This window comes from Acinetobacter sp. A22 (assembly GCF_030913345.1).
In the GTDB taxonomy this organism is placed as follows: Bacteria; Pseudomonadota; Gammaproteobacteria; order Pseudomonadales; family Moraxellaceae; genus Acinetobacter; species Acinetobacter junii.
In genome coordinates this window covers 230,685-288,001 of sequence record NZ_CP133162.1, presented here as the reverse complement: position 1 = coordinate 288,001, position 57,317 = coordinate 230,685, and the positions used below count along the sequence as shown (strand labels likewise).

59 protein-coding genes, 4 tRNA genes, 2 pseudogenes and 1 riboswitch (1 of these 66 only partly in view) are annotated in these 57,317 nt (G+C 39.2%); of the genes and pseudogenes, 32 read left to right on the top strand and 33 right to left on the bottom strand.

The window, feature by feature from the left end; all coding sequences use genetic code 11:
- A protein-coding gene (locus Q9Q86_RS01415) for a hypothetical protein (protein ID WP_004880446.1) crosses the window boundary here: on the top strand, window positions 1-163 show its 3' portion. The gene continues 110 nt to the left of window position 1, outside the view; the window shows 163 of its 273 coding nt (coding positions 111-273); the start codon falls outside the window, past its left edge; it ends in the stop codon at window positions 161-163.
- 103 nt (window positions 164-266) lie between these two features.
- On the opposite strand, the gene Q9Q86_RS01410 is transcribed toward Q9Q86_RS01415, so the two are convergent.
- The 6 genes and pseudogenes from Q9Q86_RS01410 to Q9Q86_RS01385 form a co-directional block, all read right to left on the bottom strand.
- A complete protein-coding gene (locus tag Q9Q86_RS01410; protein WP_112986853.1) occupies window positions 267-1,163 on the bottom strand; it encodes a hydrolase or metal-binding protein in 897 nt (298 codons plus the stop codon).
- Between the two features lie 221 nt (window positions 1,164-1,384).
- Window positions 1,385-2,536: a YqaJ viral recombinase family protein gene (locus Q9Q86_RS01405; RefSeq protein WP_112986854.1), complete on the bottom strand. Its 1,152-nt coding sequence runs from the start codon at window positions 2,534-2,536 to the stop codon at window positions 1,385-1,387.
- A 129-nt stretch (window positions 2,537-2,665) separates the two neighbouring features.
- On the bottom strand, window positions 2,666-3,739 hold the full coding sequence (locus tag Q9Q86_RS01400) for a DUF932 domain-containing protein (protein WP_112986855.1): 1,074 nt from the start codon (window positions 3,737-3,739) through the stop codon (window positions 2,666-2,668).
- A 138-nt stretch (window positions 3,740-3,877) separates the two neighbouring features.
- A complete protein-coding gene (locus Q9Q86_RS01395) occupies window positions 3,878-4,177 on the bottom strand; it encodes a hypothetical protein (protein WP_112986856.1) in 300 nt (99 codons plus the stop codon).
- A 133-nt stretch (window positions 4,178-4,310) separates the two neighbouring features.
- Entirely contained in the window at window positions 4,311-4,685 is a 375-nt protein-coding gene (locus Q9Q86_RS01390; protein ID WP_112986864.1) for a hypothetical protein, read from the bottom strand.
- A gap of 132 nt (window positions 4,686-4,817) precedes the next feature.
- Window positions 4,818-5,036: pseudogene (locus Q9Q86_RS01385) on the bottom strand (DnaJ family molecular chaperone); the annotation flags it as partial.
- Here Q9Q86_RS01385 and Q9Q86_RS01380 point away from each other — a divergent pair.
- From Q9Q86_RS01380 to smpB, 6 genes are all read left to right on the top strand, one after another.
- Window positions 4,993-5,418 (top strand): hypothetical protein, encoded by a 426-nt coding sequence (locus tag Q9Q86_RS01380; RefSeq protein ID WP_112986857.1) that lies wholly within the window; start codon window positions 4,993-4,995, stop codon window positions 5,416-5,418. The pseudogene Q9Q86_RS01385 and the gene Q9Q86_RS01380 sit on opposite strands and share 44 nt — an antisense overlap.
- 418 nt (window positions 5,419-5,836) lie before the next feature.
- Window positions 5,837-6,166, top strand: coding sequence for a hypothetical protein (locus tag Q9Q86_RS01375; protein WP_227540265.1), 330 nt, complete (start codon window positions 5,837-5,839; stop codon window positions 6,164-6,166).
- Between the two features lie 259 nt (window positions 6,167-6,425).
- Window positions 6,426-7,133, top strand: coding sequence for an inovirus-type Gp2 protein (locus Q9Q86_RS01370; RefSeq protein WP_227540266.1), 708 nt, complete (start codon window positions 6,426-6,428; stop codon window positions 7,131-7,133).
- Between the two features lies 1 nt (window position 7,134).
- Entirely contained in the window at window positions 7,135-8,109 is a 975-nt protein-coding gene (locus Q9Q86_RS01365; protein ID WP_075696198.1) for a hypothetical protein, read from the top strand.
- 1 nt (window position 8,110) lies between these two features.
- A complete protein-coding gene (locus Q9Q86_RS01360; protein ID WP_075696197.1) occupies window positions 8,111-8,329 on the top strand; it encodes an AlpA family transcriptional regulator in 219 nt (72 codons plus the stop codon).
- A 99-nt stretch (window positions 8,330-8,428) separates the two neighbouring features.
- Complete coding sequence (gene smpB / locus Q9Q86_RS01355) at window positions 8,429-8,902, top strand: SsrA-binding protein SmpB (RefSeq protein WP_005217924.1); 474 nt, start codon at window positions 8,429-8,431, stop codon at window positions 8,900-8,902.
- Between the two features lie 40 nt (window positions 8,903-8,942).
- On the opposite strand, the gene Q9Q86_RS01350 is transcribed toward smpB, so the two are convergent.
- The 3 genes from Q9Q86_RS01350 to rluD all read right to left on the bottom strand — a co-directional run bounded on the left by Q9Q86_RS01350 (window position 8,943) and on the right by rluD (window position 11,408).
- A complete protein-coding gene (locus Q9Q86_RS01350) occupies window positions 8,943-9,515 on the bottom strand; it encodes a flavodoxin family protein (protein WP_004913972.1) in 573 nt (190 codons plus the stop codon).
- A gap of 83 nt (window positions 9,516-9,598) precedes the next feature.
- A complete protein-coding gene (gene pgeF / locus Q9Q86_RS01345) occupies window positions 9,599-10,339 on the bottom strand; it encodes a peptidoglycan editing factor PgeF (RefSeq protein ID WP_087540694.1) in 741 nt (246 codons plus the stop codon).
- 19 nt (window positions 10,340-10,358) lie between these two features.
- Window positions 10,359-11,408, bottom strand: coding sequence for a 23S rRNA pseudouridine(1911/1915/1917) synthase RluD (gene rluD, locus Q9Q86_RS01340; RefSeq protein WP_026057388.1), 1,050 nt, complete (start codon window positions 11,406-11,408; stop codon window positions 10,359-10,361).
- A gap of 71 nt (window positions 11,409-11,479) precedes the next feature.
- Between rluD and Q9Q86_RS01335 the strand changes: the two genes are divergently transcribed.
- Together Q9Q86_RS01335 and Q9Q86_RS01330 are read left to right on the top strand one after the other, a co-directional pair.
- Window positions 11,480-12,577 carry an outer membrane protein assembly factor BamD gene (locus Q9Q86_RS01335; RefSeq protein ID WP_112986859.1) on the top strand — a complete coding sequence of 366 codons (1,098 nt, stop codon included), beginning with the start codon at window positions 11,480-11,482 and terminating at the stop codon, window positions 12,575-12,577.
- 126 nt (window positions 12,578-12,703) lie between these two features.
- Window positions 12,704-14,587, top strand: a complete 1,884-nt coding sequence (locus Q9Q86_RS01330) for a DNA primase (protein ID WP_112986860.1) — start codon at window positions 12,704-12,706, stop codon at window positions 14,585-14,587.
- Between the two features lie 4 nt (window positions 14,588-14,591).
- On the opposite strand, the gene hemA is transcribed toward Q9Q86_RS01330, so the two are convergent.
- Window positions 14,592-15,875 (bottom strand): glutamyl-tRNA reductase, encoded by a 1,284-nt coding sequence (hemA, locus tag Q9Q86_RS01325; RefSeq protein ID WP_004952643.1) that lies wholly within the window; start codon window positions 15,873-15,875, stop codon window positions 14,592-14,594.
- 79 nt (window positions 15,876-15,954) lie between these two features.
- Here hemA and Q9Q86_RS01320 point away from each other — a divergent pair, with 79 nt between their 5' ends.
- The 12 genes from Q9Q86_RS01320 (at window position 15,955) to Q9Q86_RS01265 (ending at window position 24,027) form a co-directional block, all read left to right on the top strand.
- Complete coding sequence (locus Q9Q86_RS01320; protein WP_112986861.1) at window positions 15,955-17,673, top strand: tetratricopeptide repeat protein; 1,719 nt, start codon at window positions 15,955-15,957, stop codon at window positions 17,671-17,673.
- Between the two features lie 4 nt (window positions 17,674-17,677).
- Window positions 17,678-18,259: a lipoprotein insertase outer membrane protein LolB gene (lolB, locus tag Q9Q86_RS01315; protein WP_112986862.1), complete on the top strand. Its 582-nt coding sequence runs from the start codon at window positions 17,678-17,680 to the stop codon at window positions 18,257-18,259.
- Between the two features lie 16 nt (window positions 18,260-18,275).
- On the top strand, window positions 18,276-19,109 hold the full coding sequence (gene ispE, locus Q9Q86_RS01310) for a 4-(cytidine 5'-diphospho)-2-C-methyl-D-erythritol kinase (RefSeq protein WP_112986863.1): 834 nt from the start codon (window positions 18,276-18,278) through the stop codon (window positions 19,107-19,109).
- Window positions 19,108-19,182 (top strand) — tRNA-Gln (locus Q9Q86_RS01305). The genes ispE and Q9Q86_RS01305 overlap by 2 nt, the downstream gene beginning before the upstream one ends.
- Window positions 19,183-19,207: 25 nt before the next feature.
- Window positions 19,208-19,282: transfer RNA gene (locus tag Q9Q86_RS01300), tRNA-Gln, on the top strand.
- A gap of 18 nt (window positions 19,283-19,300) precedes the next feature.
- A tRNA-Gln gene (locus Q9Q86_RS01295) sits at window positions 19,301-19,375 on the top strand.
- Window positions 19,376-19,460: 85 nt separating this feature from the next.
- A tRNA-Gln gene (locus Q9Q86_RS01290) sits at window positions 19,461-19,535 on the top strand.
- Window positions 19,536-19,572: 37 nt separating this feature from the next.
- Window positions 19,573-20,526: a ribose-phosphate pyrophosphokinase gene (locus Q9Q86_RS01285; RefSeq protein WP_004913997.1), complete on the top strand. Its 954-nt coding sequence runs from the start codon at window positions 19,573-19,575 to the stop codon at window positions 20,524-20,526.
- A gap of 97 nt (window positions 20,527-20,623) precedes the next feature.
- On the top strand, window positions 20,624-20,920 hold the full coding sequence (gene rplY, locus Q9Q86_RS01280; RefSeq protein ID WP_004913998.1) for a 50S ribosomal protein L25: 297 nt from the start codon (window positions 20,624-20,626) through the stop codon (window positions 20,918-20,920).
- 19 nt (window positions 20,921-20,939) lie between these two features.
- Window positions 20,940-21,521, top strand: a complete 582-nt coding sequence (gene pth, locus Q9Q86_RS01275; protein ID WP_112986576.1) for an aminoacyl-tRNA hydrolase — start codon at window positions 20,940-20,942, stop codon at window positions 21,519-21,521.
- Between the two features lie 144 nt (window positions 21,522-21,665).
- On the top strand, window positions 21,666-22,046 hold the full coding sequence (gene panD, locus Q9Q86_RS01270; protein WP_004914001.1) for an aspartate 1-decarboxylase: 381 nt from the start codon (window positions 21,666-21,668) through the stop codon (window positions 22,044-22,046).
- Between the two features lie 190 nt (window positions 22,047-22,236).
- A complete protein-coding gene (locus Q9Q86_RS01265) occupies window positions 22,237-24,027 on the top strand; it encodes a patatin-like phospholipase family protein (RefSeq protein ID WP_112986575.1) in 1,791 nt (596 codons plus the stop codon).
- Between the two features lie 3 nt (window positions 24,028-24,030).
- Here the strand turns inward: Q9Q86_RS01265 and Q9Q86_RS01260 are convergent, their stop codons facing one another.
- Together Q9Q86_RS01260 and Q9Q86_RS01255 are read right to left on the bottom strand one after the other, a co-directional pair.
- The gene (locus Q9Q86_RS01260; protein WP_112986574.1) at window positions 24,031-25,218 is read right to left on the bottom strand and encodes a hypothetical protein; all 1,188 of its coding nucleotides are present in this window, start codon (window positions 25,216-25,218) and stop codon (window positions 24,031-24,033) included.
- A gap of 9 nt (window positions 25,219-25,227) precedes the next feature.
- Entirely contained in the window at window positions 25,228-25,446 is a 219-nt protein-coding gene (locus Q9Q86_RS01255; protein WP_112986573.1) for a hypothetical protein, read from the bottom strand.
- 182 nt (window positions 25,447-25,628) lie between these two features.
- Window positions 25,629-25,784, top strand: a riboswitch (FMN riboswitch).
- Window positions 25,785-25,877: 93 nt separating this feature from the next.
- On the opposite strand from Q9Q86_RS01255, the gene ribB reads away from it, so the two are divergent.
- Window positions 25,878-26,537 (top strand): 3,4-dihydroxy-2-butanone-4-phosphate synthase, encoded by a 660-nt coding sequence (ribB, locus tag Q9Q86_RS01250; protein ID WP_112986577.1) that lies wholly within the window; start codon window positions 25,878-25,880, stop codon window positions 26,535-26,537.
- 34 nt (window positions 26,538-26,571) lie between these two features.
- On the opposite strand, the gene Q9Q86_RS01245 is transcribed toward ribB, so the two are convergent.
- The gene (locus Q9Q86_RS01245; protein ID WP_112986572.1) at window positions 26,572-27,246 is read right to left on the bottom strand and encodes an HAD family hydrolase; all 675 of its coding nucleotides are present in this window, start codon (window positions 27,244-27,246) and stop codon (window positions 26,572-26,574) included.
- A gap of 93 nt (window positions 27,247-27,339) precedes the next feature.
- Here Q9Q86_RS01245 and Q9Q86_RS01240 point away from each other — a divergent pair, with 93 nt between their 5' ends.
- Window positions 27,340-28,107, top strand: coding sequence for a hydroxymethylpyrimidine/phosphomethylpyrimidine kinase (locus Q9Q86_RS01240; RefSeq protein ID WP_112986571.1), 768 nt, complete (start codon window positions 27,340-27,342; stop codon window positions 28,105-28,107).
- Window positions 28,108-28,183: 76 nt separating this feature from the next.
- On the opposite strand, the gene lysM is transcribed toward Q9Q86_RS01240, so the two are convergent.
- From lysM to Q9Q86_RS01205, 7 genes are all read right to left on the bottom strand, one after another.
- Window positions 28,184-28,657, bottom strand: a complete 474-nt coding sequence (lysM, locus tag Q9Q86_RS01235; RefSeq protein WP_112986570.1) for a peptidoglycan-binding protein LysM — start codon at window positions 28,655-28,657, stop codon at window positions 28,184-28,186.
- A 215-nt stretch (window positions 28,658-28,872) separates the two neighbouring features.
- Window positions 28,873-29,115 (bottom strand): acyl carrier protein, encoded by a 243-nt coding sequence (gene acpP, locus Q9Q86_RS01230; RefSeq protein ID WP_004682864.1) that lies wholly within the window; start codon window positions 29,113-29,115, stop codon window positions 28,873-28,875.
- Between the two features lie 184 nt (window positions 29,116-29,299).
- Window positions 29,300-29,536 carry an acyl carrier protein gene (acpP, locus tag Q9Q86_RS01225; protein ID WP_004655272.1) on the bottom strand — a complete coding sequence of 79 codons (237 nt, stop codon included), beginning with the start codon at window positions 29,534-29,536 and terminating at the stop codon, window positions 29,300-29,302.
- Between the two features lie 86 nt (window positions 29,537-29,622).
- Entirely contained in the window at window positions 29,623-30,357 is a 735-nt protein-coding gene (fabG, locus tag Q9Q86_RS01220; protein WP_004682865.1) for a 3-oxoacyl-ACP reductase FabG, read from the bottom strand.
- Window positions 30,354-31,340 carry an ACP S-malonyltransferase gene (fabD, locus tag Q9Q86_RS01215; protein WP_112986569.1) on the bottom strand — a complete coding sequence of 329 codons (987 nt, stop codon included), beginning with the start codon at window positions 31,338-31,340 and terminating at the stop codon, window positions 30,354-30,356. The genes fabG and fabD overlap by 4 nt, the downstream gene beginning before the upstream one ends.
- A gap of 197 nt (window positions 31,341-31,537) precedes the next feature.
- Window positions 31,538-31,723 (bottom strand): 50S ribosomal protein L32, encoded by a 186-nt coding sequence (gene rpmF / locus Q9Q86_RS01210; RefSeq protein ID WP_004638135.1) that lies wholly within the window; start codon window positions 31,721-31,723, stop codon window positions 31,538-31,540.
- A 74-nt stretch (window positions 31,724-31,797) separates the two neighbouring features.
- Complete coding sequence (locus tag Q9Q86_RS01205) at window positions 31,798-32,358, bottom strand: DUF177 domain-containing protein (protein ID WP_004952618.1); 561 nt, start codon at window positions 32,356-32,358, stop codon at window positions 31,798-31,800.
- A 96-nt stretch (window positions 32,359-32,454) separates the two neighbouring features.
- Here Q9Q86_RS01205 and Q9Q86_RS01200 point away from each other — a divergent pair, with 96 nt between their 5' ends.
- Window positions 32,455-33,117, top strand: coding sequence for an elongation factor P hydroxylase (locus tag Q9Q86_RS01200; RefSeq protein ID WP_112986568.1), 663 nt, complete (start codon window positions 32,455-32,457; stop codon window positions 33,115-33,117).
- An 88-nt stretch (window positions 33,118-33,205) separates the two neighbouring features.
- Window positions 33,206-33,823, top strand: coding sequence for an L-threonylcarbamoyladenylate synthase (locus Q9Q86_RS01195; protein ID WP_112986567.1), 618 nt, complete (start codon window positions 33,206-33,208; stop codon window positions 33,821-33,823).
- Window positions 33,824-34,123: 300 nt separating this feature from the next.
- Here Q9Q86_RS01195 and Q9Q86_RS01190 read toward each other — a convergent pair whose 3' ends face one another.
- A complete protein-coding gene (locus Q9Q86_RS01190) occupies window positions 34,124-34,837 on the bottom strand; it encodes a GNAT family N-acetyltransferase (RefSeq protein WP_112986566.1) in 714 nt (237 codons plus the stop codon).
- Between the two features lie 238 nt (window positions 34,838-35,075).
- Here Q9Q86_RS01190 and Q9Q86_RS01185 point away from each other — a divergent pair, with 238 nt between their 5' ends.
- Genes Q9Q86_RS01185 through rluB form a run of 3 tightly spaced genes read left to right on the top strand, consistent with a single transcriptional unit; the run spans window position 35,076 to window position 37,452 of the window.
- Window positions 35,076-35,870: a ScpA family protein gene (locus tag Q9Q86_RS01185; protein ID WP_005403105.1), complete on the top strand. Its 795-nt coding sequence runs from the start codon at window positions 35,076-35,078 to the stop codon at window positions 35,868-35,870.
- Complete coding sequence (gene scpB, locus Q9Q86_RS01180; protein ID WP_112986565.1) at window positions 35,867-36,466, top strand: SMC-Scp complex subunit ScpB; 600 nt, start codon at window positions 35,867-35,869, stop codon at window positions 36,464-36,466. Before Q9Q86_RS01185 ends, scpB begins: the two co-directional genes overlap by 4 nt.
- Before the next feature lie 41 nt (window positions 36,467-36,507).
- Window positions 36,508-37,452, top strand: coding sequence for a 23S rRNA pseudouridine(2605) synthase RluB (rluB, locus tag Q9Q86_RS01175; protein WP_039047454.1), 945 nt, complete (start codon window positions 36,508-36,510; stop codon window positions 37,450-37,452).
- 78 nt (window positions 37,453-37,530) lie between these two features.
- On the opposite strand, the gene Q9Q86_RS01170 is transcribed toward rluB, so the two are convergent.
- The 7 genes from Q9Q86_RS01170 to Q9Q86_RS01140 form a co-directional block, all read right to left on the bottom strand.
- Window positions 37,531-39,252, bottom strand: coding sequence for an ABC transporter ATP-binding protein (locus Q9Q86_RS01170; protein ID WP_112986564.1), 1,722 nt, complete (start codon window positions 39,250-39,252; stop codon window positions 37,531-37,533).
- A gap of 14 nt (window positions 39,253-39,266) precedes the next feature.
- A complete protein-coding gene (locus Q9Q86_RS01165; RefSeq protein WP_112986563.1) occupies window positions 39,267-40,409 on the bottom strand; it encodes an ABC transporter permease in 1,143 nt (380 codons plus the stop codon).
- Between the two features lie 7 nt (window positions 40,410-40,416).
- Window positions 40,417-41,355: an ABC transporter permease gene (locus Q9Q86_RS01160; protein WP_042891421.1), complete on the bottom strand. Its 939-nt coding sequence runs from the start codon at window positions 41,353-41,355 to the stop codon at window positions 40,417-40,419.
- 12 nt (window positions 41,356-41,367) lie between these two features.
- Complete coding sequence (locus Q9Q86_RS01155) at window positions 41,368-43,383, bottom strand: M3 family metallopeptidase (protein ID WP_042891418.1); 2,016 nt, start codon at window positions 43,381-43,383, stop codon at window positions 41,368-41,370.
- Between the two features lie 22 nt (window positions 43,384-43,405).
- The gene (locus Q9Q86_RS01150) at window positions 43,406-45,217 is read right to left on the bottom strand and encodes an ABC transporter substrate-binding protein (RefSeq protein ID WP_112986562.1); all 1,812 of its coding nucleotides are present in this window, start codon (window positions 45,215-45,217) and stop codon (window positions 43,406-43,408) included.
- Between the two features lie 14 nt (window positions 45,218-45,231).
- Window positions 45,232-47,016, bottom strand: coding sequence for an ABC transporter substrate-binding protein (locus tag Q9Q86_RS01145; RefSeq protein WP_112986561.1), 1,785 nt, complete (start codon window positions 47,014-47,016; stop codon window positions 45,232-45,234).
- Window positions 47,017-47,694: 678 nt separating this feature from the next.
- Window positions 47,695-48,723 carry an IS701-like element ISAba11 family transposase gene (locus Q9Q86_RS01140; RefSeq protein ID WP_142028625.1) on the bottom strand — a complete coding sequence of 343 codons (1,029 nt, stop codon included), beginning with the start codon at window positions 48,721-48,723 and terminating at the stop codon, window positions 47,695-47,697.
- Between the two features lie 55 nt (window positions 48,724-48,778).
- Between Q9Q86_RS01140 and Q9Q86_RS17445 the strand changes: the two are divergent.
- From Q9Q86_RS17445 to Q9Q86_RS01120, 4 genes and pseudogenes are all read left to right on the top strand, one after another.
- Window positions 48,779-50,482, top strand: a pseudogene (locus Q9Q86_RS17445) (TonB-dependent receptor domain-containing protein); the annotation flags it as partial.
- Window positions 50,483-50,518: 36 nt separating this feature from the next.
- Window positions 50,519-51,280: a MotA/TolQ/ExbB proton channel family protein gene (locus Q9Q86_RS17440; RefSeq protein ID WP_374050030.1), complete on the top strand. Its 762-nt coding sequence runs from the start codon at window positions 50,519-50,521 to the stop codon at window positions 51,278-51,280.
- 11 nt (window positions 51,281-51,291) lie between these two features.
- Window positions 51,292-51,717: a biopolymer transporter ExbD gene (locus tag Q9Q86_RS01125; RefSeq protein WP_004914066.1), complete on the top strand. Its 426-nt coding sequence runs from the start codon at window positions 51,292-51,294 to the stop codon at window positions 51,715-51,717.
- A gap of 21 nt (window positions 51,718-51,738) precedes the next feature.
- Window positions 51,739-52,158 (top strand): biopolymer transporter ExbD, encoded by a 420-nt coding sequence (locus tag Q9Q86_RS01120; protein WP_005403115.1) that lies wholly within the window; start codon window positions 51,739-51,741, stop codon window positions 52,156-52,158.
- Window positions 52,159-52,233: 75 nt separating this feature from the next.
- Here Q9Q86_RS01120 and Q9Q86_RS01115 read toward each other — a convergent pair whose 3' ends face one another.
- From Q9Q86_RS01115 to bioA, 5 genes are all read right to left on the bottom strand, one after another.
- Window positions 52,234-52,905: a hypothetical protein gene (locus Q9Q86_RS01115; RefSeq protein WP_112987366.1), complete on the bottom strand. Its 672-nt coding sequence runs from the start codon at window positions 52,903-52,905 to the stop codon at window positions 52,234-52,236.
- 269 nt (window positions 52,906-53,174) lie between these two features.
- The gene (bioD, locus tag Q9Q86_RS01110; protein WP_004960171.1) at window positions 53,175-53,819 is read right to left on the bottom strand and encodes a dethiobiotin synthase; all 645 of its coding nucleotides are present in this window, start codon (window positions 53,817-53,819) and stop codon (window positions 53,175-53,177) included.
- Window positions 53,816-54,574 carry a malonyl-ACP O-methyltransferase BioC gene (bioC, locus tag Q9Q86_RS01105; protein WP_112987365.1) on the bottom strand — a complete coding sequence of 253 codons (759 nt, stop codon included), beginning with the start codon at window positions 54,572-54,574 and terminating at the stop codon, window positions 53,816-53,818. Before bioC ends, bioD begins: the two co-directional genes overlap by 4 nt.
- A complete protein-coding gene (locus tag Q9Q86_RS01100) occupies window positions 54,565-55,719 on the bottom strand; it encodes an 8-amino-7-oxononanoate synthase (RefSeq protein ID WP_112987364.1) in 1,155 nt (384 codons plus the stop codon). Before Q9Q86_RS01100 ends, bioC begins: the two co-directional genes overlap by 10 nt.
- Window positions 55,706-57,001: an adenosylmethionine--8-amino-7-oxononanoate transaminase gene (bioA, locus tag Q9Q86_RS01095; RefSeq protein ID WP_112987363.1), complete on the bottom strand. Its 1,296-nt coding sequence runs from the start codon at window positions 56,999-57,001 to the stop codon at window positions 55,706-55,708. Before bioA ends, Q9Q86_RS01100 begins: the two co-directional genes overlap by 14 nt.
- Window positions 57,002-57,317 lie beyond the last annotated feature (316 nt).

Sequence of the window (57,317 nt, the reverse complement as noted above, 5' to 3'; positions counted from 1 at the left end):
ACGTAATATTACTGATCATAACCATGGCGATACCAAAGTTGATGAGAATAAAGATGACCATCATTCCAAAGATAAACAACTACGTAATGAGGATAGTAGACAACAAAAAGTTATAAATGGATTAATGTTACAAAAGCCTAACGTACTACCGCCCTCCAAATAAACGATACTTAAGTAATGTTTATTGATTCAATAAGTAGTTCAAATTTTTTAATAAAAAATAGTAGCAATATTACTGTTGGGGGCTTCTTAGCCCCCAACAGTATTTAATTCACTGCTTGCACACTCTGCTTTAAACCTTGCTGAATCTCCTGCACATAGCCCAATTGCGCTGAATGCTCTGTATCTACAGCACTGTCATTGTTTGGATAAAACTCCTCTAGCAATTCCATCCCCTCCTCTGCATGCACCTCAAACTTGGCATTGGCAAAACCCTGCCGTGCAGTCTGATCTAATGCCACCTGATCAAACCCTGCCTGCTTACTCTGTTGATCAATCTCCTTGGCTGTCTGAATCGCGGATTGCAAATCCACACCTTCCCGTAACGTTAAATCCACGTAATAAATCGGAGTACGATAGCTTTGTGTCGTGCTCTTACCTCTTAAAGTCAGTTGCAATGGTAGACATGAAAGTAAATCACTCGATGCAGCATGGTAGTAACGCAGCCGAGCAGCTAAGGTTCGGATACTATTAAAACCTGTGGTTCTAAAGATGAATGTCCCTAACTCATCCGACTCATCTAAATTCACATAGAGTCTGCCATAGGGTTTGCACAGTCCACCTTGTGCCAACGGACATAAATCAGGGGATGGGCACGGATGTTGTTCAATGCCATTTTGTCCAAGTCGCTGACAAGTTTCACCATTGCCTGAACAGATTAAGCGTCCAGTTTGTCGGTCAAACAGACTGTACTCTGCCCTTAAATTTAGTTCAGGATCGTTAAAGATCATACGCACTGGAATGCTTCTGAGTTTTTGGTTCGGTGCTTTGGCTCGTAGTTGTTCATCTAATGGGTGCTTGAACCATCCATCTTTCCCTTGAATTTGACTGGTAATGGTAAATTGATCATCTTTTTCAGGGACACGCTTACCATTCTTTTCCACGACCTTGCCAATACTGATACGACCTAGTACGGGTGGTGTAATTGCGAGACCTTTGATCATAATGTATCCTCTATGGAGTTTAAAAGTTAAGCCATAAAAAAACCCTACGTTCCTAGAGGACGTAGGGTTTCTTAATCTGAGCTAGTTGTTTGTGTGGTCTATTGAGACGAGATGTTGAAATATAAAAGCACGGTTAAAACCATGCTTTCAAATGAATGACTTTAATACTACTGGTCATGCTTTCATTATTTTTGACTTTGATATTGTGGATAAAGAATGAGTTATCCACCATTCGGATAAATCTGAAAACGCCGTGTACCCACTTTAGTTTGTGGGAATTGCTGTAGATATTCAGGATGTTGTTTCAATAAAGCTTTACTGTCCAAGCTGATTGAGTCCTGTGATTTCTTCCATGTCACTGAACCACCTGTAAACACAGCTCGTTCTGCATCTTTCATCAGCATTTGTAATTGATGTTTTAACTCATCGAAATACTGTTGGTGCTGCTCAACTTTGTGCCGCTCCTCAAGTAATTGATTAAATAAGTAGTTCGCTTGTTCATTTTGGCTGAGGTCTTCTACAGTTAATGGAATCTGTTCAGGATAGAGTTGCTGTAATGCTTTGGCTGCCGAGTCAGACGCATCGACACTCGGTGGAATACCTGATTCAACACATTGCCAGAAGTGACGTTCCGCATTGATGATGTGCTGAATCACCGTTTCATTTCTTGTCACTTTATAGATTTTGGTTTCATGTCCGCAGATCAGCGCACAGATATGTGCCGCTTGTTTGCCTGTCACCGCCAGTTGGTGCTGCACTTGGCAAAGGACATACAGTGGTACGCCATCCCGCCAAAGCTTTGCACCATATTCCCCTACGGTTTTACATTCTAGAATCTGCACTTCATCGCTACCGACTACGGCATAATCCAAATTCGCCAACATAAAGTGTTTGTCTTCATCAGGATGTTGTAGCACGGCATTAACTCGACGGACTTTATGGTTGGTATGCATGCTGTAGTATTCAGCCACCAAAGGTTCGAGCTGTTTACCCCAATAAAGTGGTGCATAGCCTGCACTTTCATCTTCAATGTTTTGTTGCATACGTCCTGTCTTGATCATCCAAAGTTCGAGCATCGACATATAAGGATTGAGTCCGCAGGCTGTTGCAGCATCACTGCTGCCAATCCCTTGTTTTCTAACTTCTAGCCATTGTTGGTAATTGAGTTGCTTGGTGTTAGCTAAGCGTTTAGCTACTGTTGTTCTGTTTTTGCGTGGTTGTTTAGTTTGAGCTGGATTGGATGAATGACGTTTGCTTCGGGTGCCTACCTCGACCTGTTGAGTTGGTGGGTTTTGGTTTGGATTAAGCTGAGGTACATAAGGCAATAAAGGTGGATGGTTTAAACTGTTCTGAATATGGGTATGACTCTGCATGGTGTATTGATCCTATCGTTATGAAATATGTAAAAGCTGAATTTCAGGCATAAAAAAAGCCACATCTGAGGAATGTGGCGAAGGGTGTTATTGCTTAGGCTAATATAGCTTGCTTAACTGAAACTGAATTTATGCCATCATTCTGAGCGCTTGTTCTAAGCCACGTTGTTTAATCGCAGCACCTGCTCCGAACCATGCTGAATCGAGTCGATGATCTGTACTCATGGCACGTCTTTCGTGATCGACGAATTCCGTGATTGAGCATAACAAACCATAGGCCGTGTCTTTGGCTGAACTCAGTTCTGCGCCACGACCATGCCCGTTAAACATGGTCATCACTTTTGACATCGCACGTCCATTGGGTTCGGTTTTATTGTCGGATTTACTAATGCTCGATGTTACAGGAATAGTTGCTTTGGGTAGTGCTGCATTGCGGTAGTATTGAATGATACTGTCTTCTTGATCCGCCACACTGAGATTGCTGTTATTAAACACTGCATCAAAGTAAGCGGCTGCTTCTTGTTGCGTGACTTTACGTTGACTGAGTTGCTTCATTTCATACATGTGTTCATCCCATGCTCGGACTGAAATGCCCAATTGCTGTTTGACTTTTTCAGCATCGAAACGAGTACTGTGCGGGACTTTGACCACACCTGTGTTGTTCGATCCAGCGTTTTGTGCTTTGAGTGCAATGGCTAAGGTGTTGTTACAGACCACACGAATAGAGGTGAATTGTGCGGTAGTCGCCAAGGTACCATCACACGCCGTCGCTAAAAGAATGTAGCCATTGCTGACATCTTTACCTTTCAGTGCTGAGGTCTGTCCAGTTTTGGCTAATGCCCAGAACTTCTTCCCACCTTTGAGTACGCCTGCAGTTTCCAGCTCAAAGCCTGATTGTTCAGTCAGATCACGATAGAACTCTAAAATGTCTTGGGGTTGTACTTCTTGAAAACGTTGACTCACCACAGATAAAGGTGCATGGGTATCAGAACGATACAGTACCCGTTGTTCTTCAAAGGGTAAGATGATGTTTTGTCCGCGTTGGTTTTTCGCCATGTAACTGACATCAGAGGATTCGATACGCCAATCCATACCTGCTTGTTGTGCCCAAACTTCGATGGGTTGATTGGGCGTGAGTTGATTTCCCAATCCATGCCAAGGGGTTTGACCCGTGAATGCCATTGTTTCAACTAAATGTGCCATGAGCAGAATTCCTCTATAAATATAAAGATGTGATGTTTAAAACTTAAAATGCAGTGTGCTTAGGGGTGTTAGAGCTAGGATTGTTGCAGCTCGGGTTGTTGTAGCTAGCGTTGAGACAGCAATCAATGCGGTAATTCTTTAATCAGCCACTGCAAAGCTTTGTCCGCAATGCAAACATTGATAATGTTGAGCCGCGTGGTAATGGCGATAAAAGTAATGTTGACTGACCAAGATCAATACTCCCCCTGCAACTACACCAATCAATCCACCGACATAGGGGGGAATGCCCGCACTTCTTGCCAGCTTTATTCCGAGTACAGCCATCGTGAAGGGTGAGAAGTTTTCTAGGATTTTTTCAAAATATTGAGGGCCATGCGCTTGTGTGGCTTTCAAGATCACTTGATCTGAATGGCAATAAGGACAATGTAAGGGATTCATCATGAATGTCCTCGTCGTGAGTAAAGTGATGACAAGCATTCTCTGTAGGCATAAAAAAACCATGCCCAATATGGGCATGGTTGTTTGCTTGCTTTTGCGCTATACAGTGATACTCGTCCTGAGTTTTGCCGTGTTATTTAAAGCGATAACTTGCTGCACCTTGATCTGTTTCAATATCAACTTTCACAATCGATTCGTAAGAGCAGTTTAAATATAACTCTAAGGCTTGGCCCATTTGGAAATGTGCTGGTAATTGAATGGGATTACGGTAGCGTGCGGTATATCCACAACGTCCATTATTCACATCCACTTTATTCAGTGTGATTGGATTTGCATCGAGTGAACGGATGGTGAGGATCACATAAGTCCGATCGTATAATCCGCCTGGGCTATATTCCGTATTGAGCGTAACTTCCATTCGTTCAGGATTAAATTCAGTACCACATCCCGATAAGCTCAAAGGAAGTATGAGTAGTATAGGCAATAGGAAAGTCTTCAATCTATTCATCATTATTTTATCCTCTATTTGATAAGGCTTGATTTGTGTTTGGACAGTCGTCAGCGACTCATTGCGTTCGCTTGGTGCTGGTTGTTCAAATAGGTAATATGTATCTGAAATTTCTTTATTTTTGATTTTCCGTCAAAGCGACGCTAGCAGTGCTTCTAAACAACTGCGTGCTTGATTGATCTGCTGCGCCTGTTGTTCAATCAATTGCCTCACTGCTGGAGGTAATTGTTGGTATTGGTCAGGATGGAAGTCAGCCATCTTACGACGGTAGGCAAGCGTGAGGCTTGGTCGATCTAATTGTTCAGGTGTGATATCAAGTAACTCACAGGCAGCGAGTTGTGCAGGTGTCAAGAAAAATAACAACATTCCTATAGCTACCAATCATCTTTTATTAAATGAGAAAAAATTACTTAGTAGGTTAAATGGTGAAGAGCGTAATCGACGAGCCAATCAAGGTAGAACACAAATAACTCAACGTATTAAACAAAAAATCAAAGAGTTTCTTGGCTCTCTTTCAAGTCAGAAATACAAAAGTATAAATGAAGCAGCAGAAAACTTGAGTCAATTACGAACTAACGAAATAAATAAAATTATCCAAGAGGATCAAGCTTATTACCAACACAACTTTCAATATGATAAGGATAGATATTTTGAACTTATTAGAGACATCTTAAGAGCTGATGAAGCTTTAGAATCAAAATATATACATAAACAAATGAAAAATAATAAATAATTCAGAAAAATTTTTTCTAGGAGAGCTCTCATCTAATTTTTTTTAAAACAGTACATTAATTACAAGCCCAATATTGATGCATGTGACAGATGCATCAATATTTTGAGTGATACTTAATTTCTTCAATTTATATTGATTAAAAGTTGGTAATTATGTACATGAAAATCAATACGATTTCACGGCAAAAATGGCGCTATCAAAAGCCATTTTTAACTCAATCAACGCATGCAAAATTAAGGAATATACTATTAATTACAATAGTTTACTCACAGCATGGCAAGGTATTTATATTCCATAAAACCTGCATTCTCGCTTTGATTCTGAACTTGATACATTTATTTCTTTCGAACATAAATGTTTGTTCTTATATTCAAAAATATCACATGTCTGCTTTATTAGAACAGAAAAAGGTGTACTCATGAATAAGAAGCTAAGAAAAGTAGATGCTCGACTTGCAAAAATTTCCCAAAAAGCACCCAAACCTAAACTAGTAGAGGTTGTTTTAAGTAATTACGCCAGTAATAATTTAAATCGATCTGAAGCAAAAAAAATAAGCTATGAAAGCTTAGATGAAAGAGAAATCTTGTCATTAATTTCTCTCCCAGCGTATGAGCTAAGACCTTCATCTTCACTCGAAAAAAGTTTGATATACAGAGAACATCGCATTAAGAGGATGCTGAATATAACTTACTTCGTAAGAGAATGTCTCAAAGTAAAACAGGTTAGCAGCCACTATCAAGTCAGTTGATAAGTTTAATGGTTTCTTTACATACCCTGATTGGTTTCGTCCTTTTATTCATATTTTTGATGAACTAATAGATACAAATAGAAGGCTACTTGAAGACTTTCAGGTTTGTGAAGAAATCTCATGCTTCTTTGAAGCATTAGACTTGTTGGATAGCGATATTAATTTGTTCGGCCTCTTTGAACAGAAGAAGCAAAATCTGCACTATCTTCAAGTGAGAACCAACTTATTAAATCGTTTTTTTCAACTGATACGTGAGTGTATGAATAGTAACGAGGTCAAAATCGCTATTCAAAAGCGTACCCAAAAGTGTGCTGCTCAATTAAAAGGTTGTCGTAAACTGATAGATGCTTGCTTTGAGCGACATTCAAAGCTCTTAGTGTTACGAATTGACTTTGGATTCAAAGTTCCAGATGAGATTTGGCAAAGTAACTATCACTTTAAAGACCTTAAGCATGAGTTTCACTCTAGAGATAATCTGAAATTGTTAAAGAACTTGCTGAAACAATTCATGAATAACCGTAGGCATAATTCAATTTTGAATAAGATCTTCGCTTACATAATTAAATTTGAACACGGTATCAAGAAAGGGTTTCATGCACACGCGATACTCTTTCTGAATGGTAATGAATGTATGAAAGATGGTTACTACGCAAATCAGATTACAGAATATTGGAATAAGCTCACGCACGGTAATGGCTGCACCTATAACTGCAATAAAGCAAAACACAAATACAAAAGATTAGGTATCGGTATGATTAATCACCTTGATCGTGAAAAGCGTATAGTTTTAGACAAATGTCTTCAATATCTGTGTAAAGCAGATCAATCATTCATATTCAGAGCACTAGATTCCTCTGAATATAGAGCCATCCAGAAAAGCCAAAAACCCAAAAAAATTAGCAATGCTGGTCGCCCCCGCAGAGCATCAATTTCATCGTCTGTAATTAAAAAAAGCGAAGGTAAATAATATGTTTAAGAAAAATGATACTCTTCTGCTACAGCGTACATATATCAGTAATTTAGCAAGAATCGCCCAACCTCACATCAGCCCAGTAACACTCGGGCAAGTGAGTGTTGAATTATCAAGTGTCCATTTGCCTAGTCTAGCTAGTTCTGAAAATGGCTATCAGAATATTAAAGCTTTGTCTCAAAATATTGACAAGCTTATAAAATCCTTGCACATGGCACATCATTTACCTTGGGTGAATGGGAGCATGAACTTAATGCTACACCCAAAACTATTCCTATGTATTGAATTAGCAAAGCGATATGGATTAGTTGAACAAAATCTTTTTTACGGAACTGATCCAATAAAGGCTTCTTGGTTCATTCGTGAATATCAGGATTCTCAGCATACTCATTATTTCAATGAGTTGAAAAAGACTTGGGAACATACTCTAAAGTTGAGTGAACAAGAACTTAGTCACTCTCTAAAATTAGTTAATAAAGTAGCAAATGGGTTTGCACTTCATGAGTTCATATCCATAATCGATTCATCCCCAATTAACTCACTTCATTTAAATGAGTTTATTGAGGATGTAAAGAATGGATTCATAGTTAATATGAAGGAAGACGAATTACTGGCGATTTTCCTGAAAAAAGAGCCTCTTCCCAATAGACAGATGAGATTACGTTTTATCATTTTGTTAAAACGTGATTTCTTGGACAGCCCTGCACATCTGACCGACTTAAGTTCTTTTGAAAAGATTAAATTATCTGTTGAACAAACACACAGTTACCAAATCCTCTATGATCCATCTCTGTTGAATGGCTATATGCAGAGTAATCTTTTTCATAAAAAAACTCAGTCATTTAAAGAACAGATAAAGCAGCTCAGAGTCTACCTTACGGGGACTGATGCTCTATACAGGATTGGATGCGTAGAACCAACATTTAGTGTTTTGTATACGAAAGTCAAAGTTCAAAGTTTGGAGGGTGTGTAAGATGAGTATTGCACATAACTTTAATATTGATCGTAGAATTCGAGCAAAAGAGTTTATGGCACTTCTTTCTATTGGTAGAACCAAGTTTTATCGCATGATTAAAACTGGAGAAATTCCTCAGCCAATCCGGGTGAGTGAGAAAGAAGTTTTTTGGCATGAATCAAGTGTTAAGAAAGTTGTCGAAAAACATAAAGAAATTTCTGATATGATAGCCTGCTAATCGCAGGCTTTCTTTTGTCGAGTACCTTTCAAAACGGGTAACTAAACGGGTAACAAGATAACCTCTTAAAAATTAGTTAATCAATTTCAACAGGTTAAGATGAACAAGATTGTTGTAAAAAAACATAATGGTGGCACGATTGCTCAAAATAAAAGAGCGCGTCACGATTACTTTATCGAAGAAAAATTTGAAGCAGGCATGTCACTTCAGGGTTGGGAAGTAAAATCCTTACGTGCTGGACGTATGACCTTGTCTGAAAGTTATGTCATTTTTAAAAATGGTGAAGCCTTTTTATTTGGTTCACAGATTCAGCCTTTATTGTCTGCATCAACCCATGTCGTACCTGAATCGACACGTACACGAAAGTTATTATTATCTCGTCGTGAACTAGAAAAGTTACTAGGCGCAGTGAACCAAAAAGGTTATTCATGTGTTCCTTTAGCCTGCTATTGGAAAGGTCACTTGGTTAAGCTCGAAATTGCGTTGGTCAAAGGTAAGCAATTACATGACAAACGTGCTACGGAAAAAGACCGTGATTGGCAGCGTGATAAAGCACGTATGTTGCATAAATAATAAAAAAACCTCCAAGGATATTGGAGGTTTTTTATAGGTATCAGATGTTGATCTGTTTTAATCGTAATTCTGCTAAATATTTGCCAAATTTACGTGCGGTTTCTAAATCACCTTCTGGTGGCGTTACTTCGACGCTTGCATTATCTGACTGAGTCATTAAACCTAAAAAACTGGACATACGGTTAATATCTGATGGACTTCGTCCTGTTGGCATAAACGGTAATCCCGCCCATAACATGCCATGCTGCATTGCAAACAGATTGATCTGTTGCAACACCGCCAATTTATCACCGCTTAATCCACCACCATTGGTAAAGCCCGCAGCTATTTTGCCTTGCCAAGTTCGCGCAAGCCATCGCTTAGACGAATCTTCCATGAATTGCTTGAGCGCAGAAGTCAGACTACCCATATAAGTTGGGCAACCCATTACGATCACATCAGCTTGATCGATTAAATCCCACTGTGGAGCAGCAACAGAAATGAGATGCACTTCTGCCCCTCCCTGTTCCGCACCTTGAGCAATATGTTGAGCAACTTTTGCAGTATGTCCATAAGGACTATGAAAAATTACACAAACTTGAACTTTAGGAGTTTCTTGATCAATGAAAGACATGGAAAATTTAAAAACCAATGAATTGAATCAAGTTTAACATTTTTCATCACAACTAAGCGAATCAACTGCTTATTGAATTAAAATTATTGCATAAACACAAATGTTGCCATACGTCCTGTTTTAGAATCTCGACGATAAGAAAAATAATCTGTCGTTTGTTGAAATGAACATTGATTGCCACCCAAAACATTCTGCACACCTAAGCGATTTAAAATAAACCGAGCGATTGCATATAAATCAGCTAAATATTTACCCTCAGTCTGTCCTGAGATAAATGCAAATTCCAGTTCAGTATATTTTTCACAGAATGCAGCTTTCACCTCTGCCCCGACCTCAAAGCAAGGTTGACTAATCGCAGCTCCTAACCACGCCCATTCTGGCTGTGATTGCATCTGAGCGACGGTATTTTCAATGATACCATTCGCCAAACCTCTCCAGCCTGCATGTAGATTAGCAACCTCTGTACCCTCAGCATTTCCTAAAACAACTGGTAAACAATCCGCTGTCATCATCATGAGTGCATGTCCTGCACGCTGCGTGACTAAGCCATCACCTTCAGGGGCATTAAATGGAATTTGTTCATTGATAGTTAGACAAATCGTGCTGTGCGTTTGTGTCATCCATGTAATCTTATCAACACCATAGTTTGATAGTTGATTAAGCAAAATCATGCGATGTTGCTGAACTCGCTGTGCCTCATCATTAACATGCAATGCTAAATTAAATCCTTTTAGATTTTGATTTGGCGTTGCAATCGCTTGAGGATGCTCAATACACGTTTGACCGACGTAAACACCTTTAGGCAAACCTTGTACAAATTCCATATTTTATTCCAAAGATCGTTTAATAAGCCTTATTTTCAGTGCGCAATACTTCAACCAATTGCTTAAAGTCCTCAGGCCACGGCGCTTCAAACATCATTTCTTCACCAGTGCGAGGATGAACGAGACCAAGTTTTGCTGCATGCAAGGCTTGACGTTTAAAGCTACGCAACATATCAATCAATGTTTCAGAAGCGCCAGCAGGTAAACGCACACGATTTACATAAACTGGATCACCGACCAAACCATATCCTAGATAGCTAAAATGCACGCGGATCTGATGAGTACGTCCTGTTTCTAGTTGCGCTTGAACGCGAGTAAAATCTCTAAATCGTTCTTTCACGTTGTAGTGAGTTACCGCTTCTCGACCACCTGGTAGGATCGCCATTTTCACGCGATCGACTGGATGTCTTTTAATCGGCTCATCAATCGTTCCACCAGCGATAATGTTTCCATAAACCACTAGATCATATACACGATAGACTGTTTTTTTAGCGAGTTGTTTACTTAGCGAAAATTGAGCTTCTAGATTTTTGGCAACAACCAATAAACCACTGGTATCTTTATCAATACGATGAACTAAACCAGCTCGAGAAAGTTCTGCAAGTTTTGGCGCATGATAAAGTAATGCATTGACCAATGTTCCCGATGGATTACCAGCACCTGGATGAACAACCATCCCTACTTCTTTATTGATCACGATAATATCATCATCTTCATAGACGACATTGAGTGGTATATTTTCAGGCTGGCTTGTCGTTTGTGCTTCTAACTCAACTTCTAAGGTTAAAAGTTCATTGCCTTCACAACGATACTTCGGTTTTACGATGTTACCATTTACCAACAGATGACCGTCTTTCATCCACTGTTTAAGTTTTTCTCGCGAAAATTCGCTCCATACCATAGCCGCGACTTGGTCGATACGCTGACCGAGATACTCTTCATCGAGTTGTATTTGCAACGATAAACGTGTTGCAGTTGAGTCAGAATTATGATTATCTGCATCCACAGAATCTTCGAGTAAGAAATCTGTTTCAGAGAAGTTTGAATTGGAAGATTGTGCTGAAGTCATTTGATGATCGGTACAAAAATGGTTTAATAGAACCATTGTAGCTCATTGCCCAGAATAACAGAGGAGTTTTTATGTCGCTACCACGTTATAAAATTACGATGCTTGCACTTTCTTTAGGTGTAGCGTCTGCATTTGTGGGCTGTAGCAGCAATCCAAGTAAAAAAGAAGTGGTTGATAAAGGACCACAATCAAGTGAGCAAGTTTATTTCGAAAAAGCACAAAAGTCTCTTGATCGCAATCAATACACTGATGCGGTTAAATCTCTTGAAGCGTTAGATACCTACTATCCAACAGGACGCTACACGCAACAAGCTCAACTTGAACTTCTCTATGCAAAATTCAAACAGAAAGATTATGAAGGCACGATTGCGCTTGCAGAGCGTTTTATCCGTCTAAATCCACAGCATCCAAATGTTGATTATGCTTATTATGTTCGTGGCGTAGCGAACATGGAAATGAACTACGACAGCTTAATTCGTTACACCTCTTTACAGCAGTCACATCGTGATGTGAGCTATGTAAAAGTTGCATATCAGAATTTTGTGGATTTAATTCGCCGTTTCCCAAGCAGTAAATATTCTGTTGATGCGGCTCAACGCATGAAATTTATTGGTCAAGAATTAGCTGAAAGTGAAATGAATGCGGCACGTTTTAATATCCAACGTAAAGCATGGTTGGCTGCAGCTGAGCGCGCACAATGGGTGATTGAGCATTATCCTCAAACGCCTCAAACACCTGAAGCTTTAGCGACACTTGCTTACAGCTATCAAAAGCTTGGCGACAATTCGACTGCACAACAGTATATCGAAATTCTAAAACTCAATTATCCAAGCCTTGTGAAATCAAACGGTGAAGTCAATCTACGCGCTGCTCGCAAAGAAGGTAGTTGGGTAAATCGTGCTACTTTGGGCTTGTTAGGTCGTGAATCTAAAACAGTTGAAGTGAAAGAAGAAGTTAAATCTGAAGCTCAACAGCGCAGCCTAACCAACCGTCTAAGTTTTGGTTTACTTGATAAATCTGAAACAGAGTCAACCTCTCAACCTGAAGCCGTTGTCACACCAGTAGCACCAGCTGAAAATAATAAGCCGAGTTGGACAAATCGTCTTAGCTTTGGGCTTTTAGATAAACCAGAACCAACAAACTCATCAGAGGACGATGCTGCAAACTAATTTGCAATCATCTGATACATCAAACAGGCAAGACTCTCCTTGCCTGTTTTTTATTTTATGCAACAATAATTTCTGACATTTTGCTCGGCAAAATATTTCACTTTCTACCTGAATGGTTAAATGCACATGGCGATTCCACAACATACGATTGATCAGATTTTAGATCGAACCGACATTGTCGATTTGATTGGTCAACGTGTGAAGTTAAAAAAGACTGGGCGTACCTATTCTGGCTGTTGTCCCTTCCATCAAGAAAAGTCCCCCTCATTCCACGTTTACCGTGATAAACAGTACTATCACTGCTTCGGTTGTCAGGCAAATGGCAATGCTATTCGTTTTTTAATGGATATTGATGGTCGTAACTTTGTTGATGTAATGAAGGAACTATCTGATAAAACAGGTATCGATTTACCCAAGGATAACCAAGATAATAAAAAACTATCCTACAAACGTAGTTCTCAGACTATTACAAAAACAGCACCAACTGTAGCACAAGAGCCCCATACAACTCCGCCTACTGCTGTTGATGACTATACCGATGGGCACTTTGTAGATATGGATCGTTTCATAGATGATCCCTTTGCGCAGTTTGATCCGTCTTTCTCATTTGAAGAAAATGTACAAGAAGGCAATTTATATGACCTTCTTGAAAATGTTGCTCAATTTTATGAGCGTCAGCTACCTAATAGTCAAAAAGCTCAGAATTATTTTAAGCAGCGCGGCTTGTCACCACAAACCATTCAATTTTGGCGTTTAGGTTACGCGCCCGAAGACTGGCAGCATTTAGAAAAAGCTTTCCCTCAAGATATTGAAGGCTTAAAGCAACTTGGCTTAATTCGATCTAGTGATAGTGGACGTGATTTTGATTTGTTACGCGAACGTGTGATCTTCCCGATCCGTGATCACAAAGGACGTGTGGTCGGTTTTGGTGGTCGTGCATTAAATGATGAAATTAAACCCAAATACATCAACTCACCTGATTCAGAAGTTTTTCACAAGAACCAATTACTTTATGGTTTATATGAGGGCCGTAAACTTAAAGCCAATGATTGGTTGATGGTTGAAGGTTATATGGATGTCATCGCCTTGCAGCAATATGGCATTAATGGTGCTGTCGCCACTCTTGGAACAGCAAGTAATGCAGATCACTTAACCACATTATTTAAGCAAAATTCGCGAATCACAATCGCTTTCGATGGTGATACTGCAGGTCAAAAAGCAGCACGTCGTACATTAGAAATCGCATTACCACTTCTTAATGATGGGCGTGAATTAAAGTTTTTTGTATTACCCAATGAGCATGATCCTGACTCTTTGATTCGTCGAGAAGGTTTAGAAAACTTCCAAAGGCTACTTCAACAATCACCACTGTTGTCTGACTTCGTATTTGCCCATTTAACAGGGCAACATGATGTCAGCACACCTGAAGGTAAAAGTTTAGTCATGGGAGAACTACGAGAATTAACGGAGTTATTACCCAAACATGGTTCTTTCCGTTATTTGCTCACCCAATCTTTCCGTGAAAAACTTGGCTTGGGTAAACGCTTTACCCCACAAATTAGTCATGATGCTTCGCTTTCTTTTAATATCCAAACCAAAGATGAAGATTTTGCGATCGCTATTTTAATGCATCACCCCTATCTTTATATCCATTTTGAAGAATTACGTGCGGTGATTGATCAAACAGAATTGTTAGCCAAGATTTTAGCCGTACTAAATATCGTGTTTGATGATCTACCTGATGATCAAGAGTTAGCTACTTATTATGTACTCGGTGCATGTAGCAATTTTAGCTATGAGATTGCTGATATTATGCAACGCACCAATATTCAATCATTAACTCAGGCACCTGAAATTGCAGATAAATTAGCAAAGGAATATGCTCTAGGTTTACAGGAAAAATATTTAAGATTAAAACTTAAATCACCAATTACACTGATTGAATCACGCAACTTACGTCAGCAATTGAATGAATTAACTAAGCAAATTAGCTTACGCTTACTATCCTAATTTTTTATTGTTTTGGCTTGCGCTCATGCTCAAATACTTCATGAAGATGCTGCTGTAGCCATTCAAAATAATCAGGACTCTCAGCTTTAGCCGCCTCACGCAATAAAATGGAGGTCGGATGCATCAATTTTTGCGTCAAACGATGAGCAAACTCTTGCAGAACTTGCTCAGGCGGATGTCCATGTTGTAATGCATCCATGGCATGTTCTAATTCAATTTGACTCATTTCTTCGCTATGTTGGCGGTAGGCTTGTATCGTTCCGCCCGCCTCTTTAACTTTTTGCTGAGTAATCAATTGTGTCGCTAATTGATTTACCATTACTTCAGCTTCAACAGCAGCTTGACGACGCTGTGCTAGATTTTCATCTATCACACTTTGTAAATCATCTACGCCATATAAATAAACGTTATCTAGTGACTCAACTTTTGGATCAATATCACGTGGAACTGCTAAATCCACCATCAACATTTGTTGATAACGCCGTTTCTTCAATGCTGATTTAACATCTGCATATCCGATCACTTGATGCAAACTTCCTGTACAACTTGAAACAACATCTGCTCGATATAAATTTTGTGCTAACTCATTGAAAGGAATAATTTCAACATCTACTTGATGGGCAATTTCTTGAGCAAGAAGATCTGCTCGTTCACGACTGCGATTACAAATTAACATTTTAGCCACGCCCATTTCAGCGAGGTGCTTGGCAACTAAAGTATTCATTTCACCCGCAGCAACAATCATTACCGTTATTTTCTCTGGGTGGCTAAATACTTGTGATGCTAGTTGCGCAACGGCATAACCCATTGATACGGCATGGCTACCGACTGATGTTTCTGAGCGTACACGCTTTGCTGCGTAGAAAGCATATTCAAAAACACTATTCAATTCTGGGGATACTGTTTCAGCATCTTTTGATAAGGCCAGAGCACTTTTTACCTGTCCCAAAATTTGTGGTTCGCCTAACATCAGCGAATCCAAACCACTGGCAACACGCATTAAATGTGTAACAGCTTGAGCGTTTTCGTAACGATAAACATGATGAGTTAATTGTTTTACATCAATATTATTCACTTGGGCAAGCCAGTTTAAGACGCTATCCGCGTCTTCTGTCATGGCATAAACTTCTGTGCGGTTGCATGTAGACACAACCACCATATCTTTCAATGAAGGATGTTGACGTTGCTCCTGCAATAGCGCAGCTAACCGCTCTGCATTGAAAGCGATTTGCTCACGTAGTTCAACAGAAGCTGTTTGATGGTTGACACCCAATGCAAAGAAAGACATATCAGATCATCATTTCGCTAAATTTATGTTATTGTGCAACATCGGTGTCATAAAAAGCATTACTTTGGATCAATAAAAATTGCGTCAGCTATATCGCCGTAATAACTTTAGCGGCAAGACGATTCGACGGTATTCTACCACAATCTTGTTGTTAGGTAGCATGAGCTCTTATGTCTCTGCACAAGCAATACACGATATGTATGCTGACAAAAGTTTTGAGAATGCACTACAACAGAGCATGATTGCTGAATTTTCCCTTGCTTATGATGATATTGCAACCGCATTACACAATTACACCGTTCTTGCCATTCGTAGTAACTCTACAACCATTAAGCAACGCGCATTAGATGTTGCTCTTGAATACAATGATCTGCAAGCTGCATTAAATATTGCAACGCACTGGGTTGAACAAGAGCCTAAAGATGTTCCAGCATTATTTTACTTATCACATATTGCATTGAAAACGCATGAATATGAGCTTGCGGCAAAAACCTTAGATAAAATCCTTAATATTGATCCTACTTCTGATCTAGAACAAATTTTGGCTGGAATTGCACCTGAGAATGCTCAAGATCGCGAAATCTTATTAAATGCTTTACGTGCCAGCACAGAAAAAGACAATCCTTCAATATTGGCTTTGATTGCAGGTCTAGAAGCGCAAGATGGTTTGTATGAGCAAGCGCTTAAGAATATTAACCGTGCATTGCGTAAACGGTCTAAGTCGACTAGTTTTATTTTAATGAAAGCCAACCTGCTAATGGCTTTACAAGATGATGAAGCAACCCAAAAATGGTTTGCTAAAGCAAGCCGCAAGAATAAAGAAAATCTCGATATTCGTTTAGCGGAAGCACGTTATTACATTCAGATTAATGATCAACAAACAGCATTAGAAAAACTTGAAGATGTCATAAGAGATCATCCAAATGCCGAAGAAGCACTGTTTATTGCAGGCTTAACCAGTATTGATTTGAAACAATATGAAAAAGCAGAACAGTACTTAGTCGATTTGCGTAATTCAAGCAAATATCAAAATGAAGCATATTACTACTTAGCCATCAATGCTCAACGCAAACAGCATTATGAAACAGCAAAGGCATATTATCGATTAGTAGATGGCAGTTTATATATCGTGTCTAGACGCAATATGATTGCTATTTTTGAAAAACAAGAACAATTGAATGATGCACTACGCTTCTTAACCCAAGAGCGTGTGAATTATCCTCAACATGCAAGTTTCTTATATCAAGCACAAGCTGATATTTTAAAGAAAATGAATAATAAAAAAGCGGCTTTAGCATTACTGGATGAAGCAATAAAGAATTTGCCAGATGATCCTGAACTCATTTATTCAGAAGTACTTCTGCTTGATCCTTTCACTGATCGAGATAAATTAGATAAGACTCTGAAACAATTATTGGCAATTGAGCCAAACAGTCCAACCTATCTTAATGCATACGCCTATACCCTTGCTTTACAAAATCGTCGCTTAAAAGAGGCACGAAAATATGCGGAACTCGCACTAGAATTTGCACCAGAACAAGCTTCAATTTTAGATACACTAGGTTATATCGCATTTTTACAAAATGATTTTGATACCGCAGTCAAAGTCCTTGGGCAAGCGTATGAAATTAGCCAGAATGTAAATATTGGAATTCGATATGCCAAAGCCTTGTATATGCAAGGTGCTCTCACTCAATTTAGTGATGTGTTACATCAATTAAAACAAAAACATGTAAATGCCCCACAATTACAACAACTTGATGGCTTAATCTTACCTGTCACAGTAAAAAAGAGTTAAATTCATGCGCTCATTGTCAAAACTATGCATTGCGATTTGTAGTTCAAGTATTTTATTACTTAGTGGTTGTCAAAGCTTAACTCAACCCCAAAAACCAATCGTGACACCGCAAGTTCAAGATGAAAATAATTTTAACTTACAAGGCAAAATTGGGGTTCGTACACCGCAGCAATCTGGCAGTGCATTCTTTACATGGGCACAGCAACAAGATGAATTTGATATTGAATTAACTGGAATCCTAGGTGTTGGAAAAACACAAATTCAAGGTAAACCTGGTGAAGTCACACTAAATAGTGCAAAAACTGGACTTATTTCAGCGACCACACCTGAAGAATTACTTGAAAAAGCTACAGGATGGCAAGCACCAATTATGCACTTGACGTATTGGGTACAAGCCAAACCTGCGACTCAAAATGCGCAAATCATAAAAGATGAAAATAATAGATTGAAGCAACTCATTGAAGATGGTTGGACAGTTGATTTTAGTTATAACGATGCACAAATGCTGCCAAATAAATTATTACTCAAACAACCACTTGCGGAAGATAAAGAAAACCGTATTACAATGGTGATTCAAAATCGATAATTGATTAAATTAATCTATGATTAGAGTACCTTCACCTGCAAAATTAAATTTATTTCTGCATATTACTGGTCGTCGAGCGAACGGTTACCATGAATTACAGACAATTTTTCAATTGATTGACCTATATGATTGGATGACTTTTGAAAATTTGTCTGAAGAAATAATACAGATTGAAGGTATTGCTGAAGTTCAACTTGAACAAAATCTCATCTATCGTGCAGCACAATTATTACGCCCACATGCAAAAAAACCGTGTGGACTAAAAATTTTGATAGAGAAAAATATTCCTATGGGTGCTGGTCTTGGTGGTGGATCATCCAATGCCGCAACCACACTGATTGTGCTCAATCAACTTTGGGAATGCGGCTTAAATGAAACACAGTTGGCTGAATATGGTGTGCAACTTGGTGCAGATGTTCCTGTCTTCATTTATGGTCGAAATGCATGGGCAGAAGGCATAGGTGAACATTTATCATTCATAGACTTAGATCAAAAACAATTCATTATTTTAAAACCTGCTTGTTTTATCAGCACTCAATTGTTATTTTCACAAAAAACATTGACAAGAGACTCTAAGATCACTAAATTTTGCGCCTATCAGTTAGAACCTTCTAGCTTTGGAAATAATTTCGAACCTCTGGCTCGACAGTTATACCCTGAAGTTGAAGAAGCGATGCAATATTTAGATCAATTTGGTCTAGCAAAGCTTACAGGTACAGGTGCTTGTGTTTTTACTGAAGTAACCAGTGAAATGGATACAAAGAAGATTTTGCAAAATGCACCTTGTAAAGCTTACTTGGTCAACAGTTTAGCAGAATCACCTTTAAGACATTTCAAAGTTACACGTTAGGGGCGTCGCCAAGTGGTAAGGCAGCGGGTTTTGATCTCGCCATCCGTTGGTTCGAATCCAGCCGCCCCTGCCAATTTTCACCTGTAGATGTATGTAATAGGGGCGTCGCCAAGTGGTAAGGCAGCGGGTTTTGATCTCGCCATCCGTTGGTTCGAATCCAGCCGCCCCTGCCATTACATATCATCAAATTTAGGGGCGTCGCCAAGTGGTAAGGCAGCGGGTTTTGATCTCGCCATCCGTTGGTTCGAATCCAGCCGCCCCTGCCATATCTTTAGACAGACTTGTTTTATATTGATACCTGTTCAATCATATTGACATTATCATGCAAAACGATTAAAGTTCTGCCGCATTAGGGGCGTCGCCAAGTGGTAAGGCAGCGGGTTTTGATCTCGCCATCCGTTGGTTCGAATCCAGCCGCCCCTGCCATCCAAATTCATTATAAGCCAACCGCCAAGGGTGCTTCATGCCCAATCTTGTCGTTTTTAGTGGAAGTGCTCATCCACAGTTCGCCCAAAAAGTCGTAAGCCATTTACATATTCCACTCGGTGCTGCTTCTGTAAGCAAGTTTTCTGATGGTGAAATTTCAGTTGAAATTACTGAAAATGTTCGTGGTAAAGACGTTTTTATCGTTCAATCTACTTGCGCACCAACCAATGATAACCTTATGGAAATCTTGGTAATGGCAGATGCTTTGCGTCGTGCAAGTGCTGGTCGTATTACTGCAGTTATTCCTTATTTTGGCTATGCTCGCCAAGATCGTCGTCCACGTTCAGCACGTGTACCGATTACGGCTAAAGTTGTAGCAGATATGTTGACAACTGTTGGGATCGACCGTGTGGTAATGATCGACTTACACGCAGACCAAATTCAAGGTTTCTTTGATATTCCTGTTGACAACATCTACGGAACGCCTGCGTTATTGGCAGACCTACGTCAACAACAACATGACAACCTTATGGTGGTTTCACCTGACGTTGGTGGTGTTGTTCGTGCACGTGCTGTTGCAAAACAATTAGGTGATATTGATTTAGCTATCATCGATAAACGTCGTCAAAAAGCAAATGAATCACAAGTGATGCATTTGATTGGTGACGTAAAAGATCGTGACTGTGTCATTGTTGATGACATGGTAGATACAGCAGGTACGCTTTGCAAAGCTGCCGATGCACTTAAACAATTTGGTGCTCGCCGTGTTATTGCTTATGCAACTCACCCTGTTTTATCTGGCAAAGCGATTGATAATCTTCGTAATTCTGTTATTGATGAACTTGTTGTTACCGACACGATTCCTCTTTCTGATGAAGCTTTGAACTTAGGTAAAATTCGCCAAGTATCTGTAGCTAGCATGGTTGCTGAAACAATTCGTCGTATTAACAACGAAGAATCTATTAGCGCTATGTTCGATAGTTATCTATAATAGCCCAGCTTTTTTCTTAAACCCTAGCTTAGCTAGGGTTTTTCTATCACTAAACTGGTCGCAAGTTTAGTTTCATAATCTCAATGAGGATATGCCCATGGCAAACTTCGTATTAAACGCTCAAGCACGTGAAGCTGCACTACAAGGGAAAGGTGCGAGCCGCCGCCTTCGTCATGCTTCACAAATTCCAGCAATCATCTACGGTGGTAGCGCTGAACCTGTAACAATCACTTTAGAACTTCGTGAAATCGTTAAAGCTTTAGAAAGCAACGAATTCTTCGAAGAAGTGATCGAAATCAAGATCGGTGATAAAGTTGAAAACGTTAAAATCCAAGCGTTACAACGTCACCCAGCTAAAAACACTCCTATGCACGCTGACTTCAAACGCGCATAAGTGTTAAAGGCGTAAATTAGTGTCAAATATTTCGCTAATTGTTGGTTTGGGTAATCCTGGTAAGGAATATGCCCAAACCCGCCATAATGCAGGCTTTTGGTTCGTTGAACATCTTGCTGATCGTTATGGTATCTCTTTAAAAGCAGAACCAAAGTTTCATGGGTTCACTGGTCGTGGTCAAATTGAAGGCCATGACGTACGCTTACTCTTACCAACAACATTTATGAACCGTTCAGGTCAAAGTGTTGTGCCATTTGCCAAATTTTATCAAGTCACACCAGAAGCGATCTTAATCGCCCATGATGAACTGGATATGGATCCTGGCATAATTCGTTTAAAAACAGGTGGCGGACACGGTGGACATAATGGTCTTCGTGATATTGTTCCGCATATCGGTCCTAACTTCCATCGTTTACGTATTGGAATTGGACATCCTGGCTCCAAAGAACGTGTTTCTGGTCATGTGCTTGGCAAAGCTCCTAGCAGTGAACAAGATTTAATGGATGCAGCAATTGATCATGCGCTTTCAAAAGTGAAAATGCTTGTTGATGGACAAGTTTCACAAGCGATGAATCAAATTAATGCTTACAAACCCGCTTAAACTTAAACTGAATTGTTGAACAATCACGCTTGCCATATTGTGTTTTTAAGCGCAAAATGCGCATCAAACCGCCTACACCCTGCGGAAACGTGACAAGTCAACCATAAGATATTCATCTTAGGTCTTACTCAGGAGACGCTAGCCATGCTATCTCGTTTATTAAAATGTAAAATTCACCGTGCAGTTGTGACACATGCAGAACTTCATTACGAAGGTTCTTGTGCAATTGATGGTGTATTAATGGACTTAGCAGGGATTCGTGAATACGAAGAAATCCACGTATGGAACGTAACTAACGGTAAACGCTTTACAACTTACGCAATTCGCGGTGAAGATGATTCAGGCATTATCTCTGTGAACGGTGGTGCTGCTCATCAAGCTGATGTTGGTGATTTAGTCATTATTGCTACATTTGGTGATTTTACTGAAGTAGAAGCTGATCTTCATAAGCCACGCTTAGTGTATGCAAATCCAGACAACACTGTAAATCATACAGCGAACTGCATTCCTGTACAGATTGCTTAATACAAAACACAAGATTCCCAAAAAAGTCAGTCATCGTGTACTGGCTTTTTTTATGGGTATATTTTCTGATATGTCCAAATAAATACAAAAATGCGTCAAACTATCGATAGGTTTTACTGAACCTCACTTGCAAAATATTGTTCAGATTCATTAAATAAATAGACAATAAAGATGAATTGAATGAAAGCATATGGATATTATAAAAACACTCAGCAAAGTAAAATTATTCTATGAATTAGAACCTGAATCTTTAATAGATCTAGCTCAGTTCTGCTCTGTAAAGCATTTACAAACGGGCCATCAGCTCTATGATTTAGATGATCTCCCTCTTCATGTTTATATTATTGCTCATGGACGAGTCAAATTAACAACAAGAACCAATTTATCTACTTATCTAGGTCGTCACGAAATCGTTGGCGAAATGGGTGTTATTTCCAACCAACCTCATCATGGCCGTGTAATCGCAACTCGAGATACTTGTCTTATAGAGATTCCCCAACAGCAGTTTACTGCGTTTCTACAAAAACACCCTCAAGTTTTATTTGCTGTATCTCAAATGATCATTGCCCGTTCTCAGCCTGAATTGCAGCATATTCACGCAATGAGCCATAGCAGAACACTTTCAATCATCCCGATCGCAATGCAGATTCCAGCAATTCATCTTGCAGAACAATTGACTGAACATTTAAAACGTTGGCCCAATGTAAGAGTCGTAACTGCAGCACATGTCGATGCCTTATTTGGAGAGGGATTTAGTCAAACAAAATTAGACTACAGTTCAGAAGATCTAAAGTTAAGACAATGGCTAGCTATTCTTGAAGAAAAGCATTGTTATGTATTATATGCTGCAGATCGACCTGATGATGAATGGGCAAAGCGCTGTCTGCACCAAGCAGACCGAATCTTAATTTTAGCGGAAGCAAATCAATCTCCGATTCACAGCCCCTTAGTTGATGTCTTAAATCAATATGATTGGCAAAATCCAATTGAACTGGTGTTATTACGCTCTGAAGGTGATCCCTCACCTTACACTCTGCAATGGAAGAAATTATATTGTGCTCAAGCACATTATTTTATTCACCCGTGGTCTGAAACAGATATTCGTGCGATCGCAAGACAAATTACTAGTCAAGGCTTAGGGCTCGTATTAGGCGGGGGCGGTGCACGTGGCTTTGCTCATATTGGGTTGATACGAGCATTAGAGCAACTGCATATCCCAATTGATATTGTTGGCGGAACCAGCATGGGAGCCTTCATTTCTGCTTTGGTCGCTTGTGGCTTCGATAGTGTAGAAATGAAACATATTGCATATGAAACATTTGTTGCTCGAAATTACCTCAATGACTACACCATGCCTAAAGTTTCATTGATTCGTGGGCAACGCTTTCATGCACGTTTGCAGGCTATTTTTGGGCATCGTCGAATTGAAGAATTGAAACAAACCTTCTACTGTATTTCTACCAATCTTTCTACAGGTGAAGCAGTTATTCATGATCAAGGTGAACTTGCGACTTGGGTAGGAACCAGCATGAGTGTTCCTGGCGTTGCTCCACCTGTGGCGTGGCATGAAAATTTATTATGCGATGGAGGTGTGATTAATAATCTACCTACTGATGTTATGCAAAATTTGGAACGTGGTGCGATTATTGCCAGTAACGTAAGTTCACATGATGACATTCGTGTTCCAGGCATTGGATTGAATGAACCTGATCAAAGTGCCTTATTGAACTGGAATAAAATTATTAAAGATAAATTATTAAGAGCTCCACGTCTTGCAGAAATCTTAATGCGTACAGCGACACTTGCTAGTGACACAATGATTCAAGCAGCAGCAATAGAGCGCGCTAATTTACATATACGCATGCCCATAGATGGGATTGGAATGTTTGACTGGCATCGGCTTGATGAATTGGTTGAACTTGGGTATGAGCATGCATTAGAAACCTTGGTTCCTATCCGAGATACACTCCCCTCTGCCTGATTATCACTGCTCAGTGATCGAATTCAATCCAATACCATATTGATCTAATAAATGATCTAGATATTGATAGGTTTCTTCATCGAGCTGCTGCATGTAGCCATTCAAAATGCTCTGACACAGCTTTTGCTTTGCAATTGGCATACGGCGAATAATGTCAAAAGTGACATCCCATTGTGATCTTAATAAAGATGCATAAGCGATATGATGCAAGACCTCCTCATCAATTTGTGATATTGCCTCAGCAACAGCTTCTCTCGCTTCATCTTGCATAAACGTAACAACTACAAGCATATCAGTCCATAAATTACACTGATCAGCTGCAGCTACGATACTTTGAATAATTTCAACCTGTCTCAAGGCTGGTAAATTGGCGACAAAATTCTGTGCGTGATTCGACAAACAAGCGACCACAGGCAGCATATCTTCCCATAGCTCATCTTCCTGCGTAGCTTGAATGATCGCATTAATCACACTTTCCCCTTGCTGAACAGCCAAGTCACCTAGCTCTTGCTTCAAGCTATAACCAATATGCGTCATAAGTGCCAAGAGTTTTGGCCATATGAGGCGTTGAGAAGAATCACAAATAATTAATAACGTTTTTTGTATCCGCTCTTTCGGCAAGACATGCACTAAATGATCAATACGTTCTCTTGACTCAATATAAAAGACGATTTCGAGTAAATCGCTCTCCTTTTCAATCATTTCTGCGATATCTCGAACAACATCGTCCGCCAACATGCCAACAAAGCGTCCCATCGTCACAAAATCGCGTTGCTCAAGTAAAATACGAGCGATATCTTTTATTTGATGCGTCGTTAACAACATCAATAATTCTCTTGCTAAACGAGGGTCAAGATAAACTGCAATATCGGCAAGCATTTTGGGTGTTAAATGTTTAGCGATTTGATATAAATTTTCTGTAGAAAGATGCGATGCAATTTGAGCAACAATCAATGGCGATAAAAAGCGTTTTACGATAAATACGTTTAACCAACTTGGTAACCAATTTACCCATACAGCAAGAGAGCGAAATCTGTTTTTTTGTTGATCTTGTAATTGTTCTATTATTCCAAAGCGAAACTGACGTAGGCTCTCTGGAGCCAAAGGTTTTAAAAAATTGAGCTGTGTTTGTGAAACACCCAAAATATGCGCCAGCTTTATAATTTCAGCTTCAACAGCTAATCTTGTCATGACTAGCCCCTATTGTTGATAGTTTTTAAATAAAGGTCTTAGAAAAAATGGAACTTTAAAGAGGCTTTGATTAATTTTTCTATTCTCTTGTTCGATCGTTTGTTTTAATTGCTGATTCAACCAAGCCAAATCTTGCTGCGAGACTAAACTAAAATCTTTTAAGCTCATCACAGGTCGGTGAAGTTGCTGAGCCAAGTTTTCCAACTCGATATTATCCTTAATATCCATTTTATTGATCTCCATTTTTATTGTTCTATGTTTGGAGTGTATGCGTAATTCAAAAAGAATACTAGCACCTAGAATTATTGAAAAATGTGAATGATTTCTTACTTAATTTTCGGATTTAAATAGAACGGTTCATTCTATAAAAAACTATTTTCAGAATATAGAAACTCGATATAATCAAATCACATCGCTTCAGGGCGGGGTGAAATTCCCCACCGGTGGTAAGTTAGGCTTTGCTCATCAAAGACCTAATCAGCCCACGAGCCTGTATATTTTTATATACAAGCAGATTTGGTGAAAAACCAAAGCCGACGGTATAGTCCGGATGAAAGAAGACGAAATCACCGAAACTTACTTTGGTCTGTTTTGGTGTCCGCTTATTTTGCATCAGTCCTGAAATGTTCAACCGTAACCCAATTACGCGAGCGTTTCATATGTCTAGTTTAATTCAACCTGAACTTTTCTTTTCAGCACTCTCACCAGCTGAACTTCGTATTCAACAAGCTTTAGATGATATTCGCCAAGGCAAACCTGTATTGGTCATGGACGATTTTGATCGGGAAAATGAAGCTGATCTTATTATTGCTGCTGAAACATTAACCGTCGAAACAATGGCACAAATGATTCGTGATGGTTCTGGTATTGTGTGTTTATGTTTGACTGAACAATTAGCTGACCATTTAGAACTCCCACCTATGGTCATAGATAACTCTAGCCAATTCAAAACTGCATTTACCGTCACGATTGAGGCAGCACAAGGCGTTACGACAGGTGTATCAGCAAAAGATCGTGTAACAACGGTTTTTGCTGCAACTAAGGATGGTGCTGTTGCAAGTGATCTTCATCGTCCAGGTCATGTATTCCCCTTACGTGCTCGTGATGGCGGTGTACTAACCCGTCGGGGTCATACCGAGGGGACAATTGATTTAGCTCGTTTGGCAGGCCTAAAACCTGCAGGTGTGCTATGTGAGCTAACCAACCCAGATGGTTCTATGGCATCAGGTATTCAAGTGTTAGCGTATGCGCAAACACATGGCTTGACAGTAATTAGCATAGAAGAACTCGTCCAATACCGTTTAAAGCATAATCTTTAATACAAAAAAAGCCTCGATTCATCGAGGCTTTTTATTAGGATACTTTGCGCCGTTGATTTAATTGCTCGATACATTCAATCAGCTCATTAAACTGATTGATTTGCGTGATCGGCTGCGCTTGAGCCAGTTCTTCAGGTGTTCCATAGCCATAACTGACCGCAATCGTATCAATTCCATGAGCACGTGCACCAACAATATCATATTGACGATCACCGACCATTACACAGTGCTGTGCATTCAACTGTTCTTGCTCAAGAATATAAGCAATTAAATCTGCTTTGTTGGTACGTTCGCCAGTCAACTCACTACCATGTATTTCTGTGAAATATTGATCCAACTCGAAATGCACCAAAATTTGTTTCGCATAGACTGTTGGCTTAGCTGTTGCTAAAAATAATTGATAATCTTGTTGTTTTAGTTTGCAGAGTGTCTCAGCAACATTTGGATAGACTTGATTTTCAAATAATCCGATCACTGCAAAACGTTCACGATAGGCTGCAAGTGCTTGCTCAGCCAACTCATCACTTTGGGAGTTTAACAATCTCGCCAAGGAACCTTTTAATGGTGGTCCAATCGTCCAATCCAAATCTACTTCATCAGCTATTGGATAACCAAGTTTCTCTAGCGCAAAACGAATTGAACGATGAATACCTTCTTTGGGATCAGTTAAAGTCCCATCTAAATCAATTAAAATATTTCTGATCGTCATTCGCTCAATCTCTTACAGCCTTACATAACATAGTCGAGAGTTTCTCGAAACTTACATATACTAGCGTAATTGAGAGAACAAAAGGAAATTGCTGTGCGTCCTACCGTACTATGTTTTTCAGGTTTAGATCCTTCTGGTGGTGCTGGTCTACAAGCAGATATAGAAGCCATAGGACAAAGCGGTGCACATGCGGCAATTGCTTGTACGGCTTTGACAATACAAAACTCACAACAAGTATTTGGTTTTGAAGCAAGTTCAAAAGAATTACTGTTAGCTCAAGCAAATGCTGTGGTTGGAGACTTACCGATCAAATGTGTAAAATCTGGCATGTTGGGCACTACCGATAATATTGCTGCATTAGCTGAATTTTTAAGAGCACATGATGATTATCAATATGTACTTGATCCTGTTTTAGTCGCAAACAGTGGTGGCTCTCTAGGTGATCAAGCAACATTAGTAAAGGCATTTGTTGAGCTAATTCCTCTCGCGACTGTGATTACCCCCAATACAGTTGAATTGAGAGCTTTAACTGGTGTGGATGATATTGAACTCGCTACTCAGAAATTATTTCAAATGGGTGCAAAAGCAGTTTTAGTTAAAGGTGGACATGAAGATACTCCTGACCATATCCGTAATGTTCTCTATGCTGATGGGAAAATGATTGCTGAAAGCCGTTGCCCGCGTTTAGAAGGTCAATATCATGGTTCAGGCTGCTCTTTGGCAAGCTTCATTGCTGGACGTTTAGCCTTAGGTGATTCACTAAAAATAGCGGTTCAGCATGCTGAAACATGGCTATTTGCTGTATTAAAAAATGCTGAAACACCCGTTCCAAATGGGCAAAAGATTCCAAAACGATTTTGATGTTTGAAATATTGAATATCTTTTAATGAATAGTTATAAAAAAAGGCGCTGAATGCGCCTTTTTAAAACCCACAAATTATTGCGGAATACGCAATACCTGACCAGGGAAAATTTCATCAGGATCTTTTAACATCGGTTTATTGGCTTCAAAAATTTTAGGGTATTGGTTTGCATCACCATAAACTTCTTTTGCAATCTTAGACAAATTATCCCCTGATTTTACTGTATAGAACTTACTTTCAGGTTCTGGAACTTCAACAGTCATTTGATCATCCACCTGAGCAACATGATCAATATTACCAACGGCAAGAACTATCTTTTCTTTATCTGCTTGGCTTTTGACTCCCCCTTTAATAATGGCTGTATCGGTATTTCCATTGTAGGTTACTGATAAACCATCAACACCAAGACCTAAACTTTTAATCAAACCTAATAATTTATTGGCAACTTCTTGTGCAGAAGGTTCAGCTGGAGTTGCTGGTGCTGGTTGTGGCTCTGCTGGAGCATTATTTTTCTTACCAATTCCTTTAACAAAATCAAAAAGACCCATTTTTTATTTCCTCTGTAATTATTGATTAAGCATAGTCAAAACAGACTTACAATTAGTTATACAGAAAAAATAAAGCATGCGAGTTTCAATTTAACGAGGTCTTGTAAATATATGTATATGCAGTAAAACTGATTTTAAGCTTTCACATTTATATATTTTTTAAATATAAAAGCCACCTTACGGCGGCTTTCAATTCGTTCAAAACTTGAAGCAATTTAAGCATTTTCTCCCACAATATTGGTCATATAATCAATTGCAGATTGAACGGTAATAATTTTCTCAGCCTCTTCATAAGGAATTTGAGTACCAAATTCTCCCTCAAAAGCCATAATAAGCTCAACTACAGCCAATGAATCAGCGCCTAAATCATCTGTAAAGGATGCATTTGGTAAAACATCTTCTTCATTTACACGAAGTTGCTCAATAATGATCTCTTTAATACGGTTTGCTATATTCATAAAATTCCCTTTTGTTGTTATGGTTTAATAAATTATTTTAAATAGCATAAACTTTATACACTCAAATAAATTATTTTCATATTTATGGTTTATTTTTTTTGTAAGATATTTTTACATCTATTCATATGAAAAGTTGAACATATAAAAAAGCCACCTCACGGTGGCCTTTCATCACACAAATTGATTAACCAAGTTTCTTAGTTACATAATCAATTGCAGATTGAACTGTAGTGATTTCATTTGAATCTTCATCTGGAATCGTGATGTCAAAATCATTTTCAAAAGACATTACAAGTTCAACCAAATCTAAAGAGTCAGCACCTAAGTCATCCATGAAAGATGCTTCGTTTTTAATCTCTTCAGCACGCATACCTAATTGTTCAGCTACTGCTTGTTTGATGCGTTGTTCGATATCGCTCACAGGAATTCTCCTCATTGCTTGTGGCGTTTTAATTTGCCACTAGTTTAATTGAATATAAAATTTTTTAAAAGTTTATACATCGCCACTTAGGCCATGTATAAACCACCATTTACATGTAAAACTGTACCAGTAATGTAACTAGCCTTATCGCTAGCCAGGAAACTCACTGCATGCGCAATATCTTGAGGTTCACCTAGACGATTTAAAGCTACTTGATCACTCATTTTTTTACGAACATCTTCGCTTAACTGATCAGTCATTTCAGTCGCGATGAATCCAGGTGCAACACTATTTACAGTAATCTGACGGCTGCCCATCTCTTTAGCTAAACTACGACTGAATGCTTCAATCCCTGCTTTTGCTGCTGAGTAGTTGGCTTGGCCTGGATTTGCAAAATGTGCAACCACTGAACTAATGTTAATAATTCGACCAAAACGTGCTTTAGTCATACCTTTCAAAACACGCTTCGAGAGACGGTAAACAGCTTTGAGATGAATATTGAGAATATCGTCCCAATCATCTTCAGACATACGAAGTAACAAATTATCTTTCGTAATCCCAGCATTGTTCACTAGAACTAGCACAGAACCGTATTTTTGCTCGATATCTGTTACCAGTGCATCAATCGCTTCACCATTTCGAACGTCAAGTACAGCACCCGCACCGTTCTCAGCAAAGCTTTCTGTCAATTTTTGCGCGCCTGATTCAGAAGTCGCGGTGCCAACTACAAAAAAACCGTCTTGAATGAGCTGCTGTGCAATTGCTGCGCCAATGCCTCGGCTAGCTCCTGTCACTAACGCAACTTTTCGTTGTTGTGTCATGCAATTTTTCCTTCTGCCACTAATACTGCGTTTAGGGCATCTTCCATACGTGCTTTGCTATCAATCGCAAATGCTTTATCTATGTTCGGTAATCGCTTCGCAAGATTACTCAGTACAGTCCCAGGTCCACATTCGACCACATACTGAATACCCTGATCTTGCAGATATTGCATGGTACGAGTCCATTGCACTGACTCATACAACTGAGCCGTTAATGCCTGACGCAATTGAGCAACATCTGTCGCAATTTCCGCGTTGACATTTTGTATTACAGGAAGGCGTGGTAGCTCAATGGCAGTTTGTTCCAAAGCTTCAGCAAACTGTTCTGCTGCTGGCTTCATTAATGAGCAATGTGAAGGCACAGATACTGGTAGCGCAATGGCTTTGCCTGATTGCTCCTTTGCAGCAGCGATAACCTGTTGGACTAAAGTCGCAGTTCCTGCAATCACAACTTGACCTTGCGCATTGTAATTGGCAGCTTCAACCGAACCCTCACCATTTGCTGTCGCAGCTTGGCAAAGCTCAACCACTTTCTGATCATCAAGACCTAGAATTGCAGCCATAGCACCTGCACCTTGAGGAACTGCATTTTGCATGAGTTTCCCACGCAAATTCACTAGTTTTACAGCATCTCCCAATGTCATCGCTTCCGCAGCAACTAAAGCACTGTATTCACCTAGAGAGTGTCCTGCCAAGTATTTTGGTACTACACCACCTAACTCCAACCATACGCGCCATAACGCGATACTAGCGGTTAATAAAACAGGTTGTGTATTTTCAGTTTGATCTAAACCTTCTCCGCTTTGCGCGATATGCCATAAATCAAAACCTAGTGCATTTGATGCTTCATCAAAGGTTTCTTTGATCACACCAAACTGCTCAGCGAGTTCAACCAGCATACCTACTTTTTGCGAGCCTTGACCTGGGAATACAAATGCGGTTTTTGTTGCTTGAGCTGCCTGCTCAAGTCGTTTAGTCGACATATAAAAATCCTTAAAATGGTCTATTGCCAGTTTCATCATTTCTCATGATTCTACATGAGAATAGCAGCAGACTTTTTCTCGATGCGGAAATTTAACATTGATTAAATCGTTTTATAATTGCGAAAAACAACAAAAAAGGGAGCTTTCGCTCCCATTTTTTCTATACTTTAAGCTAACGCTTAATGCATATGATTCAATTATTCAGCATCAGCTGCTTTAGCGAATAATTGACGACCACGGTAAATACCGTCTTTAGTCACGTGGTGACGACGATGAGTTTCACCAGTAGTTTGGTCTACAGATAATGCATTCTCGGTTAAAGCGTCATGTGAACGGCGCATGTCACGGCGAGAGCGACTTTTACGGTTTTGCTGAACGGCCATGATGGCTCCTTACAAAGATCGAAAAAATGGATCAGAACAAATTCAGTTGTCTTAACTCAACATTATAACACAAATTATGAGTTAAGTTTACCCTTCAAACTTGCCAAAACATCAAACGGGTTATCCCGCTTCTCTTCGACAACGTCCTGAATGGTAGGTCGATGTTTTAACTCACAAGCATCATGCTTAGGAGATAAAGGCATCAACAATAACAGTTCATCTTCTAGTAATGCGAGCAAATCGATCGAAGCAGGTGTATCAATATCACCTTTTTTCGTTGACTCACTTTCACCTAAAACGATGAAATCAGCATCCTCATCCAAGCGCTCTATCAGTGACTCATCATCGATTAAAGCTAAATGAAAATCTGATACAAGTTCAGTTTCAACGGTATCCAGACAACGCTGGCATTCCATCGGAACTTTCGTATCAATATGTCCATCTAACCATACAATGCGATGATATGCATCCATTGATAGCTTACAGTCTATGTTGATCAATTGATCATTAATTGATCCAACAGCTTCACGAGCGATACGAGCAAAGCGAGACAATGGCAGTGTACCTGACCATGTAAAGCCTTGTTCAGCCCATTTAAACGGCTCAATCTGTGCCGGAAAGGTATTTGCTGACATAATTAAGGCGGCAATTCTACAAATTCATCGGTACTCTGTCAAAGATTAAGATACAATTTTGCACTTCTTTAGACAGAACTCGGGGTAAATTAAGCAATGCACCTGTTGCAGCCGCAACCTGAAGTAACAACTTCATCACTTGTTAGCACCCATTCAACTGATCTACCTCGATTGATACCAGATCAAGTGCAACGCTCATCTTGGCAAAAGTTAACAACTGAAGTAGAACATGTTGATTGGCTCATTTTACACTTTAATCACTGGTTTTCCCACCATAATGTCACATTAGTTAAAGGTGATTTTGAACCAGAATATTTCCCAGCGACAGATCAGCTACCTGCACGAATCCAATTTGCTCATGGTTTTTTTAATAGTGCCTTACATGAAATTAGTCATTGGACGATTTCAGGGGAACAACGTAGAAAGTTACCTGATCTAGGTTATTGGTATGCACCTGATGGTCGAACTGCGGAACAGCAAGCGCTTTTTGAACAAGTAGAAATCAAACCCCAAGCGATTGAATGGTTATTTGCAACTGCATTTGGTCGAAAGTTTCGTGTCTCTTTAGATAACTTAACTGGCGAAGGTGGTGATGGTGCTTTATTTAAAGACAATGTTTTTAATCAAGTAAAACGTTTTTTTTCAGGTGAGTCTAAATTACCTCGTGATGCTGCACACTTCATTTATTACATCTGCTTGTGTACGCGTAATGGACGAGCATTACAACGTGATGAATTTAAACGTGAATCGCTTGATTGATTGACAAAATTATCACATCTGAGACTTGCATCCGCCCCTTAACACGTTTCATACTTAATTCAGCCATAAAGATCAGGGAGTTATAATAATGTTGCACTTACATATTCATCCTGAAAATCCACAGGCACGTTTAATCACTCAAGCTGTAGATCGTATACGTGCAGGTGATGTGGTTGTTTATCCAACTGATGCTGCTTATGCAATTGGTTGCCAAATTGGAAATAAAAATGCCATGGAGCGAATTGCACAGATTCGCGGTCTAGGTCCAAAACATCAATATGCGATTATGTGTTGTGATCTATCTGATATTGCAACCTATGCAAAAGTTGATAATGCAATGTATCGACTGCTTAAAAATAATACGCCTGCTGTAACCACCTTTATTTTGCCTGCAACCAGCGAAGTTCCAAAACGTTTGATGCATCCTAAGAAAAAAACCATTGGTTTGCGTATTCCTAGCAATCCTATCGCACAAGCGTTGCTAAAAGAGCTCGGCGAACCACTACTCACAAGCACCCTGATTCTTCCTGATCAAACAGAACCACTAGATGATCCTTATGATATTGATAATCAACTCGGCAAACGCATAGATGTATTTATTGATGGCGGTTTCGGTACATTATCCACCACTAGTATCGTGGATTTATCTGGAGAAAACCCAGAGATCGTACGTCGTGGTGTTGGAGATGTGAGTGCGTTTGAATAATAAAGATATAGCAAATGCATCTATTTCAAATGTTAGTGAACATTTATGATTATGCTGATGACCAGACAATCTATGTCATTGAACCTTGGCTTTTAGAACCTATCTATCACCCTTGAAGTCAAAGAACCCAAAGAAGGGCTTATACAAATTAAACATGACAATAAGGTTTTGAATATTTTTTAGAAGTTAAGATTGTAAAAGACATATTTGAAGATTTAGAGAATCTAAACTTGTGTATTCGATCTCAATGTCAATCAATTATCGAATACGCAATTTTTGATGCTTAATGTCTAAATTGAATCATATAAAATCTGATAACCGCTTTTTCTGAATACCTTTTGCATCAAAATTTTCTGGACTTAACCATTGTTGATAAGCTGGCTCTAAATCTAACCACTCTTCATCAATAATTGAAAACCACGCCGTATTACGATTTCTTCCTTTCACAATTCGATCTTGTCTAAATAAACCTTCATATTGAAACCCGAAACGCAATGCAGCTGCTTTAGAAGGTTGATTACAATCATCACATTTCCACTCAATGCGTCGAAATCTTTGCTTAAAACATTGTTGTAATAATAGAAAAATAGCTTCTGTAGCAGCCCTCGACTTTTTCATTTTATGAGAGAAATAAACATTACCGATTTCTATGGCACCATTGTCGAGTCTAGAATTAAGCAGAGCAATCCATCCACAAATTTCACCCTCAATTTCAATTAGAAAATGTGTTGAGCCTTTAAAATTAAATGAATTTTTTAGTGATTCCGTAAGTACAGTTAAATTCAATGGTGCGGCATACGGCAAATAGGTCCAACAACTTTCATCTGGCTCTGTTGCGACACAATTCCAAATTTGGGAAAAATTTCGATTTGAAACTTCAGAATTGATATCAATTAAATTGACATAATTCCCCTCAATATTTCCACGCACTAGTTCACAAGGCTTAAAGTGCTCAACTGAAAAACTGGTGAGCTGTTCAAATTTGTTTTCTTGTGTTTCTTGATATTTGTACATAAGAAAATGCCAATTTTTTATAATGCGAAGACAATTTAACCATAAAATTCATGTATGAACTGCATACGATGCCATAAGCATAGAAAATACCCTGAGAAACTTAAGGTTTTTGTAAGTGAGCAATTTATTAAATTAGGTAATTCGATTAGAATAGCTGAACTTGTTGTGACATGTGAATTTGCATGTGTCCGCACTTTCTCTTTCATGCTTTTGAAAATTCGCGTGGCTTATAACGGTAATGAATCAAATCCTTTCTTCTACATTGGAGACTTCTCCTTCCATTCGTGTGCTTGACGAATGGCAAGAAGCTATACCTGAAGATTTGTATATTCCCCCTGCTGCATTTGAAATTTTACTTGAGCAATTTGAGGGTCCTCTAGATTTCCTCATCTATTTAATCCAGAAAAATGGATTTGATCTTTTACAATTGGATATTTCCCCAATCGCTACCCAATATCTGTCTTATATGGATAGCATGAAATCGCTCAATATCGAACTCACCGCAGACTATATGGTGATGGCTGCATTACTCGCCGATTTGAAATCTCGTTTGTTACTTCCAAAACCAGTTGCTGTAGATCAATTTGAAAAAGATCCAAAACAAGAACTTATTGATCGACTTGAAACGTATTTAAGAATCAAACAAGCGGCTGAAAAATTAGGGCAAATGCCAATTTTTGAGCGAGATACTTTTAGTACAAACGTAAGCATAGGTCATATTGCCCCGATTTATGAAGGTTATGATGTAGATGCATTACGTGATGCTTTGTTTTGCGTATTCAATCGTCCTGAACCCGTTAAACATGTTGTTGCACAAGAACCTGTATTGTTAGAAGAGCGAATCGCCTTCATCGAAAGTCAACTTGCAACTGGTTTGAGCTTGAGTTTTATTGAGCTGCTAAATCCAAAACAAGGTCGTATGGGAATGGTTGTAACATTTATGGCTGTTCTTGAACTCACGAGACAACAAAAAATTCAAATTATTCATTCTGGTATCGAGGCTCCATTAACTATTCAAGGAGTATCAGCATGAGTTTAGAACAATTCAATTCACATGAAGGCATGTCTCTTGAAGATATCCATCATGATGTTTTGTTGCAAATTGAGGCTATTTTATTTGCCAGTGACTCCCCAGTTTCACTAGCACGACTAAAAGAAGCATTTCAAAACCAATATAATAAGCAACAATTACGTACTTTTCTGCAACAGCTTGCAATGTTGCAGCATGGTCGATCTATTGAATTAATTGAAACGGCACAGGGCTTTCGTTTTCAAGTCCGTGCAAAATATCGAAATATTATCGCGCAAGTTTGGCCTGAACGTCCGACGAAACTTTCTCCTTCTTTACTCGAAACGGTTGCAGTGATTGCTTATCATCAACCTGTAACACGTGCTGATATCGAACAAATTCGTGGTGTTTCAAACAATAGCCAAAACTTGAGAACGCTTTTTGACTGGAACTGGATTAAAGAATCTGGTTTTAGAGATTTACCTGGAAGACCCGCGTTGTTAGTTACAACGCCTCAATTTTTAAATGCTTTTGGTCTAGCTTCGCTAGGTCAATTGCCTCCCCTACAGAACGCCAAGGAAGCATTCATGGCTCTCGATGCACATGCGCCGAAGTCTTGAGAAGGTGAACTGTTGATCATTATGTCTAAGGTTGTGCTGTCATGAGTGAAAAATTACAAAAGGTACTGGCGAGAGTGGGGTTAGGCTCACGTCGTTATATGGAAGAAGTTATTGCTGCTGGTCGTGTCAGCATCAATGGTAAAATCGCCCAAGTAGGTGAGCGTATTGAACCGACTGATGAACTCCGTATCGATGGTCGTAAAGTACAATTCCAGATTGAAGACGAAATACGTCGTCGTGTATTGATCTATTACAAGCCTGAAGGTGAGATTTGCTCACGCAACGATCCTGAGAAACGCCCTACGGTATTTGATCACTTACCCCAAATCGCCAATGATCGTTGGGTAATGGTGGGTCGTCTTGATATCAACAGTACTGGTTTATTGATTTTTACAAATGATGGCGAGCTTGCTAACCGCTTAATGCACCCTTCAAATGAAGTAGAACGTGAATATGCTGTTCGTGTTATGGGTGAAGTCACTCCGCAAATCCGTAACAATATGCTCAAGGGCGTTGAACTTGAAGATGGTCCTGCTAAGTTTGAATCTTTCTCTGAAATTGGTGGCGATGGGATTAATCGTTGGTATCAAGTTGTTGTGAAAGAAGGTCGTAATCGTGAAGTACGTCGTATCTTTGAATCACAAGGTTTAAAAGTAAGTCGTCTACTCCGTACTCGTTACGGTACAGTGATTTTGCCACGTGAATTACGCACAGGTCGCTGGATGGAACTCGATAAAGCCGATATCGATAACTTAGCAAAATCAGTTGAATTAAAACCTCGTCAAGGTACAGGCTTATTCGGTATGGCAAAACGTCGTACTGAACGTATGAGTGAAAAACCAATGGCGGCGCGTCGTGGAGGTTATTTACGTCAACAACGTCGTGATGATGAACAACCAGAGCAACAACAACGCCCAAATACCAATAATAACGGCAACAGTGGACGCAAAACTATTGGCCTGAATAAAGGTTTTAAAAAGTTCTAATTGCTCAGTAATGTAAATTAAAAAACGCTCAAATTTGAGCGTTTTTTATTGGACTTGGATATGAAAATCAGAAGCTAACTAAGCAATACCTTGTGGAATTGCTTTTAATAATTTTTGGGTATATTCATGTTGAGGATTCAAATAGAGCTCATCTGAATTTGCAATTTCAACCACTTCCCCATGATTCATGACCATTACTTGATCTGAAATATATTTCACCACAGATAAATCATGAGAAATAAAAATATAACTCAAACCAAACTCATCCTGTAAATCCTGAAGCAAGTTTAATACCTGAGCCTGTACAGACACATCAAGCGCTGAAACTGACTCATCACAGATCAAAATCTCAGGTTTTAAAGTTAAGCAACGTGCAATCGCAATCCGTTGACGCTGTCCTCCCGAAAACTCATGTGGATAACGATCATATGCTTCAACAGGTAGGCTAACACGCTCCAAAAGCTCTAATGCAATTTTTTTACGCTCTTGATCATTTTGACCGATCCCATGAATACGCATCGGTTCAAGTAAAATCTGCCCAATGGTAAACCGAGGATTTAATGATGCGTAAGGATTTTGGAAAATGATCTGAATTTTACGTTGATAGAGGGCAAATTCCTTCTCTGACATCGCAAGAATATCTTTACCATCTATAAAGGCCTGACCACCAGTTGCTTCATGCAATCGCATAAGTAACAAACCAATTGTCGTTTTTCCAGATCCAGACTCACCCACCAAACCCAGTGTTTTGCCCTTAGCCAGTTTAAAGGAAACACCTTTCACCGCCTGAAACTCATCACGTCCCCATAAACCTTTACGACTATAAAATGATTTTTTGAGATTTTGTACATCCAAGATAATCGGCTCGTCACCTGTTAAGCCACGACTACGTTCTTGCAGATGAACCGTTGACAGATTAATAGCTTCGATAAGCTGACCATTTTCTTGTTTCATAAAGTCACTGGTCACAGGTAAACGATATGGACGTGAAGATAGTTGTGGACGACAATGCAACAATGCTCGCGTATAGACATCATTCGGTTGTTCTAAAACTTGTTGAGCATCTCCACTTTCACGAATTTCACCATGACGCATTACAATCACTTCATCGGCAATTTCACCGACCAATGCCAAATCATGGGTAATAAACAACATTGACATTTCACGACGCTGACGCAAAGACTCCAACAAATCAATAATTTGTTTTTGAATAGTGACATCTAGTGCAGTTGTAGGCTCATCCGCAATCAATAGTTTCGGTTCACAAGCGATCGCCATCGCAATCATCACACGTTGTTGTTGACCACCAGATAATTGACTTGGATAAGCATCGATCTTGGTGTCGGGAGATGGGATACCGACTTCTTTCAATAATTCTAAAACACGTGCACGAGCTTGTTTACGCCCCATACCCAAGTGGATACGCAAAACCTCTGCAATTTGATCACCGACGGTAAATACTGGATTTAATGACGACATTGGTTCTTGGAAAATCATCGCAATATCTTTTCCACAAATATTACGTAACTTTGCAACAGATAGATTGAGTAAGTCTTTATCTTCAAAACGGATTTGGCTCTGTTCTGAAATTTGGCTTTGTCCTTTCGGTAACAATCCCATAACCGCCAATGAAGTGACTGATTTACCACTTCCCGACTCTCCAACTAAGGCAACTGTTTTATTTTTTGGGATACTAAACGAAATCCCTTTAACAGTTTTAATCCATTGTTTGCTTTCGGATTTAAAACTCACCTCAAGATTTTCAACTTTTAATAACGGTGATTCATTTATTGTTGTCATCGCATCTCACTCCGCTATTTCAGTTTTGGATCCAATGCATCACGTAATGCATCAGTAAACATAGAAAATGCTGTTACTAACACCGCCATCGCAATCGATGCGGCAGCCAATTGCCACCATTTCCCTAAAATCAATTCGGTTTGCGCCTCATTCAACATACTACCCCATGAGACAACACCGACAGGAACACCAAAGCCGAGGAAGCTTAAGATCACTTCTGACTTGATAAACGCTACCACTAAAATTGAAATCTGAACCAACGCGATATGACTCACATTCGGGAAAATATGCACAAACATACGGCGGAAATGGCTGACCCCAATTGCTTTGGCAGCAAGTACATATTCACGAGATTTATGCTTCATATATTCAGCACGAATCAAACGGAACACTCCTGTCCAGCCGGTTAAACCTAAAATTAATACAATCGAAAGAATACCTTTCTGCTGCAAAACCGCTGCAACAGCCAAAACCAATAATAGATAAGGTATTGAAGTAAAGATGTTATAGAACCAATTGAGCACATCATCTACCCAACCACCAAAATATCCCGCGATTGCACCAAGGAATGTCCCAATTACAACAGCTAAAAGTGCTGATAGTAATCCTACAAAAATCGAAGTTTCTGCGCCTTTAATCGTTTTAAGGAGAACATCTTGCCCCCATTTATCTGCACCGAATGCCAAAGTTGATTTCAGCTCTTGCTTTTGATCAAGTAACTCGCCTCCAAGTTGCTGATTGATTGCTTGCATATCCGATGCCAATGGATCAGTTACACCGTAGTAATCAATGGCTGCATTGCCTGAGGTTTGTTGTGCTGTTTGAGTATTTAATTCCCGTAAAATATCTTTTAAAGGATCGACTGGATTTTCAGGTAGAACTTCCACTTGCTTGGCGACTGGACTCAGAGGCGAATCTTCAGTATCAGCGCCCATAAAGGTTGGCGGCGCGTAACTGACTGCGACTTCTTTGTTCCAATCCGAGGCGATTACGCCTGTAACAGATAGTAGCAACACAATAAAATAGGCGAATACGATGAATAAGGATGCCATAGCAATAGGATCAGCTTTTAATCGTTGTACTGCCAAACGCCATAATCCTGAAGATGTGGTGTTAGTCTGAACTTGCGCTTTTCGTTTTGATAATACACTCAGCATAGTTCACCTACTTCAACTCTACACGCGGATCGATTAATTTATAAATCAGATCAGCAATTAAGTTAAAAAACATGGTCGCAGCGGCCACGTAAACCGTAATCGCTTTAATCACAGGAAAATCACTTCGTTCAACAGCAATAATGACTTCTCGACCGATCCCTGGAATACCAAAAAAACGTTCGATCAAAAAGGCTCCAATTAACAAAGCAGGTAAAGTTGCCATCACATCCGTCACAATCGGAATTGAAGCATTGCGTAAAACATGCACGCCATACACACGTCGTTCACTCACCCCTTTAGCGCGTGCCGTGCGCACATAGTCCTGATTCACCTCATCCAAAATAAAGCTACGATACAGTCTTAACGTTGGGGCGATACTTACCACCAACATGATAAGAACAGGTAATAATGCATATTTGAATAGATTTTCACTGAAGCTATCGCTCCAGCCTTGAACTGGAAACCAACCAAGCTGATAAGCAAAGAAGTATTGAAAAATAATGATATAAACCAAAATACTAATCGACATTCCAATCGTGCAAAGCATCATTACCATACGATCAGTCAAACTTCCTCGCACAGAGGCAACAGCCAACGCCAAAATGATCGAAATAACGGTTTGTAAAATCGTCAATGGAATCAAAATCGTCAATGATGGCCCTAAACGCGTGCTTATAATTTGCGAGACCGATTCACCTGTACTCCAACTCACACCATAATCGAAGCTTATAATTTGCTTGATAAAGATCCAAAGTTGAACGTAATAAGGCTGATCGACACCTAACTGTTGACGGATATTTTCTATTTGCTCAGGATTCGACATTTTTCCTGCCAAGATATATGCAGGATCTCCCCCCACCCAATTGAATAAGAAAAAAATCAGCAGCACGACCCCGAGCATCGTTGGGATCATCTGCCATATACGGCGTATGATATATGCCAGCATAAAGATGCTCCCTTATTTCACTCGTTGACCTGTAATTTCATCAAAAAATGCTTTGTTGTTCGGTTTACGTCCGAGGAAATCTTCGACCAACTTTTCTGCTGGTTTTTGGCTACCTTGAGATAAAATTGTTTGTCGATAATGCTGACCAACTTTTGGATTATTTAAGTTATCGCCAAATGCCGACAACATATCCAAAGCCATAACCTCAGACCACATATATCCGTAATAACCTACTTGATAACCATTCATGATGTGATTGAACTGTCCAGGGAACTCAGTTGTTGGTACGTACCCAAGTGCTGTAGCATTTTCCATTTTCTTCCACACATCCAATGGCTGTACCTTCAAAGCATCCGTTCCATGCAATGCCATATCATACTGGGCGTATAAAGTTTGACGTGCATAATGCAAACCACGACCATAACTATGTACAGCAGCTAGTTTTTTAATTAATGCTTCATCAACTCGTGGGCAGGCAGGTTGGCAATAATCTGCAAGTTTAGAAAGTGTCTCTTTTCGTCTTGCCCATTCTTCATACATCTGAGAAGGTGCTTCTACAAAATCTCGCTCAACGGTAGTGCCCGTTTGTGATGAATATCGAGTGTTGGAAAGGATGCCATGTAAAGCATGTCCAAACTCATGTACAAAAGTTTCTAACTCATCACTGGTCAATCCTTGACGGTTAAAGTTAGTCACTAAAGCTGAAATAGGTTTACGATCAGTTAATGTACTTCGCCCATAAACACTCCACACAGCAGCATGACCATATTTCCCTTCACGTGGGAATTTGTCCATGTATAGTCCGCCCAGCAATTTTCCAGTTTTGGTATCCGTTACATCGTAATATTCAACCTCATCTTGCCACGCAGGCACTTTTACAGGTTTAAACTCGATACCATATAAGTTAGATGAAATCGCAAATAACCAATCTTGTGCTGCTTGAGTTGGAAAATATTCACGCAGCTTTTCTTGATCTACTTGATATTTAGCTTTGCGTAACTTTTCACTCCAGTATGCTTCACTCCAACGTTCGATTTTGGCTTGCTCAAGTGGAATATTTAATGTTTGAGCTTTAAATGCTTGTAAGGTTTGTACTTCTTTTTGTTCTAAAGGCGAAACTGTTGCATGAATATCTGCCAGAAATGTATTCACTGCCTCAGGTGTTTTTGCCATGCGTTTTTGTAAAACCCATTCAGCATAACTTGATTTTCCAAACAGTTTTGCAAGTTCATATCTCAAATCGACAGCTTGTTTTAATAAATTCAGATTCTTTTCACCACCACGGCGTGTAAATGCGACTTGATAACGCTTTCGTGCCTCGTCATTTTCTGCAAGCTCCATAAATGGACGATATTCTGGATATTCAAATCCTAGTAAATAATTTCCTTTTTCATTTTTCTTTACAGCATCAATATAGCTTTGTGGTAAACCTTTTAACTCAGCAGCAGTAAATTCTAGCTTCTGCTTATTATCACGAACGTTCCGACTATATTCCTGCTCTATTTTAGTGAGTTGATCCAATATTTCTTTTAAACGCTGCTGTTTATCAACAGGGAGTTGTATCCCTTTTTCTTCAAAATCTTTCAAGATATCAGCTTGAAACTTTTGATCGATAGGATCAGTAGATTTAATTTTTTTAAATTGTTGATAAAGCTTTGAGTTTTGCAAAATTTCAGTTTGAAACTGACTAATTTTAACCTCACAATCTTCTGCAGCTTTGCGAACTGCTTCATCAGGATCTACGTTGCTATACAACCCGATTGGACCGTAAAAATCCTCAAAAGAAGCAAGAATCGCATCCCATTTTGCCAATATTGGAGCGGCTGGCGTATCTTGAGCGAGTTGAAGAGCTTCTAAGGACGTAAGCTGTTTTTTAACATCGTTAATTTTGGCGTCACATAATGCTGGAATATCTTTTGACTGAAATAACGGTAAGGTTTGTCGAGTCAAGGTTTCTGCCGATGAAAATTGATTAACTCCCATCGTGAGTAGGCAAAAGGTGGTGAGTTTTAAATTGTAATGTTTCATTGTTACTCCAGTTCTTTAAATTTTATTTCTTCATATCAATATCGATGTACATCCACTCCGCAGGAAGTATTGGATGCTTTTTAAAACCAATCACTCGAGGCTGCGCCAGAATATTTCGGTAACGAGCACCGATCACTTGTACAGGCATATAAACCTCTAAAATACGTGACATTTTTCTGTATATGGCATCGCGCTCTGGACCTGGCACCATGTTTTGAGTTTGTTCATAAAGACGATCAAATTCAGGAATTTTGATACAACCATTGTTCGTTACATTGATATTTTTGCCATAAAACAGCTGCATAAAATTATCGGCATCAGGATAATCTGCGATCCAAGCTGAAGCTTTGAACATGGTTTTACATTGCTTTTCCAACTTCAAGGCTTCTGAAAATGGGAGAGATTGTGTGGTCATCTGTATCTTGAGACCATCAAGGATTTTCTTCCAAAATTCAGCTTGTTGTTGACTACGTAAACTACTACCACTAACAGTCATCTCGATGACCAATGGCTTACCAGTTGGCAAGGTTCTCCAACCATTTGTACCAACTTTGTACTGATAACGATCTAATAATAGGTTGGCTGCTTTGACTGAATAAGGAATACTTGATCTGTAATTTGGGTCATAACCAACAACACCTTCTGGGATTGGTGCTTGTAATTTTTTAGCATCACCTTTTTGCAAGATATTGATGTAGTTATCTGCAGAAAATGCCATCGCAATCGCACGGCGTAAGGCTATTTTTTCTTTGCTTAATCCCCCAACAACAGGGTTTTGCATGTTCCAATAATGATAGTCAAGCGATGGATCAACGATGCGAGATAATTGCACACCTTTTTTCACCAATTCAGGTTTTAACTTACCATTTTGTAAAGCCTGTACAGTCAATTCACCATCAAGTTGAAATAAGTCAACCTCATCTTTACTGAATGACAACCAGCGAGATTGCCCTTCTTCCATCACTTGGATGTCAATCACACCAATCTGAGGCATTTTTTTGCCTTGCATTGCTTTTACAATTTTCTGGTCTTCAGGGGAACTCGCTTTAAAGTTCCATACAAAACTACGAAAGTCAGGATTAGCTTTTAAAATAATTCTTGAACCTGGTGTCCAGCGAGACAGCATATAAGGTCCTGTACCCACAGGGTGACCCATCGCAAACCCAGCTTTATTTCTATACTTTTCGATCACTTCTCTTGCCACAGCACCTGCTGGTTGATGTGCAAGTAACATTGGAAAGTTTTGGTCTGGTCGGGTTAGACGGATAACCAATGTGTATCGGTCTGGCGTTTGTAATCCCACAATCGGTTGGTCGTAATTGAATTTGCCATTCTTTTGCGCTTGCTTCTGTAACGCATCCATTCCAACAATACGTCCATCCAGTAACCAACTGTTCGGTGAATGTAGATTCGGATCCAAGAGTCGTTTAAAGGTATACGCATAGTCAAAAGATGTGAGTTCACGTTTTTTTCCTTTAAAAGCAGGATCATCGGCAAAATAAATCCCTTTTTGCAAACGAATGGTATACGTCAAACCATCTGCACTAATCTCAGGTAATGCGACTGCCGTGCGAGGGACTAACTTTGCTGGCGATGCTAAATAATCATATGTATATAAAGTCTCGAAAATCGAACCATTCACATGTGCAGAATACAAATCATGCACACCTGCAGGATCAAAACCAGTTTCAGCGACTGGAAAGACATAACGCAATACTTTATTTGGATCAGCTGGACTTTTAGCAAATGTCAAAGTGGTTGTAGAACTCGCTATAAGCCCAACACAAAGCGCCAAACTGTAGGATTTCAATGAAAGTTTATAATTTTGCTTCATCTTGAACTCAACACTTATTTTTGTCGTGGTGAAGCAATATCTAAATATTGCCAGTTACTGTTCATAATTGGATGGGCTTTAAAACCTTGAACGTGGGATTGGATCACCCAATTTCGAATACGGGTATCTTGTAAAATTAGAGGATTGTCAGCTTCAATTTGACGACTCATTTTTTCGTAATATGGCATGCGCTTTTCTGGAGGCTGTTGCATCGCTTGTTTATACAAACCATCATAAGCGGATGAGCTATAACAAGACTGATTACCTCTGCCTACATTCGGTCCATATAATAGTTGCGTGAAATTTTCTCCTTCAGGATAATCTGCATGCCAAGCTCCACCCCAAATCATATATTGACATTGCGTCGCTGCTTTTAAGTTATCGGCGAAGTTACTTACTCTGAAATCTGCGCGAACGCCGATCGCATCTAAATTCTTTTTCCACAACTCCGAATACATCACTGAGGATGAGCCACTTTCAGTATTTATTTTTAGAACAAGTGCTTTGCCATTTGGCAGATTTCGATAACCATCAGCACCTTTTTTATAACCAAAATGATCTAACAATTTATTAGCCAAACTCGGGTTATAGCCAATACTACTTCGATATTTTGGATTGTGCCCATTTACCCCCGCGGGTACCAACATTTCAGCTTTAACAGCCTGTCCTTTTCTTAATATCCGAATATATTCATCAACATTAAATGACATCGCAATTGCGCGTCTTAATGCAATTTTGTCCAAATTGTTCCCACCTATGATTGGATCACGCATATTCAGCATGGTATAGGTGATCTCTGCCTCCTTGTTCGGATAAAGTCGAATCCCCTTTTGTCGCATCGCAGGCTTAAGTTGATTATTTTGGTCTAAAACTTTAGGAATGGAACTCGAGGTGAGCTTATCGAAATCGAGTTGTTTTGATTGAAATGCCAGCCAACGTGACTGCTCTTCTTCAATAATACTGATATTTACTTTACCAATTTGAGGCATTTTTTTGCCTGTCATTTCTTTAACTAACCGGTTATCCCAAGCAGTTCCTGTCGATTTAAAATTCCAAACAAAACCTCGATAATCTGGGTTAGCTACTAGTTCTATTTTACTACGGGGCACATACTTACTCAGCATGTAAGGTCCTGTACCTACGGGGTGCATTCCCAATCGATCTTTATAATAATCAACTACTTCACGAGCAGTAGCACCAAACGTACTATAAGCTAGAATATAGGGAAAGTTATAATCAGGTTGAGTCAAGGTAAATTGAAGTGTGTATCGATCTAAGGCTTTTACCCCCTCAATCTTGGCATCATAATTGAAGCGACCTGTTTGCTTCGCTTGCTCAACTAAGGCATTTGCACCCACAATTTTCTGGTCGATAAATGCATATGAAGAAGAATGATTTTTAGGATCTAAAATACGTTTGACCGAATACACATAGTCTTCTGCAATTAACTCTCTACGCTGACCTTTAAATGCTGGATCAGCAGTAAAATAAATACCTGGCTTTATTTTAAATATATAAACTTTCCCATTTTCTTTGATCACAGGCATACTTTGTGCCGTAGCTGGAACCAACTTGACAGGATTAGCTAGATAATCGTATTGCAGCAATCTCTCAAAAATAACATCGGCTACATTACCGCTATAAAAATTAAAAGTTTTGACCATATCAAAACCATCGTCAGGTGCTTCAAATGCGATTCGAAGCACCTTATCCGCTTGCGCTGGAGTTTTAGCGTTTCCCAAAGGAGCAAATACAATAACGGTTGAGAACAAAGCGACCGTAAAAAATTTAGACTTCAATTCAATGCTCACATTATCGTTTTTTAATAAATACTAGACTTTCGAATAGCATTCAACCACACATCGATCTCACCTGCCTGACTTAATCCAATGATCTTGTTCACAAAAATGAATGGTTTGTGATATTTTTACCAATCATAAAAATAATTCAGATGTAAAACCGACATCAAGACCCAAAATTACAGTGCTAATTTCATGCCACTTTTCAAACAAATTTAAAATAGAAAAATTAGACTCCAGTTTATTCACCCCTCTAATCAATATTTATTCATCCTAATTAAAAGTAACTTTATGCAAAATCTCATTTTTTCATAATATTCTTAACAATCAAAATAAGAGACTATAAATACATGTTTTAAAATACATAAAATAAAAATGCACCAAATAAATGCACATATAAATTAGCATGTTTCATTTTAATACCATGTATAAAACCTAGAAAACTGTAAAAAAATGCCAAGAAAAAATATTTTTATAAATTCATAATTTTTTAATAAATAGTAAAAATATGAAAAGCTTATTCAATAAAACTAAAACGCTTTTACACAATTTACTCTAGATTAAACCTGATCCAAAAAATGTATTTGGCACATGTCTTGCTAAAACGCTCTTGTTCAGTCTTTAAGAGTGACAATCCACTAGGGGTTATAAATTTAATGAAATAGGACTTACGCACTATTATTTATAGATTCTCTGTGGTAGGAGATGATTTTTATCGAGAATAAAGTCATCAATGAAGTCTTTGATGATTGGTCTAAATAATTTCTTCTGCCAACGATATACATTTTCAAAGATCCGCTCAAACTGGTTCTTTTGTATCTCGACGTAGGCCATCAAGGCTGCAAAAATATGATTCAAAATCAGTTTAGATCGTCTTACTTGAAACTTTTCAATATGACAAACCTGTTTAATCACTCGGTGATATTGCTCTATTTTCCAATGACTTGAATGTAATTCATGAAAACCCTCAAAGGACAATAAATCATCTTCATCTTGATGCACAATATAAAACCTCTGCTGTTCTTTTAACTGAGTCTTAAATAATTGTACAAAGCCAAAATCTTTGAGCCAGACCACTTGACCCTGATGAAAATCTGGCAATAAACGCAGTTGAAACCATTGTCCTTTTTCTGGGGAAACCTTACGGTTACAGTCGATACCAAACATAAATCGAATACCATATTTTCTTATGGTTTTTAGATTTCCAGTCGATGAATACCAACTATCACCTGTAATAAATTGAATCTTTGCACCCCAACTGAGTACTTCACTTAACATATCCATAAAGTAATCATTCTTGGTTTTACTTTCAGATTTGTCATAAATTCGGAAATTAATTGGAATATTTTGACCATTTTGATCTGTCGCATACAAGGTAATGAGATTAATACCCTTGACGGATCGGTGGTGTTTGCCTGACCAAAAATAGCTAACTAAGTCCATATGCTGACTATATGGTTTATCTAAAACAGTATCATCAATACTGACTATAAGTTTATTATTATCAATATGTTGAATTGATTCTTGATATAGGTCGTGAGGTGTGTAGTCTTCACGCTCTAGAAAGCGATTTACACTATCATGCGAGATGTTATAAGTCTCGGCAAGTTGTGTGCAGCTAATAGAGTTCGGTTCTGTCATGAGAAAGCCCATATAAATGGGTAGAGTACAGGTTGCTGTAGAAGCATGTTTAATTCGTCTAATCACAGATACTTTATAAAGCATTTTAATACTTTTTTGAATCTGTCAATGCGTAAGTCCTATGAAAAAAACTAATTTCGTTCAATCAAATGCTATGCCAAAAGCGAGCAAAACCGTACTCAAACTCAGTACCCTGAGTCTCAGTATGTTGTGTTTAACAATGACCCATGCAGCTGAAAATGAGTCGACCACGGAGGATAAACCCGCCAAAGTCGTCAAAGTTGCCGTTACAGGATCATCGATTAAAGGCGTTGCTGCACAGAGTGCATCTCCGATCACGGTGATTAGAGCAGATGACCTTGTAAAGCAAGGTGTTACAACAGTCGAAGAAGCTTTAACCAAGGTTAGTGCCAATCAAGCAGGGTTTTCTACAGCTCAAAATGTAGGTGCAAGTAATACTGAGGGTTCTTCTGCGAATCTTCGAGCATTAGGTACGGATAAAACATTAATCTTATTAAATGGTCGACGTTTAGCATACAGTCCATTTAGCACCTCAACCACAAACCTAAATATTATTCCAATGGCAATGGTTGATCGTATTGAGATTTTACGTGATGGTGCTTCGGCAATTTATGGTGCGGATGCAATTGCTGGGGTAATCAACTTTATCACCAAGAAGTCTTTTGAAGGTTTAAATATTAGTGCTGGCTTTATTCAACCAGAACAAAGTGGTGGTGATAAACAAGACATTTCAATTTTTGGGGGGTATGGTGATCTTGATGAACAAGGCTTTAATCTTATGGGGGTTATTGACTATCGTCGTTCAAATGACATTATGGCGAAAGACCGTAAAATTAGCCAACGCGGTGGTTTAATACCGGAGCTTGGTATTGATGGAACTTCTGCAAATGGTTTCCCAGCAAATTTTCGTGATCCCGTTACAGGAGCTCTTGGTAATCCTTATGGCGATCTAAACTGTAATAATGCACCTAATACTATCGCTGATGGTGGGCTCTGCTATCTCAACACACAAGCATTGATAGGAATTGTACCCAAAACAGAAACAATATCTGCTTTAGGACGAGGTACGTTCAAATTAAATGATAATTTCAATGCTATCGCTGAATATGTTTACTCACGAAATGAAGTGACTACATCAATCGCACCTGATGTTTACAGCCGCTCCGTTACTCTTCCTTCTACAAGTCCATACTATCCTGGTAATGGTATAACTCCTGAAGTTGCTGGATTAAGTGGTAATCCCCTTGAACTTTATTTGAGATCACAAGCTGGTAATCGCATGTCTAATCCAGTGAATGAATCACATCGGGCATTAATCTCTTTAGAGGGTGAAGCTTACGGTTGGGATATCAATACAGGTTTATCTTATGCACGTAGCGAAGCGACAGACGGTTTTGCTGGAGGGTATTTAAACAAAAGTAAACTCCAAGATGCTTTAAACAATGGAACCATTAATCCTTTTGGCCCTAGTGAAAATCAAGAGCTGTGGAAGTCTTTTGAAGTAAAAGGCGATACTAACACTGGTACGCTCACAGCCACCACATTTGACTTTACTATTAGTCGTCCAATCTACACGTTGCCTGCTGGTGACGTAGGCTTTGCTTTGGGAGGTAGTTTTAGTAAACAGGACTGGAAAGCCAATGTGAACTCAGAAATTGTAAGCCAAGTTCCTGGTAGCGGTATTGATCCTAGTAAACCTGAAAGTAAAGGTAAGAGAGATATCACCGCAGCTTTTGCAGAGTTACATGTTCCAATTACCAAAACCTTAGAAGCACAACTCGCTGCTCGATATGATGACTATAGTTCTGTTTGGGCTGAAGAAACCACGCAACCCACAGCTATAACTACGGTCGCGACTGATGCAACAACACAATCATCACCAACACCACCACCTCTTCCTGCGACTGAAGAAAAAGTGCATAACCCTTATGGCTTAGAAGCTTTATGGCGTGAGGGTGATCTCGTTGCAAAAACAACCTTATTCATCCTTGTTTTAATGTCAATTGGTACGTGGTACATCATCCTTTCAAAACTATTTCAACAAAGCAAAATCAAACGCCATGGTACTGAAGCTGAACGTAACTTTTGGGAAGCAGATACATTAAATAGCGCAAAAGAAAGCTTAGACCCTAGCAGCACGTATCGCTACATCGCTGAAAAAGGTATTCACTCAACCAAACATCATGATGGCACCTTATTAGAACGGATTGATTTCAACACATGGGTAACGATTTCGATTCAACGTGCGATTGATAAAGTACAAAGCCATTTAGGTAACGGCTTGGCATTCCTTGCAACAGTGGGTTCAACTGCTCCTTTCGTTGGCTTATTTGGAACAGTTTGGGGAATTTATCACGCATTAACTGCGATCGGCATTTCAGGACAAGCATCAATTGATAAAGTTGCTGGGCCTGTAGGTGAAGCACTCATTATGACCGCAATTGGCTTAGCTGTCGCTGTACCTGCAGTACTTGGTTATAACTGGCTGACTCGTCGCAATAAAGCTGTCATGGACAATGTCCGTTCATTTGGCTCTGACTTACATGCAGTTTTACTCAGTGGCGAATTACGCAGCAATCCTGTCAATCGTGATTCTAAATAAGGAATACGATTATGGGCATGATGATAAATTCAGATCAAAGTGATGATGATGTGATCGGCACCATCAACACCACTCCGCTTGTGGACATCATGCTGGTGCTTTTGATTATCTTTTTAATCACTGTTCCAGTGGTCACACATACGGTTCCTGTAAAGTTACCTGAAGAAAAGAATACGCCTTACGCCACCACCCCTCAAAATATTCAACTTTCAGTCAACAAAACTGGCGATATTTTTTGGAATGAACAATACGTTGCAAATAAAGAAACTTTACTTGCTCGTTTACAAGTTGAGGCGCAAAAGCGCCCACAACCTGAAGTTCATATTCGTGGTGATCAATTGACGCACTACGCTGCAATTGATCAGGTAATTAGCACCACCCAACAAGCGGGTATTGGCAAAATCGCATTTGTCACTACTCCACCTAGTTCACCTTAATCAGACGATAAGGAGTTAGTCATGGGTATGAATGTCGGACCAAAAAGTGGCGAAGATGATGTGATGCTCGATGTCAACATGACACCTTTAATTGATGTCATGCTGGTGTTATTGATTATGTTCATCATCACAATTCCAATCCCAAACAATGCCATTAATATCAATTTACCTAATGGCGCACCACCGCCACCAACCGATCAGAAACCACCTGAAACCATCAACTTAAGAGTCGATGCACAAGGTCGTATTTTCTGGAACGATCAAGCTGTTGCTGATCGCCAAGCATTGAAGGTTTTGTTTGAATCTGTTGCACAAAAAGCTGATCAGGATCAGATTAAATTTAAACCCGATCCACAAGCAGAATATAAAAATATTGCAATGGTGATGGCATTAGCTCAGCAAAGCAAAGTCACTAAAATAGGCATCGTGAGTAATAACTAGAAAAATAAACACTAACTATTAAGCTTCACAATTCTAAGTTCCTCCTGTGCTAACAAGTCCGCTTGTTAGCTTTTTTTATTTAATTTCACTAATGACGATTGGGAGAACCAAACTATTTACTTTATATCCTTTCGGTTTGTCATTGCAGGCATTTCCTGTCACCGTTGTTTTTATAACATAAGGCGAATACGGCATCACGTTTAAATAACCCGTGTTATCTGATCCTGTACGACAATCTTCTGCATCAAGTTTTTCGTCATAGCGACCAGCATTAGAGGACTCTTGCACTTCAGTAATCAACTTGGCATTCCATTGGCTCAAATAAACTAAACTTTTAGTAGCTTCAACAGTTCCTTGTCCCGAACCAGCACTTTCGATTTCAACCAGTTCGATCGATTTACCTTTATACATCGTTGGATGAACTTTAAATGTATTCGATTGACCACCAAACTCTTTTAAAATTTTTGCTTGTTTGAGCTTTGGTCGAGTCAATACATAACCCGCCCAAAAGTTACGCCCAGCATTTTCAAAACTAACACCAGACAAATAAGCTTCTTCGCCAGAAATTAATTTTACTTTTTCCGTGTGATCAATCTGAATGGCTTGCTGAGGATTCGCATTTGAATCTTGTAAATTAGTAATCCAATTAATGATGGTTTTATCTGTTGGTACAGCAGCATAGGATGCTGAGACTGGAATCAAAAATCCAAATAAAATGGATAGAACTAATTTATTTTTCTTGTTCATTTTAAACCTTACTTTTTACAATCAAAAATCTCACATGAAATATGATACTCGGAAATGTCATCCACAACCTGCGTGAATTTTGCAATATATTGTTTCTGCGAAATAATAAAAACAAGAACAGAAAGAGAACAGGTTTTGTGGATGACAATGCCTTTGCCTACTTTGGGCGAAACCAAAGTAGGGCGAACTGCAAGTTTATCCCTAACTTTAGATTGAACTCGGCGAGACTCCGTTAAGAGCAACTATTTTGATTCTCATTAAAATTTAAGTTAATTAAACTTTTCCAAATCAATCCATTGAGCATCAGGAAAATGCTTTGCCAAATAAGCTTTTAAATAATCCGCTGTATCTTTAGAAATAAGTGGATCTTTCGATTCATCTTTTAAGTTATATACCAAAGCATGCAAACTCAAACCACGATGTTTTAAAGCTTCTAAACTCAACAATGTGTGGTTAATGCTTCCCAAACGTCCAGAAGTCACCAAAATCACAGGAAATTGATGTTGAGCAATATAATCAATGGTCAATAACTCTGTGGTTAAAGGCACCATTAAACCGCCCGCACCCTCTAATAGCACCACATCAAAACGCTGAGCAAGCTCTTTAGTTGAAGCTTCGATCTTGGCAAAATCTAACTCACGCCCATCTAAACGTGTAGCCAAATGCGGTGAAGCTGGATAAGTGAAAATCTCAGGCATGGTCAATTTTTCATGATCTTCCTGAAACCAGCCACTCCCCATAATTTCACGGTGTTTTTCGATGTCTTCCGACACATCGACATTGCCAGTTTGCACCAACTTCTGGGTGATAACACGCTGCCCTTGTTCGGTCCAAAGTTTGGCGAGATAACCTGTGGCATAAGTTTTCCCAATTTCTGTATCAATACCACTGACAAAATAAATTGCTGCACTCATGCTTTTCTCCGCGCAATCACGTAAATCGGATGATAAGTTAGGCGAAAACCTTGCTCATCATGAAACTGTTGATAATCAGAATAAAACTGCTGTAAAGATTGCTTGGTCCAACGATGTGACTTTGCTGTTGCAGTCACCCCCGTCGCTTTTAGATGATGCAGCACTAATTTAGGATCATCAAAATATAGATTTTTTTGTTCTTCTTGTATAAACACAATCTCAAAGCCATTTTCTTCAAGTTTCTGTTTCAACACTTCACTAGAACAATAATTTAAACCTTGCCCGGTCAGCTTTTTGATTTCGATTAAATTATTTTCACCAAATGTTGAGAAACCCAAATAGCCTTTCGTTTTTAAAGCATCATGAATTCGTTGTAATAACGCAGGTAGATCAGTCATCCATTGCAAAGCTGAACTCGAAATCACCGCATCCAATTCTGATGGTAATTCAAGCTGCTCAATATCTCCGATCAACCAAGCTATATTTTGAATCGTTGAAAAATGCTGATCTACATCCTCATAAAGATCATTTAAAAATAATTGATCAAACTGAAAATGAGTCTGAAATAAATGCGTTAAATTACCCGACCCACAACCGATCTCAAGTACAGAATCAAAAGTATTAGGACAATACACTTTCAGATATTCAAATAACTGTGCACTGATCTGCTTTTGCACTACAGCATGCTCAATGTAACTTTGCCCTGCTTTGGCAAAACGTTGAGCGACTAAAGCTTTATCGACACTCACAAACATTCCACCAATTTTTCTAATTCTGCTTTTTGAACCATAGACGTTAATGAAATACGTAAACGTGAACTATTTTGCGGTACTGTTGGCGGTCGCACAGGCATGGCATAAAAACCTTGTTGCTGAACATAACGTGCTTTTTCAATCGCTGCATTACTTTCGCCGACAATAATTGGAATAATATGGCTACTCGATGGACTTGAAAAACCTTTTGCAATCACCGCCTGCTGTAAAAAATGACTGATCTCAGCCAAGTGCTGACGCTGCTGCTGCATATTTAATACTTTATTAAAGATAAAATCAGACCATGCCATCGAGATTGGTGGTAATGCTGTGCTGAAAATCAAGGGACGCATTTTATTAATCAGATAATCACGGATGATAGGATCACCAATAATATAACCGCCAATTGAGGCAATCGCTTTGCCAAAAGTCCCAACCAGGAAATCAATCTGATGCAATACACCATATTGCTCAGCACAACCTAGTCCTTGCCCACCTCTCACACCTATGGCATGAGCTTCATCAACATACAACATGGTTTTGACAAAACGTTGCTTTAACTGCGCCAGTGCCGCTAAATCTGTTTCATCACCATCCATACTGAAAATACTTTCAGTCACCACAATAATACGTTCAACTTGCTCATCTTGTTGATACTTTTGCAATAACTGTTCCAAATGCTGCAAATCATTATGACGATAACGCACATATTGAGCATTCGATAGACGAATACCATCAATCATACTGGCATGAACCAGTTTATCCGCCAAAATCACGGTTTTACTATCAGCTAATGCAGGCAAAATACCGATATTCATGTGATAGCCACTATTGAAAAGCAAGGCAGCACGACCAAAAGTTTTGCTTAGGCTATTTTCAAATTGCTCGTACTCTGCAAAATTACCAGTCAGTAAACGTGAAGAAGATGAGCTAAACAATGCACGGTCGATTTGCAAAGTATCAAGAAATTCTTCTCTTAAACTTAAATCAGCCGCCAGACCTAGATAATCATTGGATGCCAAATTCAACATGGTTCGATCTTGAATAGTAATCCAACGTCCCTGCTGTTGATTTGCAGTAAATTGGCGGAAATTACCTTGCTGTTTGAGCTGGTCAAGCTGCTCAGCATAATGATCAAGCAAGGACATTAGCTTGTGCTCCTTGCATATTTTTGACCACTTCACTCATCTGCACTAATAAGTAATTTAGCTCATCATCGGTGATCACATACGGCGGCATCACGTAGACCAATTTTCCAAATGGTCGCACCCAAATACCATGTTCAACAAACTGCTGCTGTAAGCTTTTCATGTCAACACTAGAGGTTAATTCAACCACTCCAATCGCACCTAATACACGTACATCTGCAACATGATCAAGTTCTGCTAAATCACTTAATTGCTGAACAAGGATCTTTTCAATACGTTGAATATTGCTCTGCCAATCTTGTTCAACTAATAATTGAGTACTTCTTAGAGCAACAGCACAAGCCAGAGGATTCGCCATAAAGGTTGGACCATGCATGAACACGCCCGCTTCGCCACGACTAATGGTTTCAGCCACTTGTTTAGTCGTTAATGTTGCAGATAATGTCATATAGCCTCCAGTCAAACCTTTACCGATACACATGATATCGGGTTCAACTTGTGCATGCTCCCAAGCAAACATTTTACCTGTACGCCCAAAACCTGTTGCAATCTCATCAAAGATCAATAACAAATTGTATTGCTGACATAATTCTTTGGCTTGGCGCAAATACTCAGGATGATAAAAACGCATCCCTCCCGCACCTTGCACAATTGGCTCAATAATGAGTGCAGCAATACTGTGATGATGCAGTTCGACCTGGTGTTTGAGCTCTTGAATATCTCGTGGATTCCACTCACCATCAAAGCGACTTTGAGGCGCGGGTACAAAGATTCGATTCGGTAAACTTGAGCCAAAAATCTGATGCATTCCCGTAACAGGATCACACACCGACATCGCATTCCAAGTATCACCATGATAGCCAGAACGTGTAGTAATAAAATTGGTTTTCTCAGGTTGATTCAACGCAGCCCAATATTGCACTGCCATTTTTAAAGCCACTTCAACTGAAACTGAACCTGAGTCAGCATAGAAAATTTTATCTAAACTCGGAGGCGTAATTTTTAATAAGAGTTTACCCAATTCAATTGCAGGTTCATGCGTCAAACCACCAAACATGATATGCGCCATGTTTTGCAATTGATCAGTAATGGCTTTATTGAGTTCAGGGTGGTTATAACCGTGAATCGCACACCACCATGACGACATGCCATCAACCAGAGTTCGACCATCCTCTAGTTCGATGGTTGCACTATAAGCACGTTTCACTTTAAAAGTTGGCAGTGGATTTAACATCGAGGTATATGGATGCCATATATGTTCTAAATCAAATAAATCGGTCATCCATACTTCCTCATTGGTTAGATAAATATTGCTTTTAGGGGAGAGCTGCCTTGTGCTCATTTATTCTGGTATTAGCCTTCGGCTGGACCTACTTTTCTTTCGGGAAAAGTAGGCAAAAACATTTGTCATCCACAAAACCTGTTCACTTCTGGTGCCCATCCAAGAGTATCAACTCATCCATATTCATCACTTTTACTATCACCACGCAGGTTGTGGATGACGCTATCGAGTATCAATTTGTGGGAAAACTCTTATAAAAGAATTTGCAAACATCTTAAACTTGTCAAAATCTAAAATATATTGCGAGAACTTTCAT

Excerpts from the sequence above, each read along its gene's own strand:
- Q9Q86_RS01410 (WP_112986853.1), bottom strand. The coding sequence starts at position 1,163 with ATGATCAAAGGTCTCGCAATTACACCACCCGTACTAGGTCGTATCAGT.
- Q9Q86_RS01405 (WP_112986854.1), bottom strand. The coding sequence starts at position 2,536 with ATGCAGAGTCATACCCATATTCAGAACAGTTTAAACCATCCACCTTTA.
- Q9Q86_RS01400 (WP_112986855.1), bottom strand. The coding sequence starts at position 3,739 with ATGGCACATTTAGTTGAAACAATGGCATTCACGGGTCAAACCCCTTGG.
- Q9Q86_RS01395 (WP_112986856.1), bottom strand. The coding sequence starts at position 4,177 with ATGAATCCCTTACATTGTCCTTATTGCCATTCAGATCAAGTGATCTTG.
- Q9Q86_RS01390 (WP_112986864.1), bottom strand. The coding sequence starts at position 4,685 with ATGAATAGATTGAAGACTTTCCTATTGCCTATACTACTCATACTTCCT.
- Q9Q86_RS01375 (WP_227540265.1), top strand. The coding sequence starts at position 5,837 with ATGAATAAGAAGCTAAGAAAAGTAGATGCTCGACTTGCAAAAATTTCC.
- Q9Q86_RS01370 (WP_227540266.1), top strand. The coding sequence starts at position 6,426 with ATGAATAGTAACGAGGTCAAAATCGCTATTCAAAAGCGTACCCAAAAG.
- Q9Q86_RS01365 (WP_075696198.1), top strand. The coding sequence starts at position 7,135 with ATGTTTAAGAAAAATGATACTCTTCTGCTACAGCGTACATATATCAGT.
- Q9Q86_RS01360 (WP_075696197.1), top strand. The coding sequence starts at position 8,111 with ATGAGTATTGCACATAACTTTAATATTGATCGTAGAATTCGAGCAAAA.
- smpB (WP_005217924.1), top strand. The coding sequence starts at position 8,429 with ATGAACAAGATTGTTGTAAAAAAACATAATGGTGGCACGATTGCTCAA.
- Q9Q86_RS01350 (WP_004913972.1), bottom strand. The coding sequence starts at position 9,515 with ATGTCTTTCATTGATCAAGAAACTCCTAAAGTTCAAGTTTGTGTAATT.
- pgeF (WP_087540694.1), bottom strand. The coding sequence starts at position 10,339 with ATGGAATTTGTACAAGGTTTGCCTAAAGGTGTTTACGTCGGTCAAACG.
- rluD (WP_026057388.1), bottom strand. The coding sequence starts at position 11,408 with ATGACTTCAGCACAATCTTCCAATTCAAACTTCTCTGAAACAGATTTC.
- Q9Q86_RS01335 (WP_112986859.1), top strand. The coding sequence starts at position 11,480 with ATGTCGCTACCACGTTATAAAATTACGATGCTTGCACTTTCTTTAGGT.
- Q9Q86_RS01330 (WP_112986860.1), top strand. The coding sequence starts at position 12,704 with ATGGCGATTCCACAACATACGATTGATCAGATTTTAGATCGAACCGAC.
- hemA (WP_004952643.1), bottom strand. The coding sequence starts at position 15,875 with ATGTCTTTCTTTGCATTGGGTGTCAACCATCAAACAGCTTCTGTTGAA.
- lolB (WP_112986862.1), top strand. The coding sequence starts at position 17,678 with ATGCGCTCATTGTCAAAACTATGCATTGCGATTTGTAGTTCAAGTATT.
- ispE (WP_112986863.1), top strand. The coding sequence starts at position 18,276 with ATGATTAGAGTACCTTCACCTGCAAAATTAAATTTATTTCTGCATATT.
- Q9Q86_RS01285 (WP_004913997.1), top strand. The coding sequence starts at position 19,573 with ATGCCCAATCTTGTCGTTTTTAGTGGAAGTGCTCATCCACAGTTCGCC.
- rplY (WP_004913998.1), top strand. The coding sequence starts at position 20,624 with ATGGCAAACTTCGTATTAAACGCTCAAGCACGTGAAGCTGCACTACAA.
- panD (WP_004914001.1), top strand. The coding sequence starts at position 21,666 with ATGCTATCTCGTTTATTAAAATGTAAAATTCACCGTGCAGTTGTGACA.
- Q9Q86_RS01265 (WP_112986575.1), top strand. The coding sequence starts at position 22,237 with ATGGATATTATAAAAACACTCAGCAAAGTAAAATTATTCTATGAATTA.
- Q9Q86_RS01260 (WP_112986574.1), bottom strand. The coding sequence starts at position 25,218 with ATGACAAGATTAGCTGTTGAAGCTGAAATTATAAAGCTGGCGCATATT.
- Q9Q86_RS01255 (WP_112986573.1), bottom strand. The coding sequence starts at position 25,446 with ATGGATATTAAGGATAATATCGAGTTGGAAAACTTGGCTCAGCAACTT.
- ribB (WP_112986577.1), top strand. The coding sequence starts at position 25,878 with ATGTCTAGTTTAATTCAACCTGAACTTTTCTTTTCAGCACTCTCACCA.
- Q9Q86_RS01245 (WP_112986572.1), bottom strand. The coding sequence starts at position 27,246 with ATGACGATCAGAAATATTTTAATTGATTTAGATGGGACTTTAACTGAT.
- lysM (WP_112986570.1), bottom strand. The coding sequence starts at position 28,657 with ATGGGTCTTTTTGATTTTGTTAAAGGAATTGGTAAGAAAAATAATGCT.
- acpP (WP_004682864.1), bottom strand. The coding sequence starts at position 29,115 with ATGAATATAGCAAACCGTATTAAAGAGATCATTATTGAGCAACTTCGT.
- fabG (WP_004682865.1), bottom strand. The coding sequence starts at position 30,357 with ATGACACAACAACGAAAAGTTGCGTTAGTGACAGGAGCTAGCCGAGGC.
- fabD (WP_112986569.1), bottom strand. The coding sequence starts at position 31,340 with ATGTCGACTAAACGACTTGAGCAGGCAGCTCAAGCAACAAAAACCGCA.
- rpmF (WP_004638135.1), bottom strand. The coding sequence starts at position 31,723 with ATGGCCGTTCAGCAAAACCGTAAAAGTCGCTCTCGCCGTGACATGCGC.
- Q9Q86_RS01205 (WP_004952618.1), bottom strand. The coding sequence starts at position 32,358 with ATGTCAGCAAATACCTTTCCGGCACAGATTGAGCCGTTTAAATGGGCT.
- Q9Q86_RS01200 (WP_112986568.1), top strand. The coding sequence starts at position 32,455 with ATGCACCTGTTGCAGCCGCAACCTGAAGTAACAACTTCATCACTTGTT.
- Q9Q86_RS01195 (WP_112986567.1), top strand. The coding sequence starts at position 33,206 with ATGTTGCACTTACATATTCATCCTGAAAATCCACAGGCACGTTTAATC.
- Q9Q86_RS01190 (WP_112986566.1), bottom strand. The coding sequence starts at position 34,837 with ATGTACAAATATCAAGAAACACAAGAAAACAAATTTGAACAGCTCACC.
- Q9Q86_RS01185 (WP_005403105.1), top strand. The coding sequence starts at position 35,076 with ATGAATCAAATCCTTTCTTCTACATTGGAGACTTCTCCTTCCATTCGT.
- scpB (WP_112986565.1), top strand. The coding sequence starts at position 35,867 with ATGAGTTTAGAACAATTCAATTCACATGAAGGCATGTCTCTTGAAGAT.
- rluB (WP_039047454.1), top strand. The coding sequence starts at position 36,508 with ATGAGTGAAAAATTACAAAAGGTACTGGCGAGAGTGGGGTTAGGCTCA.
- Q9Q86_RS01170 (WP_112986564.1), bottom strand. The coding sequence starts at position 39,252 with ATGACAACAATAAATGAATCACCGTTATTAAAAGTTGAAAATCTTGAG.
- Q9Q86_RS01165 (WP_112986563.1), bottom strand. The coding sequence starts at position 40,409 with ATGCTGAGTGTATTATCAAAACGAAAAGCGCAAGTTCAGACTAACACC.
- Q9Q86_RS01160 (WP_042891421.1), bottom strand. The coding sequence starts at position 41,355 with ATGCTGGCATATATCATACGCCGTATATGGCAGATGATCCCAACGATG.
- Q9Q86_RS01155 (WP_042891418.1), bottom strand. The coding sequence starts at position 43,383 with ATGAAACATTACAATTTAAAACTCACCACCTTTTGCCTACTCACGATG.
- Q9Q86_RS01150 (WP_112986562.1), bottom strand. The coding sequence starts at position 45,217 with ATGAAGCAAAATTATAAACTTTCATTGAAATCCTACAGTTTGGCGCTT.
- Q9Q86_RS01125 (WP_004914066.1), top strand. The coding sequence starts at position 51,292 with ATGGGCATGATGATAAATTCAGATCAAAGTGATGATGATGTGATCGGC.
- Q9Q86_RS01120 (WP_005403115.1), top strand. The coding sequence starts at position 51,739 with ATGGGTATGAATGTCGGACCAAAAAGTGGCGAAGATGATGTGATGCTC.
- Q9Q86_RS01115 (WP_112987366.1), bottom strand. The coding sequence starts at position 52,905 with ATGAACAAGAAAAATAAATTAGTTCTATCCATTTTATTTGGATTTTTG.
- bioD (WP_004960171.1), bottom strand. The coding sequence starts at position 53,819 with ATGAGTGCAGCAATTTATTTTGTCAGTGGTATTGATACAGAAATTGGG.
- bioC (WP_112987365.1), bottom strand. The coding sequence starts at position 54,574 with ATGTTTGTGAGTGTCGATAAAGCTTTAGTCGCTCAACGTTTTGCCAAA.
- Q9Q86_RS01100 (WP_112987364.1), bottom strand. The coding sequence starts at position 55,719 with ATGTCCTTGCTTGATCATTATGCTGAGCAGCTTGACCAGCTCAAACAG.
- bioA (WP_112987363.1), bottom strand. The coding sequence starts at position 57,001 with ATGACCGATTTATTTGATTTAGAACATATATGGCATCCATATACCTCG.